This window comes from Actinomycetospora chibensis (assembly GCF_028737215.1).
In the GTDB taxonomy this organism is placed as follows: domain Bacteria; phylum Actinomycetota; class Actinomycetes; order Mycobacteriales; family Pseudonocardiaceae; genus Actinomycetospora; species Actinomycetospora chibensis.
In genome coordinates, this window is record NZ_JAQZAM010000004.1 from 1 (window position 1) to 57,359 (window position 57,359).

Below are 57,359 nucleotides of genomic sequence, written 5' to 3' on the forward strand. Positions count from 1 at the left end.
GGCCGGGGTCGGTGCTGCCGCCCGGGTCCGTGGGCGTCGTGTCGACGGGGACGGGGATGGTCGGGCCGGGGTCGGTGCTGCCGCCCGGGTCCGTGGGCGTCGTGTCGACGGGGACGGGCGTGATCGTGCCGGGATCGACGGGGGAGTCGGGGATCTCGCCCACCGGGTCGGTGGGCACCGCGGGACCGGGGTCGGGCTGGGTGGGCGTCTCGGTCCCGGTGGCGGGCGCCCCGGTCGCCGGGGCGGTCGGGGCGGGGACGACCTCGCCGGCCGCCGCCGGGGGCGTCACCGGCGCGTCGGGGAACGCTCCGGGCTGCGCGACGGCCGCGGCCGCCGGCGAGGCGACCGTGCCGGGGACGGGCGCAACGAGCGACGCGCCGGGAGCGGTGACCGACGCCGCCGGCGGAATCGTCAGGGCCGCCGTCCCGCCCGGGACGGCGGCCGGGACCGCGGGCGTCGCCGGCAGCGCGATGAGGACGGGCCCGGACGCCGGGACCGCGTCCGGCCACAGGTCGAGGAGCGACGCGGCGCCGTCGCGGAGCTGCTCGAAGACGTCCCCCGGAGCGTCGGTGATCATTTCCAGGACGGTGTCGGAGCCGACGCCGGTGCGCTCGGCCGACAGCGTCATCCCGACGGCGGCGACGTAGGCGGTGCACGCGGTGGCGGCGAGGAAGCCGATCGCACGCATGCCCCGTCGCCGCCGTCCGGTGAGGTCGACGAAGACCGGGTGCGGCTCCGTGGCCACCGGGACGAGCGGGTTCTGCGACTCCGTGAACGCCGGGTGCTGCGGCTCCGTGAGCACCGGGCGCGCGTCCGTCTCGGTCATGCGGTCGATCAACTCAGTCATGGTGGTTCCCTCATCGATTGCCATCGGAGATCACGCCCGGAAACCGCCGAGCGTCTCGGTGTACGCGTGGGGCGCCTGCTCCACCCCGCTGCAGTCGCTGCGCGCCTCCGGCGCGCCGGGGCAGCTCCCGTTGTCCCGCGCCGCGGACCAGAAGCCGAGGAAGCCGAGCCCCCGCGTCTCGGCGTGGTCGCGGACCGCGGCGGCGTCGTCGAGCGTCGTGGTCATGCCCATGTCGTTGCGGCCGATCATGACCGTGGCGCCGAACCGGCCGGCGACATCGGCCGGGTCGCTCCCCGGCTCGAGGGCGCCGACCTGTCCCAGGGCGACGTCGAGCGCCCCGGTCATCGCCGAGAGCCAGGACCCCTCCGGCGTGAAGTTCATGAGCATGACGTTCACCCGCGCCTCCAGGCCGGCCTCCCGACCCGCCCGGACGATCGCCATGCCCTCGGGGGTGATTCCGGTGACCTGGTCCTCCACCTGCACCGTGAGCGTGACCTCCGTGCCCCGGCTGCGCTGCAGGTCCGCGAGGGCCGCGGCCACGGTGGCCTCCGGGATGTCGCCCTCGACGTCGACGTCGAGACGGTTCGTGCCGACGGCGTCGAGCGCCGCCGCGTACGCCGCCGCGAGCGCGCCGGCGTCGGGGCACGCGGTCTCCAGGTAGGGCCCCTGCGCCCCGCCCGAGGCGAGGGTCAGGGCGCCGCCCCGGGCCCTCAGGCCGTCGACGACCCCGGCGACGGCCGGGTCGTCGAGCGGGACCGTGCCGCCCCAGGAGGGGGTGCATCCCCCGTCGCCCGCGAGGACGAAGGCGAGGACGGCGTCGGCCGGGCCGCTCGTGCTCACGAGGGAAGCCGGGTCCGCGGGAAGGGCGCCGGTGACGTCGACGTACGGCGCGACCTGGCGGGGTGCGGGACTCCAGGGCGCGGCGGCCGTCGGACCGGACGACATCAGGACCGCGGCGACGAGGGCCGCCGCCAGCACCACCCCGCCCACGAGCAGGGACCACCGCCCGCGTCTCCCACTGCGGACCGCCGTCATTCGACGGTCACCGACTTGGCGAGGTTCCGGGGCCGGTCGACGTCGTAGCCCAGGAGACGGGTGAGCCCGCGCGCGAAGTGCTGGAGTGCGACCACCGACTCGAGCGGGCCCCACGGCGGTTCGACGGCGGGAGCCTTCACCGGGAGGTCGGCGTCCTCACCGGGTCCGACGGTGATCAGGCGGGCGCCACGCGTGGTCATCTCGCGCGCGTTGACCGCGAGGCGATCGTGCGGGCGCGCCTGTACCGCGATCACCGGGGTCCCCTCCTGGATCAGCGCGAGGGGCCCGTGCTTGAGCTCGCCCGCGGGCAGGGCCTCGACCCAGCGGTACGCGAGCTCCTTGAGCTTGAGCGCGCCCTCGAGGGCGTAGGGCACCCCGGCGCCCCGCGAGACGTAGATGAAGGCGGGCTCGTCGGCGAGGTCGCGGGCCAGCCGATCGGCCGGCGGCGCTGCCAGCCGGTGGGTCGCGGCCATGTGCTCCGGTGCGGCCCGGAGCTGGGCCTCGAACCCCGCGACGTCCTCCGTCGAGAGTCGCCCGAGCGCGGCCGCCAGCGCGACGGCCAGCGCCGCGCCGGCGAGGACCTGGTTGGTGAACGACTTCGTGGCGGCCACCCCGCGCTCGGGACCGCACGCGAGATCCAGCACCGAGTCCGCCCGGCGCGCGAGCGTGGACCGCGGGTTGTTGGTGACGGCGAGCACGGGGTCGGTCCAGTGCTCGAGGGCCGTCAGGACGTCCGCCGTCTCGCCGGACTGCGAGAACGCCACGGTGAGGACGTCCGGGTCCTCGACCGGAGGCGGGGGCTCGCTCGCCACGACGACGTGGGCCGGGATGCGCGCCACCGATCCGAGCACCGCGGCGGTGACGTGCGCGGCGTACGACGAGCTGCCGCAGGCGACGAGGCGGAGCCGGGTCCGCGCCGGGACGCCGAGCTCCCGGAGCAGGAGCCCACCGGCGAGCCTCTCGGAGAGGCTGTCGACGAGGCGTGCGGCCGCCGCCGGCTGGTCGTCGATCTCCCGGGCGGTGAAGTCCTCCGCGTCGCCCATGTCGGCCAGCGGCTCGACGGGAGCGGCCGGTCGGCCGGCCCGGGGCGTGGCGAGGGCCTGCCCGCGGTGGTACCAGGCCTGCTCCGACCCGAGGACGACCACGTCGCCGTCGTCGAGCTCCCGCACGGTGTGGGTCCCGACGGCGAACCCCAGCAGGTCCGACGACGCCATGGCGAAGCGCTCCGCCTCGCCGACGAGCAGCGGACTGCGGTGGCGGGTCAGGACGACCGCGTCGAGCCCGCGCACGGTGACCCCGAGCGCCCAGCTCCCGCGCAGCCGGGCGGTGGCCTGCTCGACGGCCCGCGCCACGTCGTCGGCCGACGGGGCGGCGACGCCGCCGGCGAGGAAGGGCGGATGCGGCAGGAACTGCTCGACGAGGTGGGCGATCACCTCGGTGTCCACCTCGGTGGTGAGCACGTGACCCGCCGCGACCAGCTCGGCCTGCAGCTCCGAGACGTTGTCCAGGGTGCCGTTGTGCACCACCGCCACCGAGCCCGAGCAGTCGACGTGCGGGTGGGCGTTGACCGCTGTGGGCGCGCCGTGCGTGGCCCAGCGGGTGTGCCCCACCCCCGTGGTGCTGCGCTCGCCGGGCGGGATCAGCGCGGTCAGAGCCGGGATGCGGCCGCTCGTGCGATGCACGGCGAGCGTTCGCCCGTCCCCGGGATTGAGCGCGATCCCGACCGAGTCGTATCCCCGGTACTCCATCTTCGCGAGGCCGTCGAGCAGCGCCGGCAGCGCCGGCTCGAGGCCACGGAAGGCAACGATTCCGCACATGTGTGACTCCGCAGATCATCGATCGAGACGCGAGCGCGCACGCCGAGGAAACGCAGGGCGTCCCGTTGTCAGGACGTGCCGGTGCGCTTGTGCGGGACGCTCAGGAAGATCGTTCGGAGATGAACGGCGCAGCGGGGTCCCGGCTGCAGGTCTTCCCGATCATCGCGTCTCTGTTGTCGGCGTCGCAGCATCGGTGCGACAGCCGTTGTCGTGTTCCGGACCGTGTGAGCTCCGACGCGGCGCGTGGATGTCAGCCCGACTGATCGACGAATAACCCCCGCATGCGATCCCCCCGAATGGCAGCAGTGCCGGTCGTGTTCCGGCCACCACTTCCTACCAGGGTGTCCGGGACGTGCACACCGCGAGTGACCGAAGTTGGGCTTTCTGGTCTAGTCGAAGTTCTCACGTGGTGCGGCACGGGTGAAGCCGTGACCACATATCGTGAATAGGGGCTGTCCGGATGATCGGTCACGAGGCTGCGGAATCCGGCGGCGAGAGCGCTCGACGATCATCGAGAAATGACCCGCTGTCACTCGCTCGTCGCGCAGAGGTGCCGGAGAAATCGGTCTGCACGGTATTCGTCGCAGTATCGTGACAGCGCTCTCCGCGGACGAGTCCCGCGCCCACCTATTCTCGATCCACCGGTCACCTCGGGGTGACCAGGTGGGGACGGTGCTCCCGCGTCGTTCCCGGACAGGCGTGGGGGCCGCCGTGTCGGTGCTGGGGTGGGTGCTGGTCGGACTGGGCGCCTGGCTGCTCGGGTCCGTGGTGGCCGCCCTCGTCCTCGCCCACCTCATCCGCGCGAACTGCGTCTCCGCCCTCGACGTGCTCCCCGCACGGCACCGCCGGGAGCCGGACCCGTTGACGGTGCCGTCGGAGGACGGAGCGTCGGACGGCGACCCGGCCGAGGAGTCCGGCGAGCTGCCCGCCCCCCGTTCCGGGGCCCACGACGAGGCCGCGGCGGCTGAGCGCCGCGGGCCGCCGGAGTAGCGGCTACTCGAGCACCAGCCGCACGATCGCCACGACCCCGACGACGACGATCACGGCGCGCAGGACGGTGGGGGAGAGGCGCCGGCCGATCCGCGCGCCGAGCAGGCCTCCGATCGTCGAGCTCACCGCGAGGACCGCGACGACGGGCCAGCTGATCGGGGCGACGACGGCGTAGACGGCGCCCGCGACGACGTTCACGACGGCCGCGAGCACGTTCTTGTAACCGTTCAGGCGCTGCAGCGGCTCGGTGAGCATCAGCCCCATGACGCCGACGAGCAGGATCCCCTGGGCCGCCGTGAAGTACCCGCCGTAGACGCCGACGAGGAAGATCAGCGGGTAGAGCGGCCAGGTGCGACGGGTGGCGGCCGGCTTCTCCCGGAGCCGTCGGGTCAGCAGCGGCTGGGCGACGACGAGCACCAGCGCGATCCCGACGAGGAACGGCACGATCGTCTCGAACGCGTCCTCGGGCAGCGAGAGCAGCAGTGCCGTGCCGCCGATCGCCCCGAGCGCCGACATCACCGACCACAGGATCAGCTGCCGCCGCGCCCCGACGATCTCGCCGCGATAGCCGTACGCCCCGGTGATGCTGCCCGGGACCAGGCCGATCGCGTTCGACGTCGTCGCCGTCACCGGCGGATAGCCGAGGGCGACGAGGACCGGGAACGTCACCAGTGTCCCGGACCCGACGACCGTGTTGATCGTCCCCGCCCACACGCCGGCGACCGCGATGATCAGGCCGTGCCACCAGGTCACCCGCGGACCCTAAGGGGCTGCACCGGTGGGCTCTGGTCCTGACGCCCGGTGGCCGAGGCGTCAGGCGAGGCTGCGGACAACCGTCGAGTCGTTCACGTTCGCCCTTGCGAGTCCGTTCGGGTGCTGGACATAGCCTGAATGCGCACGCCATCGGCGATGGCGTCCGCAGACTTCGTCAAGTTGTGCGAAGTCCCGCCGCGACCGGAGTTCTACTGTCCGCCGGGTGCCACCGATTCGGCTTCGGCTCATCTGCGATCACCAGACGCTGGCCGACGTCCTGGTCCGCCGGCTTCGCCACCCGCGGGGTGCGTCTCGGCGTTGCTGCGGTGCCTGGAGATCGCCGGTCACCTCGAGATGGCGGTGAATCACCGTCCGCACCCACACCAGCAGCTTCCGGGGGATCGAGATGTTGCGCGCGCCCGACTCGGCGGCCGAGGGCCCCGACACGCCAGGTGTGCCGCTCGATCTGCATGCACCCGGCGATCGTGCGGTCTTCCAGCCGGGCCTGCCGCCGGTGCCGGCGCGGCCGATCATGGGTCTTCGGTCGATCAACGGCCTGCATGCCGCGATGCTCGTGCTGCCCGTGGACGCCCTGATGCTCCTGACACCGGCTCTGTGGGTCCCGCAGCACGGGCGGGCGTTCGTGGCCCTCGCGGGCGTGGGGCTGATGATGCTGACCGGTGGCGGGCGCTACCGGGCGAAGCTGCACGTCAGCGTTCTCGACGAGCTGCCGACGATTCTCGCCCGCCTGCTCACCGCCGCGGCCGCGGTGGCCACCGCGTTCGCCCTCTGGAACCCGGGCGAGCCGATCACGCCGTTCCTCGGAGCCTCGGTCTGGAGCCTCGGGTTGGTCGTCCTGGGTCGGGTGGTCACGACCCAGGCCATCCTCATCGCGCGCCGACGGCGGCTGGTCACTCACCGGACCATTCTCGTCGGCGGGGGCGCCCTCGCTGCCGAGATCGCGATGCTCCTCCAGCGCCATCCGCGCTACGGCCTCGCCGTGGCCGGCTTCGTCGACGACGGCTGCTCGCCCGCTGCCTCGGCCGTGATCCCTCACCTCGGGCGGATCGACGACCTCGACCTCGCGGTCGCGGCGAACGACGCGGACGTCGTTCTGGTGACCGACGGTGATTTCTCGGAGGTCGAGCTGCTCGAGGTCGTACGTCTGCCTGACTGCGCCGACGTGGACCTGCTCGTGGTGCCGCGGTTGCATCCGTTCCACACCCAGACCGGCGGCGCCGACCACGTCGGGGCGGTGCCGGTGATGCGCGTCCGCAGCCCGGCATTGCGCGGGCTCTACTGGACGCTGAAGCGCGTGGTCGACATCGCCGTCAGCGCCACAGCCCTCCTGATGCTGGCGCCTGTGCTCGCCGCCTGCGCTGCCGCCGTCCGGTGGGAGGGCGGGCCGGGCGTCCTGTTCCGGCAGGAGCGCGTCGGACGCGGCGGCCGAACGTTCCAGTGCCTGAAGTTCCGATCGATGCGGCCCACCACGCCGAGTGAATCGGCAACTCAGTGGAACATCGCCACCGACGCACGGATCGGATGGGTCGGACGGGTGCTTCGCCGCACCTCGCTGGACGAGCTGCCCCAGTTCGTGAACGTCCTTCGTGGCGACATGACGCTGGTCGGACCGCGCCCCGAGCGGCCGCACTTCGTCGAGCAGTTCTCACGGCAGTACTTCCGCTACGAGCACCGCCACCGGGTGCCGGCCGGTCTCACCGGCCTGGCCCAGGTCAGCGGGCTGCGCGGCGATACGCCGATCGCGGACCGGGCTCGCTTCGACAACTACTACATCGAGAACTGGTCTCTCTGGCTCGACCTCAAGGTGGTGCTTCGCACGGTCGGGGAAATGATCTTCGCCCGCGGCCGGTGAGGGCGGCCGGCCGGCCGGGTCGCGGCCTTGCGTCGCCGCGATCGCTCGGACGAATCGTCAATGTTGATGAGGCCGAACGCCATGCGGGTGTCCACACTGAGGCCGGGACAGATGGTCTGACCTGCCCTGGACGACGAGCTCCGGCGTGACGAGAGTGGCAAGAATGCTGTTCGCTCGTGGGCGCTGAATTCCTGCTCATTCACGCGACGTAGGGAAGTCATGCGCATCTCGGTCGCCCATGAGTGGCTGACGAACTGGGGCGGGTCCGAGCGGGTCGCGGCCGAGATCAGGGACGTGGCCGGGGCGCAAGAGCTGGTGGTCTCCGTCGCGAACCGTGAGCTCGTCGCCGAGCGCTTTCCCGACCTGCCGGTGCGCGCTCTCTGGCCCTCGCGACTTCCCTCCGCCAGCACGAGGTGGGCGAGGTACGCCGTACCGATGATCGGCGCCTGGGCGACCGCGCGCATCGAGGCGGACGCGCTGCTGGTCAGCTCCCACTTCGCGGCGCACTTCGCGGCCGCGAGGTTCGAGGGGCCGTCGATCGTGTATTACCACACGCCGGCCCGGATGCTGTGGTGCCCGGAGATCGAGCTCGCGCGACTGCCGCCCGCGGCCCGAGGTGCCGTGCGCGGCGCGATCTTGCCGTCCATGCGGCGGTGGGATCGGCGGGCAGCTCAGAGCCCGACCGTCGTCCTCGGCAATTCCACCGCGGTCGCTCGGCGGATCGCCGATGCGTACGGCCGCACCGCCCAGGTGCTCCACCCGCCCGTCGACGTCGACCGCTGGAGCTCGCTCGCTCGCGGTGGCCGGTCACACCTCCTGTGGGTGGGCCGCCTGGTCGCCTACAAGCGACCTGATCTCGCCATCGAGGTCGCGCGGCGAACCGGACTGCCGCTGGTGGTCGTCGGGGACGGCCCGGAGCGGGCGCGCCTGGAGCGCGCCGCTCCCGCACACGTGCGATTCCTCGGTCATGCGCCGGAGTCCGTGGTTCGGGACGCGCTCGCCCACGCCGGCCTCCTCGTCTTCCCCGGAGAGGAGGACTTCGGGATCGCTCCGGTGGAGGCGCTCGCCGCGGGCGTGCCGGTCGTCGCCCTCGCTCGGGGCGGCGCGCTCGACTACGTCCGGGCAGGAGAGAACGGTGTTCTCGTCGAGGAGCAGGAGCCCGAGGCGTTCGCCCGCGCCGTCCGGGCGGCCTGGGCGAGCTCGTGGGACGAACGGCTGATCCGCGACAGCGCTCGACGATTCTCGGTGGACAGGTTCCGTGCCGAATTCGCGTCGGTCCTGGACGCGACGCTGGGGACGGCCTGGCGTCGAAGGAAGGTGGGCAGGGCGCGGACGATCTCGTCCAGCGACGTCGCGCCGTCGCCGGTCGCGCCATGAGCCACGACACCGACAGCGGCCGACTCTCCGCGGCCCCACGATCGGATGTCCAGGATTTCGCGGCCCGTACCGGCCGGGTGCGGGTCCACATGACCGGGTCGGCATGGTTCTCAGCAACTCCGGGCGGGCTGAACCGCTACTTCACCGATCTGTACTGCGCACTGCGCAGCCGTTCGGACGTGGACGTATCCGCCGTCGCCTTCGGTGAGCCGGCTCCGGGGGGCCGGTCGTGGGGACCCGTCGGCGGGTCGACACGACGCCGCGTGCGGGCCTCGCTCGTGGAGAACCCGCCACTGCCACATCAGGCCGTGGTCGATCGGCACTTCTGCCTCTACGGGCGTCCGGTCGTCGGTCGACGGGGTCGACACCCGGTGGTGGTGCACTTCCATGGCCCGTGGGCGGCAGAGAGCCGTATCGCGGGCTCCGGCGAAGCCGCCGCTCGCGCCAAATACTGTCTCGAGCGGATCCGGTACTCCGGCGCCGACCGGTACGTGGTGCTGTCCACCTGCTTCCAGGATGTGCTGGTCGACAGGTACCGCGTCCCGCCGAGCCGGATTCGGCTGATCCCTCCGGGCGTCGACCTCGATCGCTTCCGTCTGCTGGAGCGGTCTCGGTCGCCCTCCACCATGGTCCTCTGTGTTCGGCGGCTCGAGCGCCGGATGGGGGTGGACGTCCTGCTGCGTTCCTGGCCGGGCGTGCTCGCCTCTCAGCCCGATGCGCGTCTCGTGATCGTGGGCACCGGGAGCGAGGAAGCAGCTCTGCGTGCCCAGGTCGCCGAGTCGCGGCTCGGCGGAACCGTCTCCTTCGAGGGCCGGGTCGGGGACGCGCGCCTGGCCCAGCTGTACGGGGAGAGCGCGCTGACGGTGGTGCCGTCGGTGGCGTTGGAGGGATTCGGGCTGATCGCACTGGAGTCTCTGGCCGCGGGTCGCGCACCGGTGGTGACCGACTGCGGCGGGCTGCCCGACTCCGTGCGGGGGCTCGACCCCTCGCTGGTCGTGCCCGCGGGCGACCCCGACGCGCTCGCGAACCGCCTGGTCGACGGCCTCCACGGACGGGTTCCCGGGCCGCGGCGGTGTCGGGAACACGCCGAGACGTTCTCGTGGCAGGCGACGGCGGCCCAGCACGTCGAGATGTACACGGAGCTGCTCGCATGATCAAGGCGCTCTTCGTGACCCACACCGCCGCGCCGTCCGGTGCCGAGCTTCACCTGGTCCAGCTCGTTGCAGCGCTGCGGAATGTCGAGGTCGCCACCGCGTTCACCGAGGACGGACCCATCGCGGAGCGGATGCGCGCCCACGGCGTCGAGACCACGATCATCCGGAACGACTTCGACAGCCGCGCGATGACCATTGCGGGCAGTGGTCCAGTCGGACTGGTCAAGGGATTCTTCGCGCTCCTGCGGCTGGGCTCGGCGCTCGGCTCGGTCACGCGCCGATCAGCCGCCTCGGTCCTGGTGGCCGAGAGCACCAAGGCCCTGGTCATGGGTGCCGTGGCCGCCCGAGTGGCCCGAGTCCCACTGGTCTGGCAGGTCCGCGACCGGATCTCTGCCGAGTACTTCGGTCGGGCGCTCGCCCCGCTCGTCCGCGTGTTCGGGTGGGCCGTCAGCGATGCCTACATCGCGAACAGCCGATCCACGTTGAGCTCGCTGATCCGGTGGAGGAAGCCCGCACTCGTCGCCTACCCGGGCGTCGAGATCGACGGAGGACGTCCACGGCCGAGTCAGCGCAGCCCCGAGAAGACCGTGGTCGTCGTCGTCGGTCGCTTGACCCGGTGGAAGGGGCAGGATGTGTTCCTGCGCGCCCTCGCCGAGGTGGCAGTGCGCCCGGCGCACGTCTACCTGGTCGGCGGGACCTTCTTCGGCGAAGAGCCGTTTCGAGACGAGCTCCAGCGCCTCGCTGGCGACCTCGGCCTTCCGGTCACCTTCACCGGGCACGTCGACGACCCCACGTACTACATGCGTCAGGCCGACATCTTGGTGCACTGCTCCGTGATCGCGGAGCCGTTCGGCACCGTCGTCGTGGAGGGGATGAACGCCGGGTGCGCGGTGATCGCCTCGCAGCCCGGCGGCCCGACCGAGGTCGTCGAGCCCGGAGTCAACGGCCTCCTCGTCGACGCCGGCGACCGGGCCCAGCTGACCGCGGCCCTGGACCAGCTCATCGGGGACCCCGACCTGCGGCGTCGGCTCTCGAGCGCGGCACCGGCGCGTGCGGCGCACTTCGACGTCAACGACGCCGCGCGCGACGTGGCCGGCTTCCTCGACGCGCTCGTAGCCACCTCACATCGCGGGGGCGTGATGCATGTCCGAAGTTAGGAAGGGGATGCGTCTCGTCGCCGCCGCGCGCGACGTCGGCTTCGTCAGCTTCGGTAGGTACGGGCAGTACGTCGTCACGATCGTGACAGTGCCGTTGATCGCCCGGCTCCTGGGGCCCGAGGGACTCGGCCTGGTCGCGGTCGGGATGTCGTCCTACTTCATCGGATCTCTCCTGGTCGACCTGGGAATCACCCAGTTCCTCGCCGCGACGATCCCCGGCGGGGGTGTGCGCCAAATCCGAGGGAACTACCTCGCGATCCGCGCGAGCATCTTCGGAACGATCGTCGGAGCGCTGCTGCTCGGTCTCGTGCTCGGTGCGGGCCCGGTAGTGACCATGATCCTGCTCGGTCTGTCCGCCGGTGGGGCTTCGTCGATGTCGGAGGACTGGGTTCTCATCGGCCAAGGCCGCTTCGGCGCCTCGATGGCCTACCAAGGTGCCGGCCGGATCGCCTATCTGGTTCTGTTGATCGTTGTTCTCCCCCGCTACCCGCACGCTGCCGTCGCCCTGATCTGCCTGCTGCTCTCGTCGATCGTGACCGTTGGCCTCACCTGGCGGGACTCCCTCAAGAGATTCGGCCGGCCCGAGCGTCCACGCCACGTTCTGATCATGATACGGAAAGGTATTCCCGTCCTCACTTCCCGCCTGCTGGTGTCCAGCTTCGGGCTCGGCTCCGCGACGATCTACTCGTCCGTGCTCGACGCCGCGTCGCTCGGACTGTTCTCCGCCGGTGACCGCCTACTGCGGGCGATCCAGGGACAGCTCGACGCCATCGGGTTGGCGTTGCTGCCGCGGATGGCGCGCGTCGGCGGAGCCGACCGGTTCTGGAAGCGCGCCGTCTTCTCGATGCTGGTCTGCGTCGGAATCGCATGTGTTGCCACCGCCACCGTGTGGGTGACCGCGCCGACCCTCATCGGCGTGATGTTCGGTGACGGCTTCGCAGATGCCGTTCCTCTGCTGCGTGTGGAGGCATTCATCCTCCCCGCCACGGCGCTGACATCGTTCGCCACGACGGCCGTGCTGCCGGTGCGCCAAGACACCACCGGAGTACTGATCGGAGCGGTCATCGGCACGTGCGTGGCGGCTGTGTGGTTCTACGTCGCGGTACGCACCCACTCGGTGTGGGCGCTCGCATACGGAACGCTGAGCTCGGAAGTCGCACTCGCGCTGTGGTACATCATCCGTATGCGAATCCTGAAAGTCCGCGACCGGAACGCGGGTCACGGTGAGACGGACAGAGTCGTCGCTGATGGGGAGGTCACCGTGCCATGAGGATCCTGTTCCTCGGTGACGACTGGATCGGCAGCAACGCCACGTCGCTGGCCGACGGTTTCCGTCGCGCCGGCCACGACGTGGTCGTCGTCGACACCACGGCGGTGTCGCACCCGGCGCGGCTGTCGTACCCGTGGATCTATTCCAAGCTCGCCGGGCGCCGCGCCCCGTGGCACGTGGAGCGAATCCACCGTCGGATCGAGCGCGTCGCGACCGAATTCCGTCCGGACCTGCTCTTCGGATTCAAGACTGTTCACCTCGACCAGTCACGACTCCTCGCGACCCCGGCCGCGCTGCACGTGCACTACAGCCCCGACGACGCGTCGAATCCCTACAACACCTCGCCCGGATATCTCGAGTTCGAGCGGGAATGGGACCTCGTGGTGACGACCAAGCAACACAATGTGGCGGAGCTCCTCGCGCGCGGCGCGCGCGAGGTGAAGTTCGTCCTCAGCGCCTACGACCCGGCGTGGCACCATCCGCGTGCCCGCCGGGGCTCGACTCGCTACCTGGTCGGCTTCATCGGGGCCTGCCGACCCGATCGCCGCGGCAGGATCGTCGCCCTGGGCCACGAGTACGGCCACGGAGTGCTCGTGCGGGGTCCGGGATGGCGGCGCATCCCGGAGCTCCGGACGACGCGTGCGACGGTGGCCGGCCCGGCCTACGGCGCGGCGTTCTCGTCCGCGGTGGCGTCGGTGACGGCGAATCTGGTGCTCCTCAACTCGGACAACCGGGACACACACACCTGCCGGACGTTCGAAGTGCCGGCCGCTGGCGGACTCTTCGTCGGCGAGCGGACGGACGAGCACGCGGCGCTGCTCGACGACGGCACGGAATGTCTTCTGTTCTCCGACGACGACGAGCTCTACGAGCTCCTGCGCTGGTGTGACGATCATCCGGACCTGGTCCGGAAGGTCGCCGACGCGGGACGAGAACGCATCACGAGCGGGCGCCACGGATACGTTGATCGTGCTCGAGAAATCGTCGACGCCCTGACGTAGGAACTGGCCGTTAGGTCGATCAGGAGAAGGGAGGAACCATGCTCGGGGCCGCTGGGATTCCGTTGGCGCTGATCGCGGCGGCGCTGACCACGACGATGCTCGCCGCGCTGCGCACTCGTGGTGTCGTGCCCATCTTCCTCCTCACGCAGGTGGTGTTCTGGAGCCTCTCGTACCTCGCGCGACCCCTGGTCCTGCTGTGGGCGCAGCCTCAGCCTCGATTCGCGGACCCCGTGGCCGACCCCCGTCTGGCCGAGATCGGCTACGACCACGCGATCGCCGAGGTCCTGCAGCCCGTCGTGCTCGGTCTATGGGTGAACGCCCTTCTCGTGCTCGGGTACGCGGTCTGGAGCCGCAGCCGAACCGCCGCGACGACGGTGCGCAGCACCAACCCCGATCTCGTCGCGACATTGACGGCGGTGTACGTCATCGGCTTGCTGGGCCGAGCCGCGGCCTACGTGAACGGCTCCGCAGGCTCGGCAGGTCAGCTCCGCAGTCAGAACGCCGTCCTCAGCCTCGTCGCGGCGCTCGCGGCCCTGGGCGCCGTCGGGCTGATCATCTTCTTCCGCCCGCCGGACCGCAGGCTGTCGATGCTGACGGTCGGAGGGCTGATCTGCGTCGAACTCCTCTGGAGCGCCGCGGCCGAATCGAAGACCCCGATCATCAGCGCCACCCTGGCGGTCGCGGTGCGCTTCGGGTTCGCCGGGTGGACCCGGCGGCGGTCGGCCATCGTCCTCGCCCTCGCGGCCGTCGGTTTCGGCGCGTTCGGCTGGCTCCAGGGACTCAAGGAGTCCGCTGCGACGACGTACGCCTCGACGGTCGTCGATGCGGGGTATCCGGTGGCGATCCAGCCCTTCCTGCCCATCCTGCGTCGGTTCGATCTGCTGGCGGCCGCCACCGACGGCTACTACCTGGGTGGGCGCGCGTGGCTCTCGCCCGGGGAGGTCCTCGTCCACGGGCTGGAGAGCTTGGTGCCGGCCCAACTGCTCGGCAGTGAGAAGTTCCAGGCCGGGGTCAGCTGGGCCAGGGAGGTGCGTGGGGCCTCGGTGGACATGGCCAAGATCTCGGTATCACTCGCCGAGGGCAACATCAACGAGGGCTACGTCCTCGGTGGCTATGTCGGTGTGGTCGTGGACGTGCTGTTCACGTTCGTGCTGCTGCTCCTCGCGGTGCGGGCGCTGCGCTCACGGAGCACCGTCCTCACCGTGCTCGGGCTGGCCGTCACCGCCTCACCCGTGTTGTTCGAGCGCGGAATCCTGGGGAGCACGGAGCTCCTCGGCAAGGTCCTCCAGCTCGTCGTCGTCGTCTGGATCGTGGACCTCGTGGTCCGGGAGTTCCGGAAGCGGCCGGTGGATCCCGTCGGCGCCATCCCTCGACGTCACGACATCGGGGCGTGGGCCGGAACCCGAGCGAAAGGCTTAGCGATGCCTCTGACCAAGTTCCTCCTCGTGCTCCGCCGGCGATGGCTGACCATCGCGGCGACGACGTTGGTGTGCCTGGCTGCCGCGGCGGTGTACGCCTCGACCATCCCGACCCAGTACACGGCGACGACCCGCCTCTACGTGTCGATGGCGACCGGGACGTCGGTGAGCGATGCGTACGAAGGCGGGATGGCTGCGGAACAGCGGGTCCCGTCGTACGCCCGGGTCGCGAGCGGCGCCACCGTGGCGGAGTGGGTGATCCGCGATCTCGGCCTGCGTACCATGTCACCTGCTGAGCTCGAGGAGAAGATCTCCGTCGACTACCCGCCGGCCACGACGCTCCTCGACATCTCCGTCACCGACGCCAGCCCCGAGCGCGCGCAGCTGCTGGCCGACGGCGTGGCAGCACAGTTCCGGAAGCTCGTCGGCCAGATGGAGACGACGGTCCGGGGGGCCGCGCCGGCCGCTCAGGCCAGTGTGGTCGCACCGGCGGCCGTCCCCACGCAGCCCACTGCTCCGCACACCTCGCGGTTGCTCCTGATCGGCGTGCTCGGAGGTCTGGCGCTGGGCTGCCTCGCGGCCTTCGTGCGGGATCGTCTCGATGGCCGGGTGCGCACACGCGAGCGACTCGCCGAGCTCCTGCCGGTACCCGTTCTCGTCACCATCCCCGGCGTCGAGCCGACGGCCACGAAGGCGTTTGCGCTCCTGCGCGCGCGGCTGAAGTCCGCAGGCGGCGGTCTCGTCCCGCGTACCTTGCTGGTCACCAGCTTCTCCGAACAGTCGACCCCGAGCGTTGCCGTCCGATTCTCTCAGGCACTGGGCGCCTCGGGCCGTCGGGTGGCGCTGGTCGACGCCGACACCTCCGGGGACGGAATCTCCGCCTGCATGGACATGGCTTCGGCGCCCGGGCTGGCGGACTGGTTGCGGGCACCGCAACTGTCCCTGGACGAGCTGGTGCAGACGTCGGTCGACGGGGTCGGCGTGGTGCCGCTCGGCGCTGTCGACGAGCGGACCGGCGATCTGGTGGACTCAGAGCGCTTCGCTGAGCTCCTCCTCACCCTCCGGACGAGGTTCGACCACGTCGTGGTCGCCACCGCGCCGGCGGCGGTCGAACCCGCCGCTCTTGCCGTCTCTGCGGGCTGTGACGGCGTTCTGGCCGTGGTCGAACTGGGCTCGACCACGGGGGAGCAGGTACGCGCGGCGGCGGCGAGCCTCGACGGGTCCGGCTCGGCACTGATCGGCGCGGTCGCGCTCGGCGCTCCCGCGCGACGGGCCACGCTCCGGAGCAGGAAGTCGCTCGCGGCGCTCCTGCGGCGCGTGGGCGGGTGGATCGACAGGCGACGTGGGCGGCGGATCGACGAGCGGCGGACCGACGAGCAGCGGATCGACGAGCAACGGATCGACGAGCAGCCGATCGACGAGCAGCCCCCGGCTCCTGCGTCGAGCTCGCCGCGGAGCCCCGTCACCGTCTCCTCGACATCGTCGAACTGATGTCCGACGAAGGTCTGACCCGGCGTTCGTTGATGGCCGCCTCGTTCGGTGCTGCCGCGCTACCGCTTGCTGCGTGCGCGTCTCCGCCACACGAGACCCGGATCGGGTACACCGCAGCGCGACAGGAAGCGGACGGTCGTGCGGCTCGCAATGTCCGGGACTTCGGCGCCGTCGGCGACGGCACCGCCGACGATACCGACGCGATCGCGCGAGCGGCCGCCGGCGGCGGACCTGCCATCCTGTACCTCCCCGCCGGGCAGTACCGCGTCACGGCGTGGCCGGAGCTGCCCAACTTCTCGACGGTCGTGGGAGACGGCGGCGACGTCAGTACCGTCGTCCACACCGGCGACGGGACGCTGATCAACCTGCGAGGCAAGCAACGAGTGAGCTTCACCCGCCTCGGCGTCTATGTGATCCGCCCGAAGGCCTCGGCGGTATCGCTGTCGGGTTCGTTCCGTTGCTCGTTCGACTCGGTCGTGCTACGCGGAGATCATCTCAGCGACAACTACCCACAGTTCTTGGAACAACGCGGCGTCATCCTCGACGAGAACACCGGCGGCACCGCCTTCGTCAACTGCGACATCAACAACTTCGGCGTGGGGATCGTCACCTCCTGCATCCAGAACTATCTCACCTCCTCGAAACTCACGAACAACTACGTCGGGGTTCTCGGTACCGGCAACGATCACAACGCCGGGCTCGCGCTGGCGAACGTGGAGTTCGTCTCCGACGTCGACCCGAAGACGACCAACCAGCACATCCGTGTCGATGGTGCCGCGAACGATTGGTGGCTCACGAACGTCTGGTTCGAGGGCGCGGACATCGCTGTCTCGGTCGGCGACCTCGGTCGCGGCGGCCCCGCGCAGTTCGGCATGGTCAACTGCAAGGTCGCTGCCCGCAGCGTATGCGTCGACCTGGTCTACTGTCGCCAGCCCTACCTCGCCGACGTCCAGTTCGGCCGGGACCTGGACCAGCCCCCGGCCGAGCTGCGGATCGATCCCGGTGGGTGTCCCGAGGGTACGGCCGTGAACCTGATCTCCATGGTGTCCCAGGACCTCGATCCACGGTCGTTTCCGGCGGGGTGGAACGTGACCGGTCGGGGGATCCGCTCCGGGGGCGCCTTCGTTGCGCCGCTCGTCACCCGGGCATGGTCGCCCGGAACCGATCTGCTGCAGGCCCAGGCGTCCGACGGCTCTCCGCTGTCCGCGATCCTCCCGAGCGGCGCCTGGCTCTCCGACCGGGCGGACGGCGGCGTGATCCTCAAAGACCCGGCGGGTCAGTACTGGCGGCTGTCGGTCTCGACCGAGGGACGCGTGGAGACCACCCCGCTGGGGGGACGACGACCACCGGCGTGAAGCGCGGTGGCGAACCTGTGGGAGATCACCCGGGAGATATGGGCGACCGTCCGGACGTCGTCTCCGCCCCGGAGTCGACCGCAGCGTCAATGATCGTGGCGGCCTGTTCGAAGGCCGCCCTGCTCGCATCGATCTGGCACGCCGCGGCCTCGAGCAACGGAGCCCGTAGATCGGGAGCCTGCGTCCACAGCCGGGAGATCGAGCCGCGCAAGCGGTCCTCGACGTCATCACTGTCCAACCTGACCAACTCCAGGCCGGTGCCGAACATGGTCGCCAGTCCCTCGAACTTGTCGTCGTAGTACCGCGAGCTGGACAGGCCCACCACCGGAATGCCCTGTGCCAGGGCGAAGACCGCGACGTGGTAGGCGCCGCTGACCACGATTCGGCACCGACCGACCTGGCGAGCCAGGGCCCATGGGCTCGCGAACCTACCCAGGGGCGGGGTCGCCGCGGGCGAGTGTTCGATCAACGGCAACGTGGAACGACGGTCCTCTGCCGCGTGCTCGGACACGATCAGCGGGATGAGGTCGGCGCTGCGCTCGGCGGCCTCGGCGCGCAGGACCCTGCCGAGGGTCGTTCGGGTTCCGTCGGTCACCGGCGAGTACTCGGCCACCCGAAGACACGTGCCGATGGCGCTCCCTCGGTGCGCGTTCCTGGTGGCGTAGCTGAGCTCGATCGCGTCGTCCCCGGTGACCACCACCCGGTCGGCCGGAACACCGAGGGAGCGCAGCAGCTCAGGTCCGCGCACGCCTTCCCGCAGGGCGATCAGGTCGACTCTCGGCAGGACCCGCTCGGCGTGGCGCAGCAGTTCCTCGTCACGCAACGGCCCTATCCCGTGCCCGACCATCGCGGTGGGAATCCCGTGCTCGGTCGCATACTCGAGCAGGTCGAGCGTGCGCTCGGTCTGGGCGCGGTCCACGTCGGTCAGGTAGCCGCCCCCGATCGCGATCACCACGTCGGTGTCACCGAGCGCATTCGGCAACCGTCCGCCCTCGCGATGGAGGCTCCGGCGGTTCACGCCTGTTGCCTCGCTCGCGCGGTCGTCGCTCGGGTGCCTGCGGCGTAGCCGCATCGCGATCCTGCGCGGCAGCGCCCGCGCGGCATCCAGACCATTCAGCAGCGGGCCGGTCGCCGCTGGGCCCCACCGCCCGGTCACCCTCGCTCGGGGAGACCGCCGCGGCCAATCGCCGCCCCGCTGACAGAAGATGGGCTCGACCGTGGGCTCGTACGCCGTCAACAGTGCCGGCGCAGAGGTGAGAACTCCGATCCGCCCGTCGGGCCACCGCCCGGCGATGCGGCGCACCATGACGGCCAGCATCGCGAGGTCGCCCTTGTTGTTGAGCCAGTACTCACCGTTCTCGACGAGCACACGCAGTGGGCCTCCAGCGGGTGGGGAGACCGAGGTCGGACGGTTGTTCATGTCCTTCTCTCAGAGTGCCACTTCACGGGCGAGACCGGACGGAGCCGATGACGGGTCAGGCCGACGACCCACGACGGCGCGGGACCGCACCCACAACCGCCCGAGGCCGGCCCGGACCAGGCGCAGGTCACCCAGGATGACGTCGACCCGAGACACGAGCTCCGGATATTCCCGCGAGATGCGGTGATGAAAGTGGAACATGTCGGACAGCTTGCTGAGACTCGAGGTCTGGCTGCACAGATTGAAACTCGAGGAACGCCACGCCGCAGTGCGCTCCGGCATACCGAAGAAGCTGCCGAACGCCGCGACCCGCGCGAACAGGTCCACGTCCATGGGAAACACGAGGTCGCCGCGGAACCCGCCGGCGCGGTCGAAGTGCTCTCGACGGAACATCGAGGCGGCCGTGGGTCCGAAATCGGCGGGGCCGCGTCGGACGACGGTCCGTACGAGCGCCCGCGGCGGGTGCAGTCCGATCAGTCCAGGGATCCCGAGCCCGGCCTCCTTCATCGCACCGCCCTCGTCGATGACGTCGAACCGTGACGAGACGAGGGCGATCGCCGGATCCTTCATGATCTCGCGCTGCGCAGCGATCGATCCGGGCGTCAGCACGTCGTCGGCGCAGACGATCTTCACCAGGTGCCCGGTCGACAACTCCACGACCCTGTTCCAGTTCTGCCCGATCGGCAGCACCTCGTCGTTGCGGAAGACCCGCATCCTGTCGTCACCGAACGAGCGTGCGATGGCGCCGGTGCCATCCTCGCTGGCGTTGTCGAGCACGACCAGTTCGAAATCCAGATCCGTGTCGAGGATGGAGCGGAGCGTCGCGTCGAGTGTGCGCGCGCCGTTGTACGCGGGCACGCAGACGGAGACCGTGGGTTCCGTTGACATCAGTACCGCCTGCGACGAGGGCCGAGGGCCACCATCGGCGTCGAGAGATCGGAGGCGCCGTCACGCACTCCCACTCGACGTCGCCGAGCGCCTGACCGGCGGGTGGTCGCGGCCGGCCGGTTGAGTAACGGCACCCGACGCCCCGCTTTCATCATCTGAGCTTTCATCACCTGGCAGTACCACACGAGCCGCGTGGAAACGGCGTGCTCGTCTTGCCAAGTAGATTCGCGCGTTCGCACTGTGCGCGCATCGTCAAGGCTGATGACTCACGAGCCTCGTTTCGAGCGCTCGGGAGGGTCGGGCAGCTGGCGCACCAGCGCGACGGCTTCCAGCTGCGAGCCGACCTCCAGCTTTGTCAGGAGCGACCGGATCTGGGTGCGGACCGTCGGCATGCTCACCACGAAGTGCTCGGCGATCGCCGCGGCACGCATTCCTGCGGCGAGCAGCTCGAGCACGTCCCGCTCGCGGTGACTGAGCCGGGCCAGGCGTCGGGAGAGCTCACGCTCCTGCTCTCGATAACGACGGTGGCGTTCGAGCCACTGATGGTGCTCAGTCTCTGACATCACCGGCGTCCCGCCCGCGGCGGCGATCACCGTGCCGAGGAGCTCGGCGAACGAGCGCGACTTGGGTAGCGCGCCGATCGCGCCGGCGGCGATCGCGGAGGCGGTCCCGGGGTCGTCCGCACTGCCGCTGACCACGAGGACCTTCCACCCCGCCGCCCTGAGGCCTCCCACCAGGTCGGCACCGTGGACGTAGCGCCCCTCGGCGTCGCGGTTGAGGTCGAGGTCCAGCACGACGAGCCCGGCTCGGTCGGTGGCGGGTCGACTCACGAAGTCGGCCACCTCGGCGACCGGGAGCGTCCGCGCGTCGAAGCCTTCGCTACGGAGCGCCATGGTGAGGGTCGTGCTGAACAGCTCGTGGTCGTCGATGATCCGCACGGGGTATGGCCGGCTCGAGGCGGAGCCTTCCTCGACGAGGAGAAGCATCACGACGTGTTCTGGAGACGGGGTCGGTCGAGGGCCGGCGGCGCCGGGTCCGGCGCCGCCGGAAGGTCGACGACGACGACGCACCCCGGCGCGTCCGGGTCGGCCGGGAGGACGGTGATGGTGCCGTTCTCGGCAGCGACCAGCCGATGACAGACGTGGAGACCGAGACCGAGTCCCCCGCGCGTCCCGTCGTGCACACCGGGCTCGAACACGGCGTCCTCGGTCCCGGGCTGGAGACCTGGTCCCCAATCGCGGACCTGGATGACCACCCGGTCCTCGTGACGCTCCGCCGTGACCCGCACCGGGCTGCCCGGCGCGTGCCGGTGAGCGTTCTCGAAGAGGTTGATGAGGACCTGTGCCAGCCTCGCGGACGAGCCGACGGCCCGCAGTCCGAGCTGCAGCTCCTGGTCGACGACCATCCCGGCCGAGCGGCGAAGCGTGATCAATCCCTGCAGGACCGGTGATACGGCGTAGGAGCTCGTCGGGGCGATGGCCTCGCGGCCGACCGGTGTCTGAAGCAACTCGTCGAGCCGATCGAGTTCCGAGGCCACCACCGTGCTCAGCTGAACGGGGTCCGGGCAGCCGCCGCCGAGCAAGGTCGTCGCTCCGGCCAGGCCCGCCAGGCCGTTGCGCAGCTCGTGATCGCGCTCGGCGGCCCGTGCGAGCCGAGTCTCCGCCAGGCGGAGTTCCTCCTCCAACGAGTCGTGCTGGTCCTCCAGCGAGCCGAGCGCCTGCCGCGCCAGGCGAAGGGCCCCGTACAGCACGAGGGCGATCGCCGTCAGCCGGAGACCGGTCGAGGCCGCGGCGACCTCGGCCTCCGGCCAGCCGAACGCCGCCGCGTTGACGACGCGTGCCGTACCGAGAAGGGCCAGCCCGACACCCACCACCGCGAGTCCCTGGTCCTCCCGATGCGCTCCTCGGCCCACGATCGCGGCGCCCGCTCCGGTCCACACCAGCCCGATCCCCAACGGCACCGGTACGAACCCGGCCAGCAAGGCGACGACGGAGGGAAAGGCCGCGGCCACCGCGGCGCCCCCGAGGACCGTCAGGGCGCTACCGAGCAGCACGAGGCGGACCCGAGAGCGGGTCAGTGGACGGTCGGTGACGGCCGCGGTCACGAGCAGTCCCGCCACGACGCCGTCGATGAGCACCCGTGCCGCGGCGGTGGACGGGGTGGGGTTCAGGGCCGCGACCATCAACGCCGGGACGGCGAGCAGCCCGTAGGCCCCCAGGGCCAGGCTGACCCATCCGACGTGCGGATCCGCGGTGAGGCGCGCGGCGAACACCGCGAGCATCGTGGCGGCCCCGCCGGAGCACGCCGCGAGCACCGCGAACACCAGTGTCGCCCCGGCCGACGGGAGCCCGTGTTCCAGGACCCAGCCCGCCAGCAGGAGGGCCACGGCGCCCGCGCCGAGGACCAGATGTCGAGGCACCCTGAGCCCGGGGCCGCCGAGACGGACCGCCGAGGGTGGTCCGCCCGTGGCGTCCTCGCCGATGGGCCACCACCTCTCATCGCATCTCTGCATCGCTTCTCCCCCTGAGCGGCGACGTCGGGCGGAGTGACGTCCGCCCAGGCCGGTGACCACAAACCCCCAAACGCTCCGGAGGACCCGGCCCGATCGGCCGGGCCAGTACTCCGAGCGTGGTTCGACGGCTCGCACGCTAGCAGCGCCGAGTGATCAAAGACGAGATGCAGATGCACTCGATGTGCGCATTGGTTGTATCGAATGAACTGAAAGTCACGCAGTGTTAGCGCCGCTTGGCGTAACTGAACGCCCATCCGGGTCAAGGATGAAGGATGCGCGGACCGACCTGTGTCGCTGGAATGGTCCCTTCCTGATCATCGGCCTCGTCGTGGTCCCGTCGCACGGCGAACGTCGAAGCCTGAACAGGCGGGTGATCAGGCGCCCGTCCGGTCGCCCGACAGGCGCGCCACCACCCTGAGCGGGGCGGCTGCGTGCGGGTCGTCGAGCAGGCTGCGCTCCGCGTCCTCGACGGCCGGAGCGAGCCGGTCGTGCAGCGCTCGACCCCGCGCCCCGGCTGCGACCAGGACGCGGCGGCGGTCGGCGGGGTCGGCCTCGCGGTAGACCAGGCCCAGGGTCGCGAGGCGGTCGACGACGCGCGTGAGCGTCGAGTCGTCGAGCCGGGTCTCGGCGACCAGGCCGCGCATGGCCCGGGCGCCGTGCACCCGCGAGGGCCCGTAGCCCAACGCGTGCTGCTCGCTCTACCTGCCGACGGGGATCTTCGACTTCGACATCCGCCCGAACGGTGACGGCCCCACCCTCGTCGACCGGGGACAGTGCGCCACGGCGAGCTGAAGCGCTGCTCACCCGGTCGGGCGCAACCATGCGCCCGGCCGGTGGTCAGCGGGGAGACTGCGGCCCGTGACCGGGACCGAGGCCGCCGACACCCACCTCGTGCGGTGGGGGCCGCTGCGACTGGACGTCGAGCCCGGCGTCTACGGGACGGTCGTGCTGATGACCGTGCTGGTCGTCGCGCTCGACGACGGCATCGAGGACTTCGCCGAGGCCGCGCAGGTGATCCTGGGACCGCTGCTGGCGACGTTCGCCGCGCACCTGTTCGCGTCGGTCCTCGCCCGCGTCGCCCGGCAGGCGGCCCCGCCGACGCTCGCGGAGCTCCGGCACCTCACGGGGCACGCGGCGCAGTACCTCGTGCTCGCCGTCGTCCCGCTGCTCGTCGTCGTGGTCGGCGCGGCGAGCGGGCTCTACGACCCCGAGGACGCCGTCGACCTCGTCTGCTGGCTGGGGCTGGCGTACCTCGTCGTCCTCGGCGGCGTCGGCGGGTGGCGGGCGAGGCGGGGCGTACCGGGTGCGCTCGTCGGGGCGGTGGCCGCCGCGGTGCTGGGGTTCGTCGTCCTCGTCCTGCGGGTGGTGCTGGAGCACTGACGCGTCACATCGGTGAGCGTCCGGGGAACGATGCGTGGCGCGTGGACGTCCTGGATGCATGGTGTTCTCGGCGCGGCGTCTCATGCTGGCGGCCCTGCTCGTCGTCGGTGCGGTGATCTGGGTGCGCATCAACAAGCCCGTCGAGGGCGACGTGCTGCTCGAGCTGACCTCCCGGCACGGCGTCACCACGGCCGACCTGCTCTCCCTGGTCATGCTCGCGATGGCGCTCGTGATCGCGTGGCCCTCACGACGGCCGCCCCGACCGCCCTCGTCCGGGGCTGCTCCGGTCGGATGGACGGGCCCGCCGCGGGAGTCGTCGCCCTACCGTGACCCGTCGGCACACGGACAAGCACGCACGAGACGGAGTCACACGTGGTCTGGCTGATCACCGGGACGAGCAGCGGGTTCGGGCGCGCGATCGCCCGGGAGGCGTTGGCGCGCGGGCACCGCGTGGTCGCCACCGCCCGGAGGGTCGAGGACGTCGACGACCTCGCCGCGCTCGACCCGGAGCGGGTGCGCACCGCCCCGCTGGACGTCACCGACCCGGCGGCCGTGAAGGCGGCGGTCGACCTGGCGGTGGCCGCGTTCGGGCGCATCGACGTCGTCGTCAACAACGCCGGCTACGGCAGCCGCGGGGCGTTCGAGGAGTTCACCGAGCAGCAGATCCGTGACCAGTTCGAGGTCAACGCCTTCGGTGCGCTCGCCGTCACGCGGGCGGTGCTGCCGGTCATGCGCGCCCAGGGGTCGGGTCACGTGATCCAGATGTCGTCGCTCGCGGGGGTGCGTTCGGCGCTCGGGGGGTCGGCGTACTCGGGCTCGAAGTTCGCGCTCGAGGGCGCGTCCGAGGGGCTCGCGGCGGAGGTCGCGCCGCTGGGCATCAAGGTCACGATGATCGAGCCGGGCCCGTTCCGCACCGACTTCGCGGGCCGCTCACCGGCGCGCGCGGAGCCCATGGAGGCCTACGCCGAGATCCTCGACGAGTCGCGCGCCCGGTTCGCCGCGCTCCACGGCACCCAGCCCGGCGACCCCGAGCGCGCGGCTCGTGCTGTCGTCGACGTCACCGAGCTCGACGACCCGCCGCTGCGCCTGCCGCTCGGCCCGTCGGCGTTCGATTCCATCCGCGCGACCCTGAACGCACGCCTCGCCGAGCTCGACGCCGTCGAGGAGCTGGGGCGTCACACGGACTACCCGACGGAGACCGTGTCCTGAGGACACGGTCCTGCCCGGAACCACCGACCCGAGCGCGTCCCCTCGAGGCGGACGAGACCGGAGTCGGGGAACCACGGCCGCGCCCGCTCCGCGGTGACGACCACCCAGCGCCGCGCGACGGCGCGCGCCAGCGCGACCCACTCCGGGGTCAGCGGGGTGCCCACGGTGTGGTCGCGGGCGAGGGCGAAGCCGTGGTCGGAGGCGCGCGGGTCGGTGAACATCGGGTCGAGCAGGACGACGTCGACGTGCTCGCCGCGGGCGGCCAGGTCTGCGAGCACCTCCCGGGAGTCGCCGTGGCGGACCTGCACCGGGGCCGAGCCGGGCCGGGGAATGGCGCCGGCGAACCCCTCGGTGGCGAGGACGGCGAGGACGAGGTCGGCCTCGACGCCGAGCACCGCGCCGTCGGGTCCGAGGGCCCAGGCGGCGACGAGCGCGTCGCGGCCGAGGCCGAGGGTCGCGTCGAGCACGCGGTCGCCGTGCTGGAGCTGGCCGGCGCGGATCAGCGGGTCGGTGTCGCCGTGACGCAGGGCCCGCAGGCGCTTGGCCGCCGTGCCCTGGTGGAACGTCAGGCGCCCGCGCGCGGACTCGGCGACCCAGCCCTCCGCGGTGCACACCAGCGCGGTCGCGGCGTCCCCGCGCGCGGTCGCGACCGAGCGCCGGTTGCGGTCGACGACGGGCAGGCCCCAGGCGTCGGCGAGGCGCCGGGCCTCGGCGCACACCGCGTCCGACGGCGACTTGCTCGTCGTGACGACGACCCCGGCACCCACGTCCGGTGAGCCTGCCTCCTGCGTGCTGGTCCTGCCGCGCCGGGCCGGGCCGCGCGTGACACCGTGAGGCGGTGACGGCGACGGGGCGAGCAGCACGGACCGTGGTGACGACGGCGCTGGCGCTCCTGGTCCTCGGCGGGGTCCTCGGCGGCTGCTCGAGCGAGTACACGCAGGGCACGTCGGCACCGGCCGCGCGGCCGGACACCTCGCTCGAGGCGGCGCGCACCAAGCTCGGCCTCATCCAGCAGGACCCCTGCTACACCTCGCGCGACCTCCTGCGGCAGTGGCCGGTGTGCGGTCGCTGGGAGGAGGAGGTCCGCAACGTCGCGAACGCGGCGGCGGGCGCGAGGCCCGACGACCGCGAGATCACCGACCCGTCCGCCGCCGTCGAGACCGGCCACGAGCACTTCCTCCGCGCAGGGTGCCCCGCCGGCGTCGCCCCGGCCGACCCCGCGACGTGCGTGGCCGCCGTCGGCGAGACCCGGGTCGCCGTGACACGCCTCGCCGCCGGCATCGCCGCTGCCCGCTGATCACCGGCCGGTAGGGCAGGGTGCACGCCGTGGCGGAGGAGGAGCGCGCGAACGCGGCGCGCGTCTACGACTACATGCTCGGGGGCGCGCACAACCTCGGTTCCGACCGCGACACCGCGCGGGCGCTGCTCGCCGACTTCCCCTGGCTGCAGCGCATCGCGTGGGAGAACCGGGGCTTTCTCGCCCGCGCGGTGCGGTTCTGCCTGGACCAGGGCGTCGAGCAGTTCCTCGACCTCGGCTCCGGGGCGCCGACCGTCGGCAACGTCCACGAGATCGCCCGCGCCCGGCGGCCCGGGGCGCGGATCGCCTACGTCGACATCGAACCGGTGGCGGTGGAGCACGCGCACGAGCTGCTCGCCGAGGTCGACGGCGTCACGGCCACCCGCGCCGACCTGCGGCGACCCGCCGACGTGCTCGCCTCGCCGGGCGTCGCCGACCTGCTCGACTTCTCCCGGCCCGTCGCCGTGCTCGTGGTCGCCGCGCTGCACTTCGTCGCGCCGGACGACGACATCGCCGCGGTGCTGGCGGCGTACCGGTCGGTGCTGGCGCCGGGGAGCCTGGTCGTCGTCTCGCACGGCAGCGCCGACCAGGACGACCCCGAGCTGGCCGCCGCGATGGACACGATCACCGCGGTGATGGCCGCCAGCGAGACCCCGGCCTACTCGCGCACGCGTCGGGAGCTCGCCGATCTCTTCGCCGACGACCCCGGCCTCGAGCTCCTCCCGCCCGGCCTCGTCGACGTCACCGCCTGGCCCGCGCCCGAGCAGCGCGAGCCGGTCGGGGTGTACGCCGCGGTCGCCCGGGTGCCGTGAGCGAAGTTCGGGGCTAACGCCCCGAACTTCGCTCACGTGGGTGGGTCAGAGGAACGCGTCGAGGGTGATCGGCAGCGAGCGCACGCGCACGCCGGTGGCGTGGTGGGCGGCGTTGGCGATCGCGGCGGCCGCGCCGACGATGCCGATCTCCCCGATGCCCTTGGACCCCATCGGGTTGACGTAGGGGTCGTCCTCGTCGAGCCACTCGACGTCCATCCGACCGACGTCCGCGCAGGTCGCGATGTGGTAGCCGGCGAAGTCGCGGTTGACGACGTGGCCGAACCGGTCGTCGAGCACGCTCTCCTCGTGCAGGGCCGCGGAGAGCCCCATGGTCATGCCGCCGAGGAACTGCGACCGCGCCGTCAGCGGGTTGACGATCCGGCCTGCGGCGAAGACGCCGAGCATCCGCGGCACGCGGATCTCGCCGGTGTCGGCGTGCACGGCGACCTCGGCGAAGTGCGCGCCGTAGGCGTGCATGGCGTACTCGGCCGCCCACGGGTTGTCGGGGGTCGTGGCGTCGGCCTCGTCGCCGTCGTCCGGGTCGTCGCCGTACTTGTCGCGGAAGCGCTCCGCCGCCTCGGTGATCGCCGCACCCCAGGACGTGGTGCCGCTCGAGCCGCCGGCGGGCGACGCGGAACCGAACGCGGTGTCCCCGATGGCGAGGTCGATCCGCTCGACGGGCACGTCGAGGGCGTCGGCGGCGATGGCGGTGAGCGCCGCCCACGCGCCCTGCCCGATGTCGGAGGCCGCGATCTCGACGACGTAGCGCGGCGCCCCTGCGCCGTTCCCGAGTGCCCCGTTCCTGGCTGCCCGGACCCGCGCCTCGGAGCCGGGGAACCGCACGACGGGGAACGACGCCGCGGCCACCCCGGTGCCGTGCCACCAGCCGTCGACGAGACGCGACCGAGGGGTGGGGTCGCGGCGCGACCAGTCGAACCGCTCCGCGCCCCGGCGCAGGCACGCCACGAGGTTGCGGCTGGAGTACGGCAGGCCCTGCTCGGGGTCGACCTCGGGCTCGTTGCGCACCCGCAGCTCGATCGGGTCGACGCCCAGGGCGCCGGCGAGCTCGTCCATCGCGCACTCGGCGCCGAAACTGCCCGGGGCCTCGCCGGGGGCGCGCATGTAGGTCGGGACGCCGATGTCGAGGGGCGCGACGCGGTGGGTCGTGCGCCGCGCACCGGCCTCGTACATCCCGCGGCTGAACGCCGCCGTGGGCTCGACGAACTCCTGGATGCGGGAGCTCTGCTCGACGACGTCGTGGGTGATCGCGGTGAGGCGGCCGTCGGCGTCGGCGCCGAGCGCGACGTGCTGGATCGTCGCGGGCCGGTACCCGACGAGGTCGAACATCTGCTGGCGCGTCAGCGCGTACTTCACCGTCCGGCCCGGAACCGCCCGCGCGACGAGCGCCGTCAGCACGGTGTTCGGGTGCGTCCCGCCCTTGGACCCGAACCCGCCGCCGACGTGCGGGGCGACGACGTCGACGTCGTCCTCGGCCAGCCCGAACGCCCCCGCGAGCGCCTGCCGGGTCCAGCTGACGGCCTGGGTCGCCTCGTGCACGACGAGCCGCTCGCCCTCCCAGACGGCGACCGTCGTGTGCGGCTCCATCGGCTCGTGGTGCTCCATCGGCGTCCGGTACGTGGCGCGCACCGTCACCGCGGCCCCCGCGAGCGCCGCGTCGGGGTCGCCGCGGGTGTCGTCGGCGGGGGCGCCGGTGACGAGGGTGTCGGGGCCGTAGAGCTCGGAGGAGTCCTCGTCGAGCGCGGCGACGTGCGGCTCCTGCGCGTACGTCACCCGCACCAGGTCGGCTGCCTCGCGCGCCGTCTCCGACGTCGTGGCCACCACGGCGGCGACGTACTGGCCGTACTGGTGCACCTGCGCCGACTGCAGGACGCCGTGGTCGGGGTCGATCGCGTCGGACAGGCGCGGCGCGGTCTCCGGGGTGAGCACGAGGACGACGCCGTCGAGGGCGTCCGCGGCGGACGTGTCGATCGCGGTGACCCGGCCGCGGGGGATCGCCGCCTGCACCGGGAACAGGTAGAGCGGCTCGGCCGCCGGGTGCTCGAAGGCGTACGGGGCGCGCCCGCGGACCTTCTCGGGGCCCTCGGGACGTGGCATCGCCGTGCCCATGGCGTGGGGGGTCAGGGTCATGCGTGCTCCTCCCCGCCGGCCAGCCCGCGCAGCGCGGCGGTGACGGCGGCGGTCACGAGCGGCAGCTTGAACGCGGTGCCGCCGCGCGGGCTCTCGACGGGCCGGGCGTCGACGAGCTCGGCGCGGGCCGCGGCCCGGAAGGTGTCGTCGGTGGGGGGCGCGCCGACGAGGGCCTCCTCGGCCGCGGTCGCCCGCCAGGGCTTGTGGGCGACGCCGCCGAGGGCGAGGCGGGCGTCGGTGATCGTGTCGCCGACGACCTCGATCGCCGCGGCCACCGACACCAGCGCGAAGGCGAACGACGCGCGGTCGCGCACCTTGTAGTACGTCGAGCGCGCCGCGATCGGCGAGGGCGGCAGGTCGACGGCGGTGACGAGCTCGCCGTGGGCGAGGACGGTGTCGCGCGACGGCTCGCCGCCCGGCAGGCGGTGCAGCGTGGAGAGCGGGATCGAGCGCTCGCCCTCGGCGCCGAGCACGCGGACCTGCGCGTCGAGCACGGCCAGGGCGACGGCCATGTCCGACGGGTGGGTGGCGACGCAGGCGACGTCGGCGGGCTCGTGGGTCGCGCCGAGCACCGCGTGGTGGCGCGCCCAGCCCTCCAGCGCCGAGCAGCCCGAGCCGGGTTGGCGCTTGTTGCACGGCGTCGTGAGGTCCTGGAAGTAGGCGCACCGGGTGCGCTGCAGCAGGTTGCCGCCCGTGGTGGCCATGTTGCGCAGCTGGCCGGACGCGCCGGCGAGCATGGCCTGCGCGAGCACCGGGTAACGGGCGCGGACCCGCTCGTCGGCGGCGAGGTCGGCGTTGCGCACCCCGGCGCCGATCGACAGGCCGCCGTCGGGCGCGTCGGTGATCTCCGTCGAGGTCAGGCCGGTGACGTCGACCAGCGTGCTCGGCGTGGCGAGCCCGAGACGCAGGTGGTCGACCAGGTTGGTGCCGCCGGCGAGGAACGCCGCGTCGGGATCGGCGGAGACGGTGGCGACGGCGCCCTGCGCGTCGTCGGGTCGCTCGTAGGCGAAGGGCTTCACCGGGCCACCTCGCGGTGGGCGACCTCGTCGACCGCGTCGACGATGTGCGCGTAGGCGCCGCAGCGGCAGAGGTTGCCGCTCATGCGCTCGGCGATCTCGGTGCGATCGAGGTCGACCCCGGCCGTGAGGTCGGCGCCGAGGTCGGAGGTGACCACGCTCGGGTGGCCGGCGGCGGCCTCCTCGAGCATGCCGACCGCGGAGCAGATCTGGCCCGGCGTGCAGTACCCGCACTGGTAGGCGTCGTGGGCGAGGAAGGCCTCCTGCAGCGGGTGCAGCGCGCCGTCGGCGCCGAGCCCGTCCGCGGTGGTGACCTCGGAGCCGTCGTGGGCGACCGCGAGCGACAGGCAGGACAGGGTCCGGCGGCCGTCGAGGAGCACGGTGCAGGCACCGCACTGCCCGTGGTCGCAGCCCTTCTTCGCACTGGTGATGTCGAGGTGCTCGCGCAGGGCGTCGAGCACGGTGGTGCGGGTGTCGACGGTGAGCTCGTGGCGCCGCCCGTCGACGGTCAGGGAGAGATCGGCGTGCACTCCGGAGAGGTACCCCGTGTCTGCCACGCCACCCGCACGGGGGACCGGTCGACGGGACCGCCTCGTCGGCGCACGATGGAGGCATGGCAGAGGTCGAGATCGCCGGGGTGGGCCAGGAACAGGGCAGCGAGGACCCCGTGCTCCTGCTGCGCGAGCAGGGCGGTGCGCGCCGCTACCTCGCGATCTGGATCGGCGCGCCCGAGGCCACGGCGCTCGCGGCCGCCGAGGTCGCGGCGACCCTGCCGCGCCCGTTGACCCATCGCCTGCTCCTCGATGCGGTCGAGGCGTTCGGCGCCCGGCTCGTGCGGGTCCGGCTCACCGAGCTGGTCGAGGGGCAGTTCCACGCCGAGCTGGACATCACCACGTCCGACGGCGGCACCCGCGCGGTCTCGGCGCGCGCCAGCGACGCGGTCACGCTCGCCGTGCACCAGGGCTGCCCGATCGAGGTGTCCGAGGCGGTCCTCGACGAGGCCGCCCTGCCCGCGAGCGCCGTGGCGACGGTCGGCGGCGCCGAGGACGAGCCCGACGAGGCGGACCCGACCCCGGGCCCGGCGTCCCCCGACGTCGAGGACGAGGTGGAACGCCTGCGTCGCGCGCTCGCCGAGGCCACGCCCGACGACTTCAAGGCCGACGAGGAGTAGCCGGGCCTACCGGGAGGTGCCGGCCGGTGACCGCGCGTCCCACGGTGGCCGCGCGGTGGCGAGCACACCGATGGCGAGCGGCCCGCTGACCGAGGGGTCCGGCGAGCGCGGTGCGGGCACGACGGGCGCCACCGGCCTCGGGGCGGCGGCCGACACCTGACGGGTGCGGCGCTCGGCCCGCGACAGCCGCGCGGCCAGGGCCGCCTGCGCGGCCTGCTCCTGGCGGGCGGCCCGTCGCTCCCGCCACCCCAGGCGCGCGGCCGGGGCCGTCGTCGGCACCGCGGTCGCGACCGGGCTCGCGGGTCGCAGCGACAGCGTCGCCACGTCGAGGCCGCCGGCGGGTGGCGGGGTGGGCGCGGCGGCGCGGATCGCGGTGGCGATCTCGCGGCGGCCGGTCGGGCGAGCGGTGAGCCCGACCGTCGTGTCGGCGTTGCTGTGGCGTCCCATGGAGCACCTCCGTGTGCCCGGCGCGCAACGGCGCTGGGCTGATCGGCGTATCGCGCTCCAGGGTTGCCGTCATGAGGCCGTTCACACGCCCGACGCGAATCCGGCCACGGACGAGCGAACGTCGCAGCCCTAGCACCGACCTCCGGGTGCGGCACGTACATCCTTCTGGCGTGTTGCGGCGATTCACGTGACACTCCGTGTGTGACATGGGGGCGCGCGCATCGATCGGGCTCACCGTTCGGGGACGGCGCGGTACGGATGGCGGACGTGGGCCCGGAGCTCGTCGGGGTGCACGACGTCGAGGCGACGGCGCCGTACGTGGCGCGCGCGGCCGACGACCGGCTCGAGAACGTCCTCGGCGCGGACCGCCCGCTCGTGGTGGTCACCGGCGACCGGCTCGCCGGGACGTCCCGGGCCGTGCACCGCGGGCTGCGCCGGATGCTCGGGGACACCCGGCTCCTGGCCATCGCCGATCCGCACTCCGTCGACCTCGCGCGGGCGCTGACGTCGGCCGCGGAGACGGCCGCGCGCTCCGGGCCGGTGGTCGTGCTCGCCGACGACGCCCCGCCCGCGCTGCTCGACCAGGTCGTCCCCGCCGTCGTCGGGCGGCTGTCCACCGACGTCCGACTGGTGCTCACGGCCCGGCGGACGTCCCTCGACGCCTTCGTCGCGGGTCCCACCCGCGCGCTGCTCGACGACGCGCTGGTGACCATGCCCGCGGACGGGACGCCGGCGGGGGAGCGGGTGCGGCCGGTGCTGCGGGCGCGCGCGATCCTCGATCCCGTCGGGTGGTCGTCGCTCCTGCCGCTGGCCGTGCTGCGCACGGCGGTGGACTGGGAGCGCCTCCACGTCCCGGTCCCGCTGACGCCGCAGCTGCTCGCCGAGGTCGCGCCGGTGCACCTCGCCGCGCTGGGCGTGCCCGCGCCGGAGCCCGAGGAGCTGCGACGGGTGGCCCGCGACCTCGTCCGCGCCGACCACGGCGGGATGCGGCTGCTGCGCGCGACCCGACGTGACGGGCGCGTGCACCTCGCCGCCGACCGTCTCTTCTCCCACCTCGCCGACCGCGACGCGGCGGGCTGGGCCGTGCCCGAGGAGCTGGCCCGCGACCTGTGGGGTCGCCTCGGCCCGGAGGAGCGCGCCCGCACCGCGCGCGTCGCGCTCGCCCGGGGCGACGACCAGGTCGCCCTGTGGCTGGCGACGCAGGTCGCGCCCGACGACCTCGAGCCCGAGGCCCTCTACCGGCTCGGCGTCACGCTCGCGCAGCGCTCGGCCGCGCACACCCCCGAGCCGGGCCGTTGGGACCGCGGCGCGATCAACTGGCTGACCGCGGCGCTCGACCGTGCCGAGGGCGACCTCGTGGGCCGCGCCCACCGGATGATCCTGGCGATCGAGTCGCGGCGCGACGGCGTCGTCGACGTCCCCGCGGCCCGCGCCTCGGGGGAGGACCCGTCCGACAGCTCCCCGGAGGACCAGGCAGACCAGGCCACGGCGCCCCGCGTCCGGCTGATCCGGATGCGCGAGGTCGCGCGGACCTGAGCCGGGTCGGCCGGGTCAGGCGGCCACGCGGCGCAGGGAACGGTCGGCGACCGTCAGGACGGCGAACAGCACCGACGCGGCGAGCATGACGAGCGCGAGCTCGTGCATCCCCGCGGTGCCGGCGCCGTCGCGGAACACGATGCCGTTCGTCGCCGACGCCGTGATGGCGCCGAGGTAGAAGAACGTCCGCATGAGGCCGGCCGACGAGCCGAGGCGCGCGGGGTCGGCCTGGTGGTAGACGGCGTTCTGGTTGGCGAGGTTGTTCAGGCCCTGCGGAATGCCGGCGAGCACGGCGACGGCGAGCAGGAACCACAGGGCGCTCTGCGCGTCGACGAACAGCAGCAGGACGGCGAGCGCCACCTGCGCGAGCGCCCCGGCCAGCAACTTGCCGCGGATGCGCGGCGACCGCCCGGTGATCGACGAGACCACGATCCCGGCGGCGAACACCGGCAGCAGCACGAGCCCCGCGATCTGAGGGGAGAGCCCGCGCCCCTCCTCGAGCCACTGCGTGAACCCGTAGAGCAGGGCATAGGACGTGATCGCCGCGAGCAGTGACCGGGCGTAGGTGGCGAGCAGCGGGAGGTTGCCGCCGAGCAGGCGCAGGTCGAGGAACGGGGCGGGCGCGCGCAGCTCCCACCACGTCAGCCCGGCCCCGGCGGCGACGCTGAGCACGGGCAGCCACCACAGGTCGGCGCGCAGGTGCGTCAGGAACACCAGCAGCGTGACGAGCGTGGCCACGAACAGGACGATGCCGAGCGGGTCGATCGCGCGGAGGGCGTCGCCGGGACGCCCCGCCCCGTCCGGAGCACGGCGCGGCAGGTAGAGCGCGCCGAGGACCAGGCAGGCCAGGGCGAGCGGGACGTTGACCGTGAACGTCGCCCGCCAGCCGCCGACGCCGATGAGGAACCCTCCGAGCGTCGGACCGATCACCGCGACGGTCTGGGTCGACACCGCGAGCACCGTCAGGATGGTCGCCGGGCTCTCCTGCCCGGTGCGGTCGGCCTCGCCGCGGATCAGCGTCATCGCGGCCGGATAGCCCGCGCAGGTCCCCAGCCCGAGCAGGACCCGGGAGAGCACGAGCACGCCGATCGACGGGGCCAGGGCGCCGACGAGACCGCCGACGCCGACGAGCACCGCGCCGGCGAGGAAGAGCCGCCGTGCGCCGTAGAGGTCGACGAGGCGCCCGACCACCGGCTGGCCGATCGCCGTCGCGAGGTAGAGCCCCGAGACCAGCCAGGCGGTCTGCGCCGGCTCCGCGCCCAGCGCCGAGCCGATGGGGACGAGCGCGACCGCGATCATCGACGAGTTGATCGGGTTGAGGATCGCCCCGAGCACCATGGGCGCGACGAGCCGGCGGTCGAAGTGGCCGGGGACGGGGTCGGCGGCCGGTGACAGGCGATGAAGGGCGGTCGTCATCAGCGGGCGGTCACCACCCGGTCGAGCAGGCCCATGGCGGCGATGACCGTGGCGCGCTCGTCCTCGGTGAGCTGTTCGTGCAGCGTGCGCGCCAGCCACTCCTCGCCCGCGGCGCGAGTGCTGTCGAGCAGCGCCCGGCCGGCGGGGGCGACCGAGATCGTCTGGCGGCGGCCGTCCTCGGGATCGGGCCGGCGCTCCACCAGGCCGCGCTCGGCGAGCGCGCCGACCGAGACCGCCACCGACTGCGGGCGCACCCCCTCGGCCGCGGCGAGCTCGCTTGCTGTGCGCGGGCCCTCGCGGTCCAGACGGCTGAGCAGCGACGTCTGCGTCGGCGTGAGCTCGTCGGGGTCGCGCGACTCGCGCAGGCGCCGCCGCAGCCGTCCCACGGCGACGCGCACCTCGTGCGCCGCCCGCACCGCCGACGTGCTCAGCTCCCCGGTCTCCGCCACGGGGTCCAGGCTAGGTCGACAGTCTCAACTGTTCAATGTGGACTGTTCAGTTCGTCCTGTCGATCGCCCTCCATGTCCGCATGTCCGGCGATCCGGTCGGCGAACGCCGCGCTGTCGAGCGCGTCGGCGGTGCCCCAGGCGATGAGCAGCGGGAGGTCCGCGGCGAGGTCGAGGCGCGAGGTGGCGCGCACCCGCTGTCCGGCGCTGTCGATGGCGCTGCGCGCAACCGCGTCAAGCGACCCGTCACTCCGGGGTGAGCTGCGTCAGTCGAGTGGGGTCAGTCGAGTGGGGTCAGCCGAGTTGGGCCGACGGCCCGACCTGGCGCTCCCAGCGGTTCAGCGCCTCGACGAAGTAGTAGTCGCCGAACATGATCCCCGAGTCCTGCTGGCCCTCGGGCAGGTTCTGCGTGCCGTGGATCAGGATCGAGCGGAACGGGGTGTTCCGCGAGAGGTACTCCGGCGACGACAGCGAGGTGAGCATCCCGCGGGCGGCGTCGACGTCACCGGCCGCCCGAGCGGGGTCGAGCTGGCTGAGCTCGAGCAACGCGCTGGAGGCGATCGCGGCGGCCGAGGTGTCCCGCGGCTCCGGCGGCGCCTGCGGGACGTCGAAGTCCCAGTAGGGCACGCGGTCGGGCGGCAGGTGACCGGTGAACCAGTCGGCGGTGCGGTGCGCGGTCTCGAGATAGCGCGGGTCCTGTGTGTAGCGGTAGGCGGTCGCGAATCCGTAGATCGCCCACGCCTGGCCGCGGGCCCACGTGGAGTCGTCCTTGAAGCCCTGCATCGTGTAGGTCCGCTGCAGCGCGCCGGTGCGCTGGTCGTAGCCGCCGAACATCGACGTGCTGCCGTCGGGGCGCACGAGGTCGGTCATGGTGCGCTGCGCGTGCCGGTTCGCGATGTCGGTGTACTGCGGGCGCCCGTTCTGCCCGGCCCAGTACAGGAGCTCCAGGTTCATCATCGCGTCGATGTTGACCTGGTACTTCTCCGCGTCGTCGCGGTCGTCCCAGACGCGGATCAGCCCGACGGTCGGGTTGAAGCGGGCGGCGAGGGTGTCGGCCGCGGCCAGGGCCGTCTGCTTGGCGGACTCGTCGCCGGTGAGCTGGTGGTCGACCGCGAAGGTCATGAACATCTTGAAGCCGAGGTCGGTGTCGTCGTGCGTCGTCTCCGACGCCAGCGGCGCCTGCCAGCGCTCGGCGCGGTCGCGCCAGACCGGGTCCTGCGTGCGCTCGAAGACCCTCCAGAGCGCTGCCGGCAGGAACCCGGCGGTCCAGTCCTCGGCGTCCTTGGTCAGCCAGGTGCCGTCCGGGTTGGTGCGCACCGGGTAGGCGGGCGGCGCGAGCCCGTCGGCCGTGGCGGCCAGGCGCGCGTCCGCGAAGGTGAGGACGGGGCCGGCCGGGTCGGCGGCGGCGGAGGCGTCGCGTGCCGTGGCGACCGGTGTCTCGCTCGGTGCGGGCGGGGCTGTGGGCGCCGGGGGCGCGCTGCACCCGGTGACGGCGACGGCCGCGAGCGCGGCGGCCACCAACCCCTGCCGCACGGTCTTCCGGCCTGCTCCCATCGCGAACCCCCCGGGTCGCCGGCCGCTGCGGATGTCACGGCGGCCGTACGGGCGCAGGACGCTAACAGCCGCCCCCACCAGGGCCGACGGGCGGCTCAGCCGGCGATCGGCGAGCGGAGCTGGTCGTGCGCGGCGCTCCGCGGCGCCGGGATGCTCGCGACGACCGCGGCACGGCGGCGCGCGCGGACCACGGCGGCCGCGCGGTCGGCCTCGACGCGCCAGCCCTCCACCGTCTGCTGGTCCGTGGTGCCCTTGCGAGCCATCGACACGAGCGGCGTGGCCATCCACGCACCCGCCCCCGCACCCGCGGCACCGACGACACCCACGATGGCCAGAACGCCCATGACATCCCCCGATGTATCCCCGACGCTCCCCCGATGGAACGTTCTGGATGGTTCTCGCAGCGCAGCGGTCCGTCGTTATCGGCCGTGTGCCACACCACCCATTCGGTTGACGATCGAACATCCGGGCGGGCGGTCGCTTCGGGAACCGAAGGATCGCCGCGAAGGCGCTGGCGTCGGTCAGCTCTCGCTCTCGTACTTGAAGGACAGGGACAGCCGCACGCGGTAGTGCGTGATCTGCCCGTTCTCGATCACGAGGTCGGACTTCTCGAGCTCGGCGATCCGGAGGTCACGCACGGAGCTCGCCGCCGTCTGGATCGCGTTCTGTGCGGCCTTCTCCCAGGACTCGGTGCTGGTCCCGATGAGCTGGGTGACGCGGTAGACGCTGTCGGACATGGGATGGGGCCTCCTCGGTCGGTTCTCCTTGACACGGAGGGGGTGCCCGTTGTGATGCAGGCCACACCTCACGCGGCGAAGCGGTACCGACTCCCGACGGATCCGGGCACGAAGGCGTCCGGGAGCTCGGTGGCGAGGCGCATCTGCGCGCGCCAGCCCGTGCAGTGGGCCGGGACGACGGCGTCGGGGGCGAGCTCGCCGAGGGCGGCGACGGTCGGCTCGATGACGCGCTCGAAGCCCGGCCCGGTGAGGTGCAGCCCCCCGAGGAGGGCGTGCAGGTGCTCCACGCCGGTGAGGCGCAGGGCGTGGCGGGCGATGTTGACGGCGCCCGCGTGCCCGCAGCCGGTGATGACGACCAGGCCGCGGTCGCGGACGTTCATGACCAGCGCCTGGTCGTCGACGATCCACGGATCCGGCCGCCAGACGCCGTCGGCCCGGGCTTCGTGGTGCGGCATGCCCGTCTCGAAGTCGGTGACGCGGTCGACCTCGCCCGTGACCAGCACGCACCCGTCGAGCAGGACCGACGGCACCCGGCGCTCCACGAGGGAGAAGCCCTCGCCCTCGAGGGCGCGCCGCGACAGGGTCGGTATGACGAACGGCGGCGCGGCGGGCGGGGCGAGGCGGCGCGGGGTGAAGGCGTCGGGGTGCAGCACGAGCGGGAGGTCGTGGCGCCCGAGCCAGCGCACGAGGCCCGGGAAGCCGCCGGTGTGGTCGCCGTGACCGTGACTCAGGACGACCGCCGCGAACGCCGAGGGATCGACGTCGAGGCGACGTCCGTTCGACGCCATGCCCTCGGGGGAGACGCCGGTGTCGAAGAGCAGGGTGTGCTCGTGGTCGCCGCGGCGGACGGTGACGACGGCGGCGAAGCCGTGCTCGGCGACGAGACCCGGCGCGGCCTGCCCGTCGACGTATTGCTCGCCGGGCACGCGGCCGCCGGTGCCGAGACGTGCGCGCGTGCCCACGGCGTCGTCGGCGAGCAGCGCGTCGAAGACGTTGTCGGTCAGCACCGTGACGGTGACGTCATCCACCGGGGCGAGCGCGATCGGGTCGACAGCGGGGCCCGGCGCGGGACGCGGCGCCGCGAGGCGCATGTCCTCGGCACTCGCGGGCTCCCGGCACACACGGGGAAGCCTAGGCGCGGTCACGCCGCGAGCGCGCGTCTCCTGCCCGCCGCGGGCGCGAGGACCGCGCCGAGGACGGCGAGGTCGTCGGCGAGCCAGCCCAGCCGGCCCCAGGCGTACACGAGCCAGAGCGCCTCACGCGGGTGCTCGCGCCGTCCCGGGGCGGCGGTGATCGCCACCAGGGCACGGTCGAGGAAGTCCGCCGGCAGGCCGAGGAGGGCCGCCGGATCGGTGGCCGGATCACGGTCCGCCTGCAGCGCCCGCGCCACCCCGCGGTACCCCTCGGCGAGCACGCCGGCGTCGCGGCGGAGCTGCTCGACGAGGTCGGGCCAGGGGGACACGGCGTCCGGCTCGGCGGGGTCGTCGAGCGCGGAGCGCGCCGCGCGGACGACACGGTGCACCACGCCGAGCACCGTGAACCAGTCGACGTCGTTCTCGTGCCGACCGCCGCGCTCGGCCCGGTACTGCAGGAACGTCGCCTCGAAGAGCAGCATCCGGTGGTCGGCGGTCGCGAGTCGCCGTGCGACCTCGTCCCGCGCGCCCGCCCCGGAGAGCCAGGCCGCCATCGCCGTGATGAGGTCCGCGCTCGCGAGCAGGCACCGGGCGGCGTCCCGCCGCATCTCGCCGTGGCCGCCCGCCGGCCACACGGCCGCGCCCACCCCGATCCCGATCACCGCCCCCACGACGACGTCGAGCACGCGCGCCCCCGCCAGCGACGGGCCCGCGGGCGCGAGCTGGGCGAACAGGACCGCGACGAGCAGCGTGAACGACGCCTGCCCCGCGATCATCCCGAACACCTGGCCGGCTCCCACGGCGGCGACGCACAGGACGGGGAAGAGCACGGCGTACACCACGGTCTCCTGCCCGACGAGTGCGAGCAGGCCGGCCGCGAGCACCGCGCCCGCCGTCGTCCCGACGATGGCGGGGAGCAGGGTCGCGCGCGTCGTCATCACCGACGTCCGCATCAGCGTGAGCGTCGCCAGCAGGACCCACAGCCCGTGCGAGAGGTCGAGCTCGCCCGCCACGAACCGGGCGAGCGCGAGCCCGACACCGAGGCGCACCGCGTTCTGCAGGTACACCGACCGCGGTGAGAGGTGGGCGCGGATTCGTCGCCACCACAGCAGCGGGGTGGACGCGGTCGTCCACCACGCGAGATCGCCCGGCGCCGGCGTCCGGGCGCGTCCCCGCGGATCGACGACGATGCGCGCGGCCTGCACCGCGACCCGTGCCGCCGACAGGATCTGCCCGACGGCCACGGCCGCCCGGGTGCGGGCGATGGCCTCCTCGCTGTCCCCGACCGAGGCGAGCGCGGCCAGGCGGAGTGCGGTGTACGCCGCGCGGGCGGCGTCGACGTCCGCGACCTCCGGTGGCGGACCGTGGCCGGTCAGGGCGTCGGCCGTGCGCCGCAGGGACGCCGCGGTCGCGGCCAGCGGCGCCCGGACGTCGGGGTTGACGCACTCGGCGGGGGCGTCGCCGGCGTTCTCGGTGTCGCCCGCGATCAGCACCTCGACACGTCCCCGCACCGCCCGCAGCGCGGCCCCGAGGTGGGCGAGCCCGCGATCCTCGGCGCCCGGACCGGTCGGGCGCTCCTCCCACGGCGTGGCGAGCAGCTTGAGGCGCCCGTCCGCGTGCTCCGCGACGGCCCGGCGGGTGGGGAGGTCGCCGACGCCGGTGGTCGCGGCGTCCACGAGGTCCGCGATAGCCCGGGCCGCGGCGGCCGCGCGGCAGGCGTAGCTCTCGATCGGCCGGGGCGGCCAGAGGACGCGATCGGCGATCGCGAGGAGCCCCATCCCGATCGCCAGCCCGAGCAGGCGCCCGGGCAACGTCTCCGGGGCGTAGGGCGGGAACGACGGCAGGATGTAGAGCAGCTGCAGACCGCTGGCGACGCCGGCCGCACGGGGTCCGCCGGTGGGCAGGAACGCGACGACGACGCCGACCACCAGCATCCCGATCGTGGCGGCCGCCGTGCTCCCGGCGAGCAGCGTCCCGAGCGTCACCAGCACCGACCCCGCGACGAAGCAGGCCGCGAGCGTGCGCGTGCGCTCCCGCGGCGTGCCGACCACCTGGGAGAGCACGCCGAACCCGATCGCCCCGAACACCGCGTAGACGGCGATCGTCGGGCTCCCGAGGCCGTAGCGGGTCAGCATGAAGGCGACGGTCGCGACGACGGCGACGCGGGCCGCGCGCCGGCTCGCGGCGAGGCCGGGGTCGTGGCGCAGGAGCCATCGCAAGCCCCGCCGTCCGGCCATGGGGCGAGTCTGCCGTCCGCCGGGCGCGAGCACGAGGGACAGCACACCCGTCGCACCGCGGGGGCGTGGCGCCCGACGGTGAATCCGGATGAGGCCGGGGCTGGACGAGGGGCCCGCTCTCGGACAAGGCTCGTCGCGTCCACCGACGATCAAAGGGAGCCGACGTGCCGACCTACCTCGTGCGTGCGCGCACCGAGACGCTGGGACCGGGACGGCGAGCGCGGCTCGCCGAGCAGCTGACCGACACGCACAGCCGGGTGACGGGCGGATCCTCGTCCTCGGTGCAGGTGATCATCGAGGATCTGCAGGGACGCGACCACTTCGTCGGGGGCCGGACGGCACCGGTGGGGTCGGTGTTCGTCCGCGGGCACCTGCCCGCCGGGGGCGAGGAGGCCACGACGAAGGCCCTCGCGGCCGCGGTCCGCGAGGCGGTGGTCGCGGCGACGGACGTCTCCGCGGACCTGGTGTGGGTCTACCTCTCGGAGCTCGCCGCCGAGGGGATGGTCGAGCCGTGACCTGACCTCACGAGGGCAGCGCGCACAGGTCGGCCAGCACCGACCGGTGGTGGTCCGCCGAGCCCAGGAGCAGGGCGTCGGCGCGGGCGCGCTTGAGGAACAGGTGCGCCGGGTGCTCCCACGTGAACCCGATGCCGCCATGGAGCTGCAGGCCCTCCTCGGCGGCGAGCAGGGCCACCTCGGAGCAGTGCGCCGCGGCGACGGCGGCCGCGATCGGGAGGTCGGGGGAGTCGTCGGCGGCACACCGGGCGGAGTAGCGGGCCGTCGCGCGCGCCTGTGTGATGGCCACCCAGAGGTCGGCGAGACGGTGCTTGAGGGCCTGGTACGACGCCAGCTGCCGGCCGAACTGGTGGCGTTCGCGCAGGTAGGCGACGGTGTCGGCGAGGCAGCGCTCGGCGAGCCCGAGCTGCTCGGAGGCGAGGATCGCGGCCCCGATCCGGAGCGCGCGATCGACGGCTCCGTCGACTCCGGGCCCTGTCACGATCCGCGCCGGCGCCCCGTCGACCGTGACGTCGGTGAGGCGGCGGGTCATGTCGAGCGACTCGGCGGTCGTGCGGGTCACCCCGTCCCCGTCGGCTTCCACGATCGCGAGGCCCTCCGAGACCGGCACGAGCAGCACGTCCGCGGTGACCGCGTCGATCACGGCGGTGACGGTGCCCTGCAGGAGGTCGCCGGCCCCCTGCCGCTCGACGGTCACCGGCACCGGGCGTCCCGCCCCGCGGGTCGCGCCGACGGCCAGGGCGGCGGTGCGCTCCCCGGCGGCGACGGCCGCGAGCAGCTCGTCCTCCCCGGTGCCCGACAGCAGCGCCGTCGCGATGGCGGTGCCGAGGAACGGGACGGGGGCCACGGCGCGGCCCAGCTCCTCGGCGACGACGGCGACCTCGCGCCACGAGGCGCCCGCGCCGCCGCGCTCCTCGGGCACGGGCAGGCCCGCCACGCCGATCTCCTGCGTGAGCCGCTTCCAGAGGTCGGTGTCCACGGGCTGATCGGTGTCGGTGCGGGCGAGGACGGCGTCCCAGGGCGCCTGCTTGTCGACGAGCGCGCGGACGCTCGCCCGCAGGTCGTCCTCGATGTCGGAGTAGAGGAGGTCGCCGGTGGTGGGCGTGCCTCCGGGAACAGCGGCGCTCATCGGGGCAGGTCCTTCCACGGGAGGTCCTTGTCGGCACGGGCCTCGGCGGGCAGGCCGAGCACGCGCTCGGCGATGACGTTGCGCAGGATCTCCGACGTGCCGCCCTCGATGGAGTTGGCGCGGAAGCGCAGGTAGCGCCAGCCGGCGTCGCGGGAGGCGTAGTCCTCGACCTCGGGGCGACGCTCGGTGTAGTCGGCGTAGCGCAGGCCGTCCTCGCCGCGCAGCTCGAGTTCCAGGCTCGAGCACTCCTGGTTCAGGCGCGCGTAGGTGATCTTGACGCCGGAGCCCTCGGGTCCCGGCTGGCCCGCGGCCTGCTGCTGGCCGAGGCGCTCCGCGGTGAGGCGGGCGGCCTCGGTCTCGACCCACAGCCGCAGCATTCGGTCGTGAAGGCCGGGGGTGTGCGCCTCGGGGTGCTCGCGCCACCGCGCGGCCAGGGACCCGACGGCGCCGCTCTCGCGCGGCAGCGTGCCGCCGCCGATCGCGACGCGCTCGTTCATCAGCGTGTACTGCGCGACGGCCCAGCCCTGCCCGACCTCGCCGAGGCGCTGGTCGTCGGGGATCCGGACGTCGGTCAGGAAGACCTCGTTGAACTCGGCCTCGCCGGTGATCTGCCGCAGCCCGCGGACCTCCACGCCGGGCGCGGTCATGTCGACCACGAAGTAGGACAGGCCCCGGTGCTTGACCGCCTCGGGGTCGGTGCGGGCGAGCAGGATGCCCCAGCGGGCGTGGTGGGCCATCGAGGTCCACACCTTCTGCCCGTTGAGCACCCACGCGTCGCCGTCCCGGACCGCGCTGGTGCCGACGCCCGCCAGGTCGGAGCCCGCGCCGGGCTCGCTGAAGAGCTGGCACCAGATGTCCTCGCCCGTCCACAGCGACGGGAGCCAGCGCTCCTTCTGGGCGTCGTCACCGAAGCGCAGGATCGTCGGCGCGGCCATTCCCAGACCGATGACGTTGAGGCGCGGACGGTTCTCGGGCGACCCGGCCGCGGCGAACGCGGCGTCGACGGCGGCCTGCAGGCCGTTCTCGGCGCCGAGACCGCCCAGGCCCGCGGGGTAGTGCACCCACGCGAGGCCGGCGGCGAAGCGTGCGCGCAGGAACTCGCCGGGCTCGGTGGTCGAGGGGTCGTGGGCGGCGAGGAACTCCTCGACGCGGGCGGCCAGGGCCGTCGCGTCCAGGGAGCCCGCGTCCGGGGGGCTGTCGGTCGCAGTCACCCCTGCACCCTGCGTCGCCGGCCCGGCCGTGTCGACCCCTCCCGGAACGCCGACGGGTTGTCGAACTGGTGAGCCCCGGTCGTCGCCCCGCCATCATCGGACCGGCTCGTGGGGCGCGGCTCCGGCTCCCGTGGCCCTCCCGCTGTCGGCGTGACGGTGCCTGCCAGGGTGCTCGCCGTGACCGACACCGAGGTGACGGAGTGGCTCGCCGCGCACGCGCGACCGATCGCGGTGCCGGACGACCTGGAGGACGGCGCGGCCGTCGAGGACGGCGTCGCGGCCTGGATCGACGCCGCCGCCGACGCCCGGGTCCTCGCGCTCGGTCCCGCGGTGGTCGGCACCCGTGAGCTGGCCCGGCTCGCCCACCGGCTGATCGAGGGCCTCGTGCGCGACGCCGGCGTCCGGACCCTCGCGCTGCAGGCGAGCGACGCGGGTACCACGGTGCTCGACGAGCACCTCCGGGAGGGGACGAGGTCGGCCGGCGAGGCACTCGAGTCGCTCGGCTCCTGGAGCTGGAACACCCGGGAGGTGCTCGACCTCGTCCGCGGACTCTCGGGGGCGCACGTCCGTGTCGTCGGCGTGGACCCTCGCCGTCCGGCGACCGCCGTCCGCGTCGTCGGCGCCTACCTGCGGACCGTGGACCCGGACCTGCTCGCGACCGTCGCCGACGCCCTCGCCGACCTCGCGCTCGGGCACGCTGACGACACCGCGCGCGCCGCGGTCGACCGGGTGCGGGCGCGGCTCGACCAGGACGCGCCGGCGCTCGTCGTCGCCACCTCGCCCGAGCGGCACGCCGACGCCGTGCGGCACGCGGGGTTCCTCGCCCGCGCCGCCGAGCTCGCCGCCGCACCGGCCGAGGGCGCCGACGCGGTGGCCGAGCGGCTGATGGCCGAGGGCGTGCTCGAGGCCCTCGACGCGGCGGGTCCCGACGGGCGGGTGGTCCTCTGGGCGCAGGCCGATCACGTCGTCGCCCGCGAGGACCCGCCGAGCGCGGGCTTCCACCTGCGCGCCCGCCTGGGCGACGCCTATCGCCCGCTGGTGCTCTCGGCGGGCGAGGGGAGGACACGCGCGTTGCGCCGGCGCCTGCTCGGTGTGTCGCGGACCTCCAAGGTCCAGCGCCTGCCCGCCGCGCCGGCCGGGTCGCTCGAGGCCGCGGTGCTCGCCGCCAGCCCGCGGGACCCGGTGGTCGACCTGCGCGCTCTCGACGGTGCCCCGCCCGCGGTGGCGACGTGGGCCTCGGAGGGGGTCACCCGGCGGTCGGTCGGCGACGAGATCTCATCGTCGTCACCCGCCGGTGCGGTGGTGCCGTGCCGACCGGGCACCGACCTCGACGGGATCGCCGTGGTGCGCACGGTGCACCCGGCGTGGGCGCGTTAGCTCCTCGAATCGAGCACGGCACGTCCGCGCGGGGACAGCTCGTAGCCGACGGGAAGCGAGTGCGTCAGACCGAGTGCCTTGAGACGGCGGACGTCGGCCTTGAACGGCGCGGTCTCGCGACCGAAGGACGCCGCGAGGTCGGGGGCACGGACGGCCGGGCGCTCGGCGATCGCCGCGAGCGTCGCCCAGGCCCACGGCCCGTGCGCGCTGCGGGCGTCCATGGCGTCGAGGCGCCGGCGGACCGCGGTGAGGTCGTCGGCGTCGGGCACGCTCGCCGCGAGCTCCGAGCGCGGGTCGGGCTCGTCGAGCTTGTGGAAGCGGACGCGGTAGAGCTCGGCGTCCGGCGCGGCGTGCTTGTCGGCCTCGGCCAGCATCGCCTCGACCGAGTCGAAGCCGGCGCGCCGGGCGTCGGCGTCGACCAGGTCCCCGGGCGCCACGACGTCCACCTCGTCGACCTGGAGCCGGCCGACCGGCGTGCGGTACGGCCGCCCGGGCCGGACCTGCGCGCGCTTCCAGCGCCGGAAGGTCAGGTCCACCTCGCCGCGCGCGATCGGCTCGGCGAAGCGCAGGGCGAAGAGCACGGGGTCGGCCGGTTCAGACGGTGGCGACGCTGCCGATGAGGATCAGCCAGAACAGGGCCCATCCGAGGATCTGCAGGTAGCCGAGCGCGAGGCCCGCGATCGCCATCCCGTGGCCGGAGTGGGTGCCGCTGCTCGTCTCGCGCCAGGCCATGTGCCCGCAGATGACGGCCGGGATGGAGGCGAGGCCGGCGGTGAAGAAGCCGACGATGCCGCAGACCAGCGCCGCGATCGCCAGCCCGGACACCGGCCGGGTCGGGGGATAGGCCTGGGCGTACGGGCCGGCCCCGTAGGGCTGGCCGTACTGGTTCTGGCCGTACTGGTTCTGGCCGTACTGGCTCTGGCCGTAGGGAGCCTGGCCGTACTGGCTCTGGCCGTAGGGAGCCTGGCCCTGGTTGCCGGAGGGGTACGGCGTGGGTGGCCCGTACGGGCTGGGGCCGTAGGCGCTCGAGGAGTACGGCTCGGAGCCGGAGGAGTACGGGTCCGACTGGTACGGGTCGCTGTAGGGCGCGAGCCCGAGGGAGTCGGGCGCCGACGGCTCCGGGTACGGCGTCGGCGGGGAGTACGGCATCGGACCGTCCTGCGACCCCGACCCGGAGGACGGCCCGTTGCCGGGCTCGGACGACCGGTCGCGGTGCGATTCCCAGGGCGAGCTCACGCCCGGCATCCTAGGGCCGACGAGCGGATGACCTGATCGTTCCGACCCGATCGGCGGGGATCCGGCGTTCTTCGTGAACCGGCCCTCGGTGTCGGGGGTGGGTTCTAGAATCGAACACATGAGCGAAGGTGGTGTGGGGCTGGTCGAGCGGGAGGCGCTCGATGCTGCCCGCGCGGAGCAGACCGCGGCGAACCGGGCCTACTACCGGCGCCTGGAGCGGATCGCCCACCTCGACCGGCTCGGGCTTGCCTTCGTGACCGGGGATCGCAGCACTGCGCGGTTGTTGCAGGAGAGCTGGCGGGTGGATCCGGCGACGGCGGGCCGGTGGTGCGACGAGGCCGGGGACCTGGCTCCGCGGTTGTCGCTGCAGGGTCAGCCGCTTCCGCCGCGGTTGCCGTGCACCGCGACGGTGCTGGCCTCGGGGGAGATTTCCCCGGAGCACGTGGCGATCATCCGCCGCACGATGAAGAAGATCGACAGGATGGAGCACGTCGACCCGGGCGAGGTCCCGGCGGCGGAGGCGTATCTGGCGGTGAAGGCGACCCTGTTCCCGCCCGCGACGTTGCGCCGGCTCGCCGAGGCGCTGTTGCGCAGGTTGGACCCGGATGGGGCGGCGCCGGATGAGGACGTGGATCTGTTCGACGATCTGAAGATGACCTCGGGCCAGGACGGCGCCCTGGAGATGCGGATCCGGATCCACGATGCGGTCGATGCGGAGATGATCCGGGAAGGGATTGAGGTGTTGGCGATCCCGGCCGGGGCGGATGACCACCGGTCGTTGGGGAACCGGCAGGCGTGCGCGTTGAAGGAGGTGTTCGCCGACGCCCTGGGCCCGAACGGGTTGGTCACCGACACCCGCCAGCACGAGGCCGACACCGAGCTCGGGCCCGACCACGAGCACGACACCGAGGCAAGCACCGACCCGGATGCCCACGACTCGGATGCCGACGAGGCCGACGCCGCTGACGAGGCCGACGCCACTGACGAGGCCGACATCGCTGACGATCCGCTGCTCGTGGACGCGCTGATCCCCGAGCCCCGCCGCCCCGAGCCCGAACCGGCAGCCCCGGCACCGGAGCCCATCCGCGGGCCGGGGCGGGCGCTGGTGACGATCACGATGGACCACCGCTGGCTGCAGTCCGCGGTCGGGCACGGCACGCTGGACTCCGGGGCCTTGTCGGAGCCGGCCACCGTGCGGCGGTGGGCCTGCGACGCCGACATCGTTCCGATGGTGCTGGGCAGCAGGTCCGAGCCGCTGGACATCGGGCGCCGCTCCCGGCTGATCCCCGACGCGATGCGCCGGGCGCTGAACCACCGCGACGGTGGCTGCGCCTTCCCCGGTTGCACGCGACGCCCAAGGCGTTGCCATGCTCATCATGTCGAACACTGGGGTGACGGCGGCCCGACCTGCCTCGACAACCTCACGTGGTTGTGTCGACATCACCACCAGGTCATCCACCACGGGCACTGGCGGATCGACATGATCGACGGGCTGCCGTGGTTCACCCCGCCCTCGTGGATCGACCCCGACCGACAACCCCGACCCGGCGGACGATCGGCCGCCCTCACCTGACCTGCGCCGCGTCACTGGGGGCTCGGCCGGAACCAGATCGCGGCGGACACCGTGTCGCCCTGCGCCTGGGTGTCGATGTCGATGTCGACCGTGACCGCGCGGCCGTCGCCGACGTGCGTGGTGATCACGCGGCGCTCGCCTGCCGTCCCCGGGGCCGCTCCGGGCGCTGCGTGGAAGATCAGCACGACCAGCGTCACCACCCCGGCGAGCACCAGGGCCGTGAGCCCCGCGATCACAGCGATGGGCAGGCCGCGACCCCGTCGCGCACGGCGGGCGGCGGGCGCGGGGTACAGCACGGGATACGGCACGGGGTACGGCACCGTGCCGGGACAGGGGCCGCCGGACCGCGCCGTGCGCTGTGGCGGCACGAAGGAAGCCGGCCCGTACGGGTGCGGCGAGCGGCCGGACGACCCCGGGGCGCTCGAGGGCGGGACGCCGTAGGGCGGCGACCCGAACGGCGGCTCGGCGGCGGGGCCACCCGGGAGCCCGCCGCGCCCGTCGGGTGCCCGCGACCGGTGCCTGAGGCCGTTCACGATCGTCCCCCGGAAGGTGCGGAGCGCCGGTGTCAGAGGCCCGGGACGACGAGGTCCGCGTAGCCGTCGTTGTCCGTGTCGGCCACCGCGACCGTCCCGGCCTCGCCGTAGGGCGCGCCGTCGGTGATGGCGGCGTCGCCCCAGCCGTCGGCGTCGGTGTCGAGGACGACCTCGTCGACGGCGCCGTTGCGGTCGTGGTCGGAGAGCGCGAACTCGTCGTAGCCGTCGTGGTCCTCGTCGGCCGAGGCCGTCTCGGCGTAGCCGTCACCGTCCGCGTCGGTGGCCGACGTCTCGTAGTAGCCGTCGTGGTCGCCGTCGAAGGAGGTCGTGGTCGGCGTGCCGGCCGGGAAGGAGATCAGACCGCCGTCCAGGCCCCAGGTGGTGCCGTCGGTGCTGTCGGTGCTGTCGGCCGTACCGGGCTCGCTCATGGTGCTCTCCTCGCCGAGGTCGCGATCACTGTCGACCCTCTGACGGCGGGAGCGGTGGGGAATGTTTCTGAGGGAACGCTGGCAGGCGCCCCTCAGCGCCGGGAGCCCCCGCGGATCGGCTCGACGCGCCGCAGGTCCGCACACGCCGGGACGGGCACCTGCGCGCAGGGGTCGTATGCCGTGGACGCGACCTTCTTCGTTCAGCGGTGCCGGCAGGGGCCAGCCGGTGATCAGGGAAGCAGCAGGAAGCCCATCCGGCCCTGGGCGTCCACGCCGACGACGGCGCCACCGGCGGCGAACCGATAGATGCCGGAGCGGCGCTGCGGGGGCTCGCGCAGGGCGGTGAGGAGCGCCTGTCGGTTGGCCGGGTCCGTCAGGAGCGGTTCCACCCGCGCCCACGGGGCGGCGTCGAACGCGGCCGAGGGGCGGTACCGGGCCTGGACGGCCGGGAGGTCGCCGGCGCCGAGCGCGGTGTAGAGCTCGCCGGTCCCCGTCGCGACGGCGGCGGGCAGCGCACGCCCGGCGGTGTCGGCCGTGGCCGGGGCACCGGCGGGCGGCGGCACCGCGGCCGGCGACGCCGGAGCGGCTGGCGCCGCCGGGGCGGGGGCCACGGCCCCGGGCTGGGACGCGGTCGACGACGGCGCGGTCACCAGGGTCAGGACCGCCAGCCCGGCGGCCACGACGATCGCGATGGCGAGGGCGGCGCTGGCGATCCAGGGTCCGCGCCCGGCGCCGACGGTGGGAGCGGTCACCGTCATGACGCCGCGCTCCGCGCGAGGGTCGGGTGGGCGCTGCTCATGTCGGCCTCCTCGATCGGCCCCGGGATCGTGATGACCCGGATGGCGATGCCCCAGCTCGTGATGGTGCTGATCGTGACGTCGCAGTATCGGGATGATCGTGGGCGGGCGTTACCGCCGGCCGGGGCAGTGTCGGACATCCCACGTGGACGCGCATCCCCTCGCCCGGCCCTCCCAAGGCGGATCACAGGACGGCTCACGACTGTGGTCACGGCGGGGATCATGGCGGGGATCACGGCGGGGGCAGACGGGGCACGGTGGCGGCGGCGAGGCGGGTCGCGTCGGCGCAGAGGGCGTCGGCGGGTCGTGCGCCGAACACCGTCACCTCGAGGAGCTCGACGCGCGGGGTCCCGTCCGTGGCGGTGTAGGCGCGCTGGGCGAGGGCGACGTCGCAGGAGGTCTGCTGCGGGGTGACCGCGGCCTGCCGGCCGGCGACGTCGGTGGTCGGCGCGAAGGCGCGGCGGCGTTCGACGCCCACGTCGACGGCGCTTCCCGCGCCGGTGCCCCACCGGCACGACCAGCCGCCCACACCGGGCACGACCGACGCCAGGTCGAGGCCCGGCACCGCGCCGAGGTCGGACCGGGTGAGCAGGCTGCAGGTGTCGACGGAGGTCAGGGCCGTCGGCGGGTCCTCGGTCGCGCGGCGCGGCAACGTCGTGCCCTGCTGGAGCACCCGCAGCGTCGTGTCGGTCGCGGTGTCGGCCGCGGCGCAGGGGTCGGCGCCCGCGCCGGCGGGGGCGATCGCGTCGAGCGAGACCTGGACGCCCTCGATGGTCACCACGGTGCGGGTGCAGGAGCCGGCCCGCGGCGTGATCCGGCGGACCAGCAGCGCCCCGACCCGCTCCTCCTGCGCGGCGCTCACGGTGGTGGCGACGGGCTCGAGGGTCGCGATCACCGCGATGTCCCCGCCCGGCGTGGCGACGTCGACGACGCACGCCGCGGGGTCGCCGAGGTCGGGGACGGCCCGGGCCTCGCCGCCGGCGCGCGCCGCGAGGGCGGCGGGGTCGACGAGTCCGCAGGGGTCGACGGTGCGCGGGTCGCCGATCGCCGCGGGGACGACCCGGTCGCTCGGCCCGACCGGTGCGGCGTCGGACCCCAGGACGAGCACCGCGGCGACGGCCCCGGCGAGCAGGAGCACGACGACCGCGACGGCCAGGACGACGAGGCTCGTCCGGGTCGCGGGGTGCTCCGGTTCCGGTCGCCGTGGCGGCGCCCCGGGACCGACGGGATGAGCCGGCGGCGGGCCCGAGGGACGGGGTGGGCCCACCCCGACGGGTCGCCGCGCGGGGTTCCCCGGGTGGGGGAGGACCGGCGCCGCCGGACCCCGCCCGTGGGGCGCCACCAGGACGGGGGTCGTGGTCCGCTCGTGCGCGGGGTCCGCGCCCGTCGCGGGCTCGACGGCCATCGGGCGGGTCGGCGACCAGGCGCCGGTGGCCGTCGCCGTCGGGATCACCTCGGTGAGCCGGACCGGCGGGGCCTCCTTCATCTCGCCGAGCTCGGTCCCGCCGAGATCGCCGAGATCGTGGCGCAGGGTCGCGCCGAGGTCCCCGGGCACCTCGGGCGTCGCGTGCGCCGCACGCTCGAGGACCGCCGCGAGGCGCGCGGCGAGCTCCGGCTCGCTGTCGTCCGTGCCGGCGCTCAGGAGCGTCGCCGCGAGGGCGCGGGTGTCGTCGTCCTCGGCACCCGGCCGGTCCGACGGACGGACCCCGGACGCCGCGCCGAGCAGCCACACGGCGTCGTCCCCGCCCACCAGGACGACCTCCGCGCCGACCCGGCCGTGCACCACCCGCGCCGCGTGGGCCGCCCCCAGCGCCCCGGCCAGCACCACGGCGCGCCGCAGCGCCGCCGCCGGCGCGACGGGGGCGTCGTCGGCGAGCCCGCGCACGCCGGCGGGCAGGTCGTGCACCAACCAAAGCCCGCGGTCCGCGCCCGCCGCGACGTCGTCCGCCGGCGCGAGGCCGGGGTGCACCGCCGAGGCGACACGGCGGATGTCGCGCGCCACGCGGGTCAGCGCGTCGGGTGCTGGAGGCCCGTGACCACCGTCCGGGGCGAGCGCCACCGCCACCACATCGCGGTCGCCCCACTCGTCATGGGCCGCCCGGACCGTCACCCGACCCGCTCCGCCGCCCGTCAGCCTCGACCCGAGCCGGTAGTGCCCGCCCGAGAGCGTCTCGCCGTCGGTCACTCGTCCGTCCAGTCCTCGACGATCCAGTTCTCGGCCGGGCCCGTCGTATCGGGAGGGGCGTCAGCCGCCGAAGGTCGACTTGGCGCGGAGGCGCAGCGCCTGGAACACCTGGTTGGACTGCTCGAGGTTGCTGGTGCGGATCTCCCAGCTGTAGTTCAGGCCCTCGTAGATGCCGGTGGAGATCACGCCGGTGCTGGACTGCGCCGTGTACAGCGGGCCCTGCTGGACGCCGCCGGCCTGCCAGACGTCGAAGTTCTCGATGCGCGGGCCGAGCGCGGCGGTGTCGTCGTACCAGGCCCGGGCGCCCGCCGCGTCCGACCACCGAGCGAAGTACACGGTGGCGCCCGGGACGACGCTCGAGTAGTCGCACGAGTAGGACTCGATGGACGTCGCGCCGTTCTGGGCCCGCAGAGGAGAGGTGGCGGGGTCCATCAGCTGACAGTTGGAGCTGGTCACGTCCGGGAAGACCTGCGAGAGCGCGGGCTGACCGGCCGGCGGCGTGGGCGTCGTCGGCGAGGTGGGTCCGGGCTGCGACGACGGGCCCGCGGTCGTCGCCGGCGTCGGCTGGGCGATCGGGGGCGCCGAGTCCTGGTTGAGCAGCACGACCGCGCCCACCGCGACGAGCAGCAGGACCGCCGCGAGACCGGCGACGATCGCGATGACCTTGCCCTTGCCGCTCTTGGGCGGCTGCGGGGGCTGGCCGTACCACCCGGTCTGCGGGCCGCCCGGGGGCGGCGGGTACGGGCCGGTGCCGTAGCCCGGCTGCCCGTATCCCTGCGTGCCGCCGGGGAACCCGGGCTGGCCGCCGGTGTAGCCCTGCGTGCCGTAGCCGTGCTGCGGGCCGGACCCCATGCCGGGCTGGGGCCCCGAACCCTGCGGTGAGCCGAACGGCGACGGTCCCTGCGCCGGGCCGCTCGGGGTCCACGGCTGGGCCTGCGGGCCGGAGCTCGGGCGGGGTCCTGGCACGTACGTGGGGGTGACGCTCTGGGGGCCGGACGATCCCGGGCCCGACGCGGCTCCGGCCGCGGCGCCGAGGCCGGCGCCGGCCGCACCGGCCGCGAAGGCGCTGCCGGCTCCGTGACGAGCGGTGCTGTCGTCCGGCGCGCTGGTCTCGCCCGTGGGCGCCTCGCCGCCGACGGCCTGCAGGGCGGCGTCGGCGAAGTCGCCGGCGGTGGCGTAGCGCTGGGCGGGGTCCTTGGCCATCGCCGTCGCCAGCACCGCGTCGAGCGCGGGCGGCGATCCGGGCGCGACCTCGGAGAGCCGCGGCGGGGTCTCGTTGAGGTGGTCGTACATCAGCCCGGGGCCCTCGGAGAGGAACGGCGGGCGCCCCGCGATGGCCTCGAACAGCAGGCAGCCGAGCGCGTAGACGTCGACGCGGCGGTCCATCTCGCGGCCGAGGAACAGCTCCGGGGCCATGTAGGCGAGCGTGCCGATCGCCGAGCCGGTGCCGGTGAGCGAGCTCTTGGTGTCGCCGCCCATCGCGCGGACGATGCCGAAGTCGACGAGGTAGACGAAGTCGCGGCCGCGGTGCTGGGTGATCAGCACGTTGGACGGCTTGACGTCGCGGTGGATGAGGCCGTCGTCGTGCGCGGCGTCGAGGGCGTCGGCGGTCTGGCGGACGATCTCCGCCGCGCGACGCGGGTCGAGCCGGCCGTGGCGCTCGATCTCGTCGGCCAGGTCGAGGCCGGAGACGAGCCGCATGTCGATGTAGAGACGGCCGTCGATGGTGCCGAAGTCGTGGATCGGGATGACGTGCGGTGACGAGAGGCGGGCGGCGGTGCGCGACTCGCGCCGGAAGCGTTCCTGGTAGTCGCCGTCGTCGGCGAGCCCGCCGTGCAGGCGCTTGACGGCGACCGTGCGCTGGCGGGACGTGTCGAACGCGCGGTACACCTCGCCCATCCCGCCGCGCCCGATGCGCTCCTCGAGACGGTAGGGCCCGAACATCTCCACCGGGTCGCCGGCGGACGGCGAGGGCGAGTGGCCCGGGGCCTCGGTGCTCATGCGGCGCTCTCCTGCGTCAGGGGAATCCAGGGAGTCCGTCCCCCGGGATGAAAGTTACTGAGAGTATGTGCGATCGCCCTCGGACAGGCCAGTGGCCTCACACTTTTCGCAGAGCTTCCTTACTCGACGTGAGAACCGGGCTCGTCCGGCGACGGCACCGGCCCCCGGACGAGGGGTGCGTTCAGGCCGGGACCTGCGCGGCGGGCAGCAGACGCATCGCCGGGAACATGCGCTGCGATGCCTCCGGCGTCCGGGTGACGATGTCGAAGCTGAAAGGCCGTTCGGCGTACGCGGCGGTGGCGTAGACGGTGCCGTCGGGCGAGGCGTGGGTGTGCAGCGGACCCTGCGGTGCACCGGGGCCGTCGTGCCACTGCGTGACGCCGTCGAGCGCCGGACCCCGGCTCGCCTGGTCCGCCTGCCACCGGCGGGCGTCGGCCGCGCTCGGCCACTCCGTGTAGTAGACGTACCCGCCCGGCACGGCCGCGCCGTAGTCACAGCGGATCACCGACAGGGCCCGCGCGCCGGTGGACGTCACGTACTCGCCGTCGCCGGCCGGGTAGGACGAGCAGGTGCTCCCGGGCCCGGATCCGGCGGGGGCGGCGATGTCGGGGAACGCGGCGGCGAGCCGGCTCGTCGCCGGGGCTTCGACAGGCGGCACGGGTGGCGTGGGGGCCGGTGCCGTCCCGCCGCTGGCGAGCAGGGCCCACGACGCGAGCAGCGCGACGAGCATCAGGAGCACCGCGCCCATCGCGATCCACCCCGGCCGGCGGGACCGGCGCGGGCCGCGAGGGAGCGGCGCGAGGGCGGCGGGGCCCGTCGACGACCCGGGGTCGTCCGGGGTCCGCTGCGGTGAGGTGGCCTCGCGCGGGGCGGGCACCGTGGCGAGGGGCCAGGCCGGGGCCGCCGTCGCCGATGTCGCTGCCGCCGCCGGGACGTAGCGCACGGCCGGCGTGCCGCCCGCCGGCCCACCGCCCGCCTGCCCACCGCCCGTCTGCCCACCGCCCGTCTGCGCACCGCCCGACTTCCGCCCGCCGGTCGACGGTGCGGTGAGGGAGCCGGTGGTCCCGCGACCGGGATCGAGGCGGGCGCCGGCGGTCCGGGGTCCGGTCAGTGCGGTGTGCGCGGCGTCGGCGAGATCGCCGGCGCAGGCGTAGCGGTCCGCGGGCGACGGGGCCAGGGCGCGGGCGACCACCGCGTCCACCGCGCTCGGGAGCCCCCGACGACGGTCGGTGACCCGCGGCGGTTCGTCGTACCGGCGCCCCGCCGTGGTCCACGGGTCGTCGTCGGGGAAGGCCGGGCGCCCGGTGAGGGCCTCGACGAGCAGGCAGCCGAGCGCGTGGACGTCGTCGGCGCGGGTGCCGCCGGGACCGGCGACGCCGAAGTCGGTGAGGTGGACGACGTCGCGCCCGCAGTGGTGCGAGAGCAGCACGTTCGACGCCGTGAGGGCGCCGTGCACGACGCCGTCGGCGTGTGCGTCGTCCAGCGCGTCCGCCACCCGGCGCACGACGGCCGCGGCGCGTGCCGTCCCGAGCGGGCCGTGCTCGGCGAGCTCCCGGGCGAGGTCGCCCCCCGCCACCAGCGCCGTGTCGACGAACAGCGCGCCGTCGATGGTGCCGACGTCGTGGATCGGGATCACGTGCGGCGACGCGAGCCGTGCGGCCAGGCGGGTGGTCCGGAGGACGTGCTCGGCGTACGCCTCGTCGTCGGAGAGGTCGGGGCGCAGGCGCTTGAGGGCGACGGTGCGCTCGCGGACCGTGTCGTAGGCGCGGAACACCTCGCCGGTGCCCCCGCCGCCGAGGCGCTCCCCGAGGCGGTACGGCCCGAAGAGCTCGACGTCGGTGGCCGGCTGCCGCGGCGGCAGGGTGATGCTCATCCGACCCTCCGGGCGCGCGGGTCGAGGCGGCGCAGCAGCAGCGCAGTGACGACGACGAACAGCACGGTGACGCCGGCCAGGGCGGCGAGGTCGAACATCCAGGTGGCGGCGTCGTGGTCCCACAGGGGCTCGGCCGCGGTGTAGGGCGGCGGGACGCCCGGCCCGCTGCGCACGCCGATGGTCGAGGCGCCGAGCGCGAAGCCCCAGCGGGCGGGCACGAGCCACGACAGCTGGGCGAGCACGGGGCTGTCCTGGATCTGCAGCAGCGCGCTGGACAGGATGAACTGCAGCATCGCGAGCAGCACCAGCAGCGGCATACCGCGGTCGGCGTTGTCGATCCACGCCGACACGGCGAGCCCGACGGCCATGCTGGCGATCGTGGTGGCGGCGATCGCGACGAGGATCTCCACGCGCGGGTCGCCGAGGACGACGGCCTCGTCGGGACCCGGCCGGCCCAGCGTGCCGAGCACCCCGAGCACCAGGCCCTGCAGGCCGGTGATCACGCCGAGCACGACGACCTTGGAGAGCAGGTACGCGGCGCGCGAGAGCCCGATCGCGCGCTCGCGGCGGTAGATCTCGCGTTCCTTGACCAGCTCGCGGATCGACGCCGCCGACCCCATCAGCGCGGCGCCGACGACGAACACCATGAGCAGGCTCTGCGGCGCGCCCGGGACGCCGCGCAGCTGCTCGGCCAGCGACAGACCGGTGTCGACGGGCAGGGCGTGCGACAGCGCCGCCAGCAGCAGCGGCAGGGCCACCATGAAGATCGTGTACTGGCGGTCGGCGCCGATCACCGCCAGGTAGCGCCGGGCGAGGACGGCGAACTGCGCGAGCGCCGACTGCTGCCGCGGCGGCGCGGCCGGGGCCGACGTCGTGGCCGGGGTCCGGACGCCGTACGCGCCGGGCGCCCGCGTCGGCGGGGGCGTGCCGATGTAGCGCTCGGCCACGGCCGAGCGGCGGAACCGCTCGCCCCAGTCGGCACCGGCTTCCCGCTCGAGGAGCAGGAAGAGGTCGGCGAAGTCGGGTACGCCGAAGAACGCGAGGGCCTCCCGGGGCGGGCCGAAGTAGGCGACGGTCCCGCCGGGGGCGAGGAGCAGCAGCCGGTCGCACACGTCGAGGTTGGCGACGTTGTGGGTGACGACGACGACGGTGCGGCCGTCGTCGGCGAGGCCGCGCAGGGTACGCATGACCGACTTGTCGAGTCCGGGGTCGAGTCCGGACGTGGGTTCGTCGAGGAAGAGCAGCGAGGGTCGGGTGAGCAGTTCGAGGGCCACCGAGGTGCGCTTGCGCTGGCCTCCGGAGAGCGAGTCGATGCGCTGCTCGGCCTGGTCGGTGAGCCCGAGCTCGCCGATCACCTCGTCGATGCGGTGGTCGCGCTCGGCCTCCGTGGTGTCCGACGGGAAGCGCAGGCGGGCGGCGTAGGCCAGCGCCCGTCGCACCGTCAGCTGTGGGTGCAGGATGTCGTCCTGCGGGACGAGGCCGATGCGCTGGCGCAGCTCGTCGTAATCGGCGTAGAGGTCGCGGTCGGCGTAGGTGACGGTGCCCTGGTCGGCGGGCCGGAACCCGGTGAGCGCGCGCAGCAGCGTCGACTTCCCTGCCCCGGA

51 protein-coding genes and 1 pseudogene (1 of these 52 running past the window's edge) are annotated in these 57,359 nt (G+C 73.7%); 19 read left to right on the plus strand and 33 right to left on the minus strand.

Annotated features, from left to right (window positions below):
• The 3 genes and pseudogenes from PH189_RS06820 to glmS form a co-directional block, all read right to left on the minus strand.
• A pseudogene (locus PH189_RS06820) lies at positions 1-847 on the minus strand (hypothetical protein); the annotation flags it as partial.
• A 30-nt stretch (positions 848-877) separates the two neighbouring features.
• Positions 878-1,837, minus strand: coding sequence for a glycoside hydrolase family 18 protein (locus tag PH189_RS06825; protein ID WP_274188018.1), 960 nt, complete (start codon positions 1,835-1,837; stop codon positions 878-880).
• Positions 1,838-1,878: 41 nt separating this feature from the next.
• Positions 1,879-3,699, minus strand: coding sequence for a glutamine--fructose-6-phosphate transaminase (isomerizing) (gene glmS, locus PH189_RS06830; RefSeq protein ID WP_274188019.1), 1,821 nt, complete (start codon positions 3,697-3,699; stop codon positions 1,879-1,881).
• A 699-nt stretch (positions 3,700-4,398) separates the two neighbouring features.
• On the opposite strand from glmS, the gene PH189_RS06835 reads away from it, so the two are divergent.
• Complete coding sequence (locus PH189_RS06835; RefSeq protein ID WP_274188020.1) at positions 4,399-4,689, plus strand: hypothetical protein; 291 nt, start codon at positions 4,399-4,401, stop codon at positions 4,687-4,689.
• A gap of 3 nt (positions 4,690-4,692) precedes the next feature.
• Here the strand turns inward: PH189_RS06835 and PH189_RS06840 are convergent, their stop codons facing one another.
• Complete coding sequence (locus PH189_RS06840; RefSeq protein WP_274188021.1) at positions 4,693-5,442, minus strand: sulfite exporter TauE/SafE family protein; 750 nt, start codon at positions 5,440-5,442, stop codon at positions 4,693-4,695.
• Positions 5,443-5,848: 406 nt separating this feature from the next.
• Here PH189_RS06840 and PH189_RS06845 point away from each other — a divergent pair, with 406 nt between their 5' ends.
• The 8 genes from PH189_RS06845 (at position 5,849) to PH189_RS06880 (ending at position 17,538) form a co-directional block, all read left to right on the plus strand.
• Positions 5,849-7,315 (plus strand): sugar transferase, encoded by a 1,467-nt coding sequence (locus PH189_RS06845; protein ID WP_274188022.1) that lies wholly within the window; start codon positions 5,849-5,851, stop codon positions 7,313-7,315.
• Between the two features lie 219 nt (positions 7,316-7,534).
• Complete coding sequence (locus tag PH189_RS06850) at positions 7,535-8,692, plus strand: glycosyltransferase (protein ID WP_274188023.1); 1,158 nt, start codon at positions 7,535-7,537, stop codon at positions 8,690-8,692.
• Positions 8,693-8,781: 89 nt separating this feature from the next.
• Positions 8,782-9,846: a glycosyltransferase family 4 protein gene (locus PH189_RS30450; RefSeq protein ID WP_378014973.1), complete on the plus strand. Its 1,065-nt coding sequence runs from the start codon at positions 8,782-8,784 to the stop codon at positions 9,844-9,846.
• Positions 9,843-11,003 (plus strand): glycosyltransferase family 4 protein, encoded by a 1,161-nt coding sequence (locus PH189_RS06860; protein ID WP_274188025.1) that lies wholly within the window; start codon positions 9,843-9,845, stop codon positions 11,001-11,003. The genes PH189_RS30450 and PH189_RS06860 overlap by 4 nt, the downstream gene beginning before the upstream one ends.
• Positions 11,004-11,010: 7 nt before the next feature.
• Entirely contained in the window at positions 11,011-12,273 is a 1,263-nt protein-coding gene (locus PH189_RS06865; protein ID WP_274188026.1) for a lipopolysaccharide biosynthesis protein, read from the plus strand.
• Positions 12,270-13,274 (plus strand): CgeB family protein, encoded by a 1,005-nt coding sequence (locus PH189_RS06870; RefSeq protein WP_274188027.1) that lies wholly within the window; start codon positions 12,270-12,272, stop codon positions 13,272-13,274. Before PH189_RS06865 ends, PH189_RS06870 begins: the two co-directional genes overlap by 4 nt.
• 38 nt (positions 13,275-13,312) lie before the next feature.
• Positions 13,313-16,183 (plus strand): Wzz/FepE/Etk N-terminal domain-containing protein, encoded by a 2,871-nt coding sequence (locus PH189_RS06875; RefSeq protein ID WP_274188028.1) that lies wholly within the window; start codon positions 13,313-13,315, stop codon positions 16,181-16,183.
• Positions 16,183-17,538, plus strand: a complete 1,356-nt coding sequence (locus PH189_RS06880; RefSeq protein WP_274188029.1) for a glycosyl hydrolase family 28-related protein — start codon at positions 16,183-16,185, stop codon at positions 17,536-17,538. Before PH189_RS06875 ends, PH189_RS06880 begins: the two co-directional genes overlap by 1 nt.
• A 25-nt stretch (positions 17,539-17,563) precedes the next feature.
• Here the strand turns inward: PH189_RS06880 and PH189_RS06885 are convergent, their stop codons facing one another.
• The 5 genes from PH189_RS06885 to PH189_RS06905 all read right to left on the minus strand — a co-directional run bounded on the left by PH189_RS06885 (position 17,564) and on the right by PH189_RS06905 (position 23,041).
• Positions 17,564-18,907 carry a polysaccharide pyruvyl transferase family protein gene (locus PH189_RS06885; protein WP_274188030.1) on the minus strand — a complete coding sequence of 448 codons (1,344 nt, stop codon included), beginning with the start codon at positions 18,905-18,907 and terminating at the stop codon, positions 17,564-17,566.
• A gap of 60 nt (positions 18,908-18,967) precedes the next feature.
• Positions 18,968-19,846, minus strand: a complete 879-nt coding sequence (locus tag PH189_RS06890) for a glycosyltransferase family 2 protein (protein WP_274188031.1) — start codon at positions 19,844-19,846, stop codon at positions 18,968-18,970.
• A gap of 266 nt (positions 19,847-20,112) precedes the next feature.
• Positions 20,113-20,832 carry a LuxR C-terminal-related transcriptional regulator gene (locus tag PH189_RS06895; protein ID WP_274188348.1) on the minus strand — a complete coding sequence of 240 codons (720 nt, stop codon included), beginning with the start codon at positions 20,830-20,832 and terminating at the stop codon, positions 20,113-20,115.
• Positions 20,832-22,265: a sensor histidine kinase gene (locus PH189_RS06900; protein WP_274188032.1), complete on the minus strand. Its 1,434-nt coding sequence runs from the start codon at positions 22,263-22,265 to the stop codon at positions 20,832-20,834. The genes PH189_RS06895 and PH189_RS06900 overlap by 1 nt, the downstream gene beginning before the upstream one ends.
• 467 nt (positions 22,266-22,732) lie before the next feature.
• Positions 22,733-23,041, minus strand: a complete 309-nt coding sequence (locus PH189_RS06905; RefSeq protein WP_274188033.1) for a MarR family transcriptional regulator — start codon at positions 23,039-23,041, stop codon at positions 22,733-22,735.
• 175 nt (positions 23,042-23,216) lie between these two features.
• On the opposite strand from PH189_RS06905, the gene PH189_RS06910 reads away from it, so the two are divergent.
• From PH189_RS06910 to PH189_RS06920, 3 genes are read left to right on the plus strand one after another with little or no spacing between them, the layout of a single operon-like run.
• The gene (locus PH189_RS06910) at positions 23,217-23,738 is read left to right on the plus strand and encodes a hypothetical protein (protein ID WP_274188034.1); all 522 of its coding nucleotides are present in this window, start codon (positions 23,217-23,219) and stop codon (positions 23,736-23,738) included.
• Positions 23,739-23,796: 58 nt separating this feature from the next.
• Positions 23,797-24,123, plus strand: a complete 327-nt coding sequence (locus PH189_RS06915) for a hypothetical protein (protein ID WP_274188035.1) — start codon at positions 23,797-23,799, stop codon at positions 24,121-24,123.
• Positions 24,111-24,947 (plus strand): oxidoreductase, encoded by an 837-nt coding sequence (locus tag PH189_RS06920; protein ID WP_274188036.1) that lies wholly within the window; start codon positions 24,111-24,113, stop codon positions 24,945-24,947. Before PH189_RS06915 ends, PH189_RS06920 begins: the two co-directional genes overlap by 13 nt.
• Here the strand turns inward: PH189_RS06920 and PH189_RS06925 are convergent.
• The gene (locus tag PH189_RS06925; protein ID WP_274188037.1) at positions 24,923-25,714 is read right to left on the minus strand and encodes a class I SAM-dependent methyltransferase; all 792 of its coding nucleotides are present in this window, start codon (positions 25,712-25,714) and stop codon (positions 24,923-24,925) included. The two genes, PH189_RS06920 and PH189_RS06925, sit on opposite strands and share 25 nt — an antisense overlap.
• Positions 25,715-25,785: 71 nt before the next feature.
• On the opposite strand from PH189_RS06925, the gene PH189_RS06930 reads away from it, so the two are divergent.
• The gene (locus PH189_RS06930; protein WP_274188038.1) at positions 25,786-26,244 is read left to right on the plus strand and encodes a hypothetical protein; all 459 of its coding nucleotides are present in this window, start codon (positions 25,786-25,788) and stop codon (positions 26,242-26,244) included.
• 29 nt (positions 26,245-26,273) lie between these two features.
• Positions 26,274-27,056: an SAM-dependent methyltransferase gene (locus tag PH189_RS06935; protein ID WP_274188039.1), complete on the plus strand. Its 783-nt coding sequence runs from the start codon at positions 26,274-26,276 to the stop codon at positions 27,054-27,056.
• A 45-nt stretch (positions 27,057-27,101) separates the two neighbouring features.
• Here PH189_RS06935 and PH189_RS06940 read toward each other — a convergent pair whose 3' ends face one another.
• Genes PH189_RS06940 through PH189_RS06950 form a run of 3 tightly spaced genes read right to left on the minus strand, consistent with a single transcriptional unit; the run spans position 27,102 to position 30,750 of the window.
• On the minus strand, positions 27,102-29,204 hold the full coding sequence (locus tag PH189_RS06940) for a xanthine dehydrogenase family protein molybdopterin-binding subunit (protein ID WP_274188040.1): 2,103 nt from the start codon (positions 29,202-29,204) through the stop codon (positions 27,102-27,104).
• Positions 29,201-30,223 (minus strand): FAD binding domain-containing protein, encoded by a 1,023-nt coding sequence (locus PH189_RS06945; RefSeq protein WP_274188041.1) that lies wholly within the window; start codon positions 30,221-30,223, stop codon positions 29,201-29,203. The genes PH189_RS06940 and PH189_RS06945 overlap by 4 nt, the downstream gene beginning before the upstream one ends.
• Entirely contained in the window at positions 30,220-30,750 is a 531-nt protein-coding gene (locus PH189_RS06950) for a 2Fe-2S iron-sulfur cluster-binding protein (protein WP_274188349.1), read from the minus strand. The genes PH189_RS06945 and PH189_RS06950 overlap by 4 nt, the downstream gene beginning before the upstream one ends.
• Before the next feature lie 83 nt (positions 30,751-30,833).
• Here PH189_RS06950 and PH189_RS06955 point away from each other — a divergent pair, with 83 nt between their 5' ends.
• Positions 30,834-31,391 carry a bifunctional nuclease family protein gene (locus tag PH189_RS06955; protein WP_274188042.1) on the plus strand — a complete coding sequence of 186 codons (558 nt, stop codon included), beginning with the start codon at positions 30,834-30,836 and terminating at the stop codon, positions 31,389-31,391.
• 6 nt (positions 31,392-31,397) lie between these two features.
• Here the strand turns inward: PH189_RS06955 and PH189_RS06960 are convergent, their stop codons facing one another.
• Positions 31,398-31,838 carry a hypothetical protein gene (locus PH189_RS06960; protein ID WP_274188043.1) on the minus strand — a complete coding sequence of 147 codons (441 nt, stop codon included), beginning with the start codon at positions 31,836-31,838 and terminating at the stop codon, positions 31,398-31,400.
• Between the two features lie 258 nt (positions 31,839-32,096).
• On the opposite strand from PH189_RS06960, the gene PH189_RS06965 reads away from it, so the two are divergent.
• The gene (locus PH189_RS06965) at positions 32,097-33,374 is read left to right on the plus strand and encodes a hypothetical protein (protein ID WP_274188044.1); all 1,278 of its coding nucleotides are present in this window, start codon (positions 32,097-32,099) and stop codon (positions 33,372-33,374) included.
• Between the two features lie 15 nt (positions 33,375-33,389).
• Here PH189_RS06965 and PH189_RS06970 read toward each other — a convergent pair whose 3' ends face one another.
• The 8 genes from PH189_RS06970 to PH189_RS07005 all read right to left on the minus strand — a co-directional run bounded on the left by PH189_RS06970 (position 33,390) and on the right by PH189_RS07005 (position 40,897).
• Positions 33,390-34,790 carry an MFS transporter gene (locus PH189_RS06970; RefSeq protein WP_274188045.1) on the minus strand — a complete coding sequence of 467 codons (1,401 nt, stop codon included), beginning with the start codon at positions 34,788-34,790 and terminating at the stop codon, positions 33,390-33,392.
• Positions 34,790-35,239, minus strand: a complete 450-nt coding sequence (locus PH189_RS06975; protein WP_274188046.1) for a MarR family winged helix-turn-helix transcriptional regulator — start codon at positions 35,237-35,239, stop codon at positions 34,790-34,792. The genes PH189_RS06970 and PH189_RS06975 overlap by 1 nt, the downstream gene beginning before the upstream one ends.
• A 32-nt stretch (positions 35,240-35,271) precedes the next feature.
• Complete coding sequence (locus PH189_RS06980; RefSeq protein WP_274188047.1) at positions 35,272-35,430, minus strand: hypothetical protein; 159 nt, start codon at positions 35,428-35,430, stop codon at positions 35,272-35,274.
• Between the two features lie 100 nt (positions 35,431-35,530).
• A complete protein-coding gene (locus PH189_RS06985) occupies positions 35,531-36,769 on the minus strand; it encodes a glycoside hydrolase family 88 protein (RefSeq protein ID WP_274188048.1) in 1,239 nt (412 codons plus the stop codon).
• Between the two features lie 116 nt (positions 36,770-36,885).
• Positions 36,886-37,134, minus strand: coding sequence for a hypothetical protein (locus PH189_RS06990; protein WP_274188049.1), 249 nt, complete (start codon positions 37,132-37,134; stop codon positions 36,886-36,888).
• A 177-nt stretch (positions 37,135-37,311) separates the two neighbouring features.
• Complete coding sequence (locus PH189_RS06995) at positions 37,312-37,527, minus strand: dodecin family protein (protein ID WP_274188050.1); 216 nt, start codon at positions 37,525-37,527, stop codon at positions 37,312-37,314.
• 68 nt (positions 37,528-37,595) lie between these two features.
• Positions 37,596-38,648 (minus strand): MBL fold metallo-hydrolase, encoded by a 1,053-nt coding sequence (locus PH189_RS07000; RefSeq protein WP_274188051.1) that lies wholly within the window; start codon positions 38,646-38,648, stop codon positions 37,596-37,598.
• A 20-nt stretch (positions 38,649-38,668) separates the two neighbouring features.
• Positions 38,669-40,897, minus strand: a complete 2,229-nt coding sequence (locus PH189_RS07005) for an FUSC family protein (protein ID WP_274188052.1) — start codon at positions 40,895-40,897, stop codon at positions 38,669-38,671.
• Between the two features lie 164 nt (positions 40,898-41,061).
• Between PH189_RS07005 and PH189_RS07010 the strand changes: the two genes are divergently transcribed.
• Positions 41,062-41,412 (plus strand): tautomerase family protein, encoded by a 351-nt coding sequence (locus tag PH189_RS07010; protein ID WP_274188053.1) that lies wholly within the window; start codon positions 41,062-41,064, stop codon positions 41,410-41,412.
• Between the two features lie 7 nt (positions 41,413-41,419).
• Here PH189_RS07010 and PH189_RS07015 read toward each other — a convergent pair whose 3' ends face one another.
• Together PH189_RS07015 and PH189_RS07020 are read right to left on the minus strand one after the other, a co-directional pair.
• Positions 41,420-42,541, minus strand: a complete 1,122-nt coding sequence (locus PH189_RS07015; protein WP_274188054.1) for an acyl-CoA dehydrogenase family protein — start codon at positions 42,539-42,541, stop codon at positions 41,420-41,422.
• Complete coding sequence (locus PH189_RS07020) at positions 42,538-43,752, minus strand: acyl-CoA dehydrogenase family protein (RefSeq protein WP_274188055.1); 1,215 nt, start codon at positions 43,750-43,752, stop codon at positions 42,538-42,540. Before PH189_RS07020 ends, PH189_RS07015 begins: the two co-directional genes overlap by 4 nt.
• Positions 43,753-43,929: 177 nt before the next feature.
• Here PH189_RS07020 and PH189_RS07025 point away from each other — a divergent pair, with 177 nt between their 5' ends.
• Entirely contained in the window at positions 43,930-45,129 is a 1,200-nt protein-coding gene (locus PH189_RS07025) for an erythromycin esterase family protein (protein WP_274188056.1), read from the plus strand.
• On the opposite strand, the gene PH189_RS07030 is transcribed toward PH189_RS07025, so the two are convergent.
• Positions 45,126-45,710 carry an ASCH domain-containing protein gene (locus PH189_RS07030; protein WP_274188057.1) on the minus strand — a complete coding sequence of 195 codons (585 nt, stop codon included), beginning with the start codon at positions 45,708-45,710 and terminating at the stop codon, positions 45,126-45,128. The genes PH189_RS07025 and PH189_RS07030 overlap by 4 nt on opposite strands.
• A 13-nt stretch (positions 45,711-45,723) precedes the next feature.
• Positions 45,724-46,365: a DUF4190 domain-containing protein gene (locus PH189_RS07035; protein ID WP_274188058.1), complete on the minus strand. Its 642-nt coding sequence runs from the start codon at positions 46,363-46,365 to the stop codon at positions 45,724-45,726.
• A gap of 133 nt (positions 46,366-46,498) precedes the next feature.
• Between PH189_RS07035 and PH189_RS07040 the strand changes: the two genes are divergently transcribed.
• Complete coding sequence (locus PH189_RS07040; RefSeq protein ID WP_274188059.1) at positions 46,499-47,938, plus strand: HNH endonuclease signature motif containing protein; 1,440 nt, start codon at positions 46,499-46,501, stop codon at positions 47,936-47,938.
• 11 nt (positions 47,939-47,949) lie between these two features.
• On the opposite strand, the gene PH189_RS07045 is transcribed toward PH189_RS07040, so the two are convergent.
• From PH189_RS07045 to PH189_RS07075, 7 genes are all read right to left on the minus strand, one after another.
• On the minus strand, positions 47,950-48,246 hold the full coding sequence (locus tag PH189_RS07045) for a hypothetical protein (RefSeq protein WP_274188060.1): 297 nt from the start codon (positions 48,244-48,246) through the stop codon (positions 47,950-47,952).
• 257 nt (positions 48,247-48,503) lie between these two features.
• A complete protein-coding gene (locus tag PH189_RS07050) occupies positions 48,504-48,899 on the minus strand; it encodes a hypothetical protein (RefSeq protein ID WP_274188061.1) in 396 nt (131 codons plus the stop codon).
• 230 nt (positions 48,900-49,129) lie between these two features.
• The gene (locus PH189_RS07055; RefSeq protein WP_274188062.1) at positions 49,130-49,657 is read right to left on the minus strand and encodes a hypothetical protein; all 528 of its coding nucleotides are present in this window, start codon (positions 49,655-49,657) and stop codon (positions 49,130-49,132) included.
• Positions 49,658-49,928: 271 nt separating this feature from the next.
• Positions 49,929-51,881 carry a hypothetical protein gene (locus PH189_RS07060; protein ID WP_274188063.1) on the minus strand — a complete coding sequence of 651 codons (1,953 nt, stop codon included), beginning with the start codon at positions 51,879-51,881 and terminating at the stop codon, positions 49,929-49,931.
• 60 nt (positions 51,882-51,941) lie between these two features.
• Entirely contained in the window at positions 51,942-53,882 is a 1,941-nt protein-coding gene (locus PH189_RS07065; protein WP_274188064.1) for a serine/threonine-protein kinase, read from the minus strand.
• 181 nt (positions 53,883-54,063) lie between these two features.
• Positions 54,064-55,755 carry a serine/threonine-protein kinase gene (locus tag PH189_RS07070; RefSeq protein ID WP_274188065.1) on the minus strand — a complete coding sequence of 564 codons (1,692 nt, stop codon included), beginning with the start codon at positions 55,753-55,755 and terminating at the stop codon, positions 54,064-54,066.
• Positions 55,752-57,359: the 3' portion of an FHA domain-containing protein gene (locus PH189_RS07075; RefSeq protein WP_274188066.1), read on the minus strand. It continues 1,059 nt past the right edge of the window; only the last 1,608 of its 2,667 coding nucleotides appear in the window; the start codon falls outside the window, past its right edge; the stop codon is at positions 55,752-55,754. Before PH189_RS07075 ends, PH189_RS07070 begins: the two co-directional genes overlap by 4 nt.

What these genes read in the sequence shown, in the direction of transcription:
- glmS (WP_274188019.1), bottom strand. Translation starts at nt 3,699, where the DNA reads ATGTGCGGAATCGTTGCCTTCCGTGGCCTCGAGCCGGCGCTGCCGGCG.
- PH189_RS06845 (WP_274188022.1), top strand. Translation starts at nt 5,849, where the DNA reads ATGTTGCGCGCGCCCGACTCGGCGGCCGAGGGCCCCGACACGCCAGGT.
- PH189_RS06850 (WP_274188023.1), top strand. Translation starts at nt 7,535, where the DNA reads ATGCGCATCTCGGTCGCCCATGAGTGGCTGACGAACTGGGGCGGGTCC.
- PH189_RS30450 (WP_378014973.1), top strand. Translation starts at nt 8,782, where the DNA reads ATGACCGGGTCGGCATGGTTCTCAGCAACTCCGGGCGGGCTGAACCGC.
- PH189_RS06860 (WP_274188025.1), top strand. Translation starts at nt 9,843, where the DNA reads ATGATCAAGGCGCTCTTCGTGACCCACACCGCCGCGCCGTCCGGTGCC.
- PH189_RS06865 (WP_274188026.1), top strand. Translation starts at nt 11,011, where the DNA reads ATGCGTCTCGTCGCCGCCGCGCGCGACGTCGGCTTCGTCAGCTTCGGT.
- PH189_RS06870 (WP_274188027.1), top strand. Translation starts at nt 12,270, where the DNA reads ATGAGGATCCTGTTCCTCGGTGACGACTGGATCGGCAGCAACGCCACG.
- PH189_RS06875 (WP_274188028.1), top strand. Translation starts at nt 13,313, where the DNA reads ATGCTCGGGGCCGCTGGGATTCCGTTGGCGCTGATCGCGGCGGCGCTG.
- PH189_RS06880 (WP_274188029.1), top strand. Translation starts at nt 16,183, where the DNA reads ATGTCCGACGAAGGTCTGACCCGGCGTTCGTTGATGGCCGCCTCGTTC.
- PH189_RS06890 (WP_274188031.1), bottom strand. Translation starts at nt 19,846, where the DNA reads ATGTCAACGGAACCCACGGTCTCCGTCTGCGTGCCCGCGTACAACGGC.
- PH189_RS06895 (WP_274188348.1), bottom strand. Translation starts at nt 20,832, where the DNA reads ATGCTTCTCCTCGTCGAGGAAGGCTCCGCCTCGAGCCGGCCATACCCC.
- PH189_RS06915 (WP_274188035.1), top strand. Translation starts at nt 23,797, where the DNA reads ATGGTGTTCTCGGCGCGGCGTCTCATGCTGGCGGCCCTGCTCGTCGTC.
- PH189_RS06940 (WP_274188040.1), bottom strand. Translation starts at nt 29,204, where the DNA reads ATGACCCTGACCCCCCACGCCATGGGCACGGCGATGCCACGTCCCGAG.
- PH189_RS06955 (WP_274188042.1), top strand. Translation starts at nt 30,834, where the DNA reads ATGGCAGAGGTCGAGATCGCCGGGGTGGGCCAGGAACAGGGCAGCGAG.
- PH189_RS06960 (WP_274188043.1), bottom strand. Translation starts at nt 31,838, where the DNA reads ATGGGACGCCACAGCAACGCCGACACGACGGTCGGGCTCACCGCTCGC.
- PH189_RS06965 (WP_274188044.1), top strand. Translation starts at nt 32,097, where the DNA reads ATGGCGGACGTGGGCCCGGAGCTCGTCGGGGTGCACGACGTCGAGGCG.
- PH189_RS06970 (WP_274188045.1), bottom strand. Translation starts at nt 34,790, where the DNA reads ATGACGACCGCCCTTCATCGCCTGTCACCGGCCGCCGACCCCGTCCCC.
- PH189_RS06990 (WP_274188049.1), bottom strand. Translation starts at nt 37,134, where the DNA reads ATGGGCGTTCTGGCCATCGTGGGTGTCGTCGGTGCCGCGGGTGCGGGG.
- PH189_RS06995 (WP_274188050.1), bottom strand. Translation starts at nt 37,527, where the DNA reads ATGTCCGACAGCGTCTACCGCGTCACCCAGCTCATCGGGACCAGCACC.
- PH189_RS07005 (WP_274188052.1), bottom strand. Translation starts at nt 40,897, where the DNA reads ATGGCCGGACGGCGGGGCTTGCGATGGCTCCTGCGCCACGACCCCGGC.
- PH189_RS07015 (WP_274188054.1), bottom strand. Translation starts at nt 42,541, where the DNA reads ATGAGCGCCGCTGTTCCCGGAGGCACGCCCACCACCGGCGACCTCCTC.
- PH189_RS07050 (WP_274188061.1), bottom strand. Translation starts at nt 48,899, where the DNA reads ATGAGCGAGCCCGGTACGGCCGACAGCACCGACAGCACCGACGGCACC.
- PH189_RS07055 (WP_274188062.1), bottom strand. Translation starts at nt 49,657, where the DNA reads ATGACGGTGACCGCTCCCACCGTCGGCGCCGGGCGCGGACCCTGGATC.
- PH189_RS07065 (WP_274188064.1), bottom strand. Translation starts at nt 53,882, where the DNA reads ATGAGCACCGAGGCCCCGGGCCACTCGCCCTCGCCGTCCGCCGGCGAC.
- PH189_RS07070 (WP_274188065.1), bottom strand. Translation starts at nt 55,755, where the DNA reads ATGAGCATCACCCTGCCGCCGCGGCAGCCGGCCACCGACGTCGAGCTC.